Source organism: Pseudomonas sp. BR20, from assembly GCF_050780135.1.
In the GTDB taxonomy this organism is placed as follows: Bacteria; Pseudomonadota; Gammaproteobacteria; order Pseudomonadales; family Pseudomonadaceae; genus Aquipseudomonas.
This window is the reverse complement of record NZ_CP172012.1, coordinates 3,679,514-3,735,962: the sequence shown is the minus strand read 5'-3', so window position 1 is coordinate 3,735,962 and position 56,449 is coordinate 3,679,514. Positions and strand designations below refer to the sequence as shown.

The 56,449-nt window shown below is 62.5% G+C and carries 47 protein-coding genes and 3 pseudogenes (2 of these 50 cut by a window edge); 18 read left to right on the top strand and 32 right to left on the bottom strand.

All coding sequences use genetic code 11. From position 1 onward, the window contains the following. The 3 genes from ACHPFG_RS17310 to ACHPFG_RS17300 form a co-directional block, all read right to left on the bottom strand. Window positions 1-1,525: the 5' portion of a GAF domain-containing protein gene (locus tag ACHPFG_RS17310; RefSeq protein ID WP_431699940.1), read on the bottom strand. It extends 662 nt beyond the left edge of the window; the window shows 1,525 of its 2,187 coding nt (coding positions 1-1,525); it begins with the start codon at window positions 1,523-1,525; its stop codon lies off the left edge, out of view. Between the two features lie 171 nt (window positions 1,526-1,696). After that, window positions 1,697-2,548, bottom strand: coding sequence for a CAP domain-containing protein (locus tag ACHPFG_RS17305; protein WP_431699939.1), 852 nt, complete (start codon window positions 2,546-2,548; stop codon window positions 1,697-1,699). A gap of 81 nt (window positions 2,549-2,629) precedes the next feature. Beyond that, a complete protein-coding gene (locus ACHPFG_RS17300) occupies window positions 2,630-3,838 on the bottom strand; it encodes an MFS transporter (RefSeq protein WP_431699938.1) in 1,209 nt (402 codons plus the stop codon). A 113-nt stretch (window positions 3,839-3,951) separates the two neighbouring features. Between ACHPFG_RS17300 and ACHPFG_RS17295 the strand changes: the two genes are divergently transcribed. Both ACHPFG_RS17295 and ACHPFG_RS17290 read left to right on the top strand, forming a co-directional pair. Continuing rightward, window positions 3,952-4,836 (top strand): LysR family transcriptional regulator, encoded by an 885-nt coding sequence (locus ACHPFG_RS17295; protein WP_431699937.1) that lies wholly within the window; start codon window positions 3,952-3,954, stop codon window positions 4,834-4,836. Between the two features lie 56 nt (window positions 4,837-4,892). Beyond that, window positions 4,893-5,558 carry a GNAT family N-acetyltransferase gene (locus ACHPFG_RS17290; RefSeq protein ID WP_431699936.1) on the top strand — a complete coding sequence of 222 codons (666 nt, stop codon included), beginning with the start codon at window positions 4,893-4,895 and terminating at the stop codon, window positions 5,556-5,558. Between the two features lie 144 nt (window positions 5,559-5,702). Here the strand turns inward: ACHPFG_RS17290 and ACHPFG_RS17285 are convergent, their stop codons facing one another. Beyond that, window positions 5,703-6,296, bottom strand: coding sequence for a TetR/AcrR family transcriptional regulator (locus ACHPFG_RS17285; protein WP_431699935.1), 594 nt, complete (start codon window positions 6,294-6,296; stop codon window positions 5,703-5,705). Between the two features lie 72 nt (window positions 6,297-6,368). Between ACHPFG_RS17285 and ACHPFG_RS17280 the strand changes: the two genes are divergently transcribed. Next, window positions 6,369-6,968 carry an NAD(P)H-dependent oxidoreductase gene (locus ACHPFG_RS17280; protein WP_431699934.1) on the top strand — a complete coding sequence of 200 codons (600 nt, stop codon included), beginning with the start codon at window positions 6,369-6,371 and terminating at the stop codon, window positions 6,966-6,968. Between the two features lies 1 nt (window position 6,969). Here the strand turns inward: ACHPFG_RS17280 and ACHPFG_RS17275 are convergent, their stop codons facing one another. The 3 genes from ACHPFG_RS17275 to ACHPFG_RS17265 form a co-directional block, all read right to left on the bottom strand. Continuing rightward, window positions 6,970-7,359, bottom strand: a complete 390-nt coding sequence (locus tag ACHPFG_RS17275; protein ID WP_431699933.1) for a hypothetical protein — start codon at window positions 7,357-7,359, stop codon at window positions 6,970-6,972. 32 nt (window positions 7,360-7,391) lie between these two features. Further along, complete coding sequence (gene aroA / locus ACHPFG_RS17270) at window positions 7,392-8,648, bottom strand: 3-phosphoshikimate 1-carboxyvinyltransferase (RefSeq protein WP_431699932.1); 1,257 nt, start codon at window positions 8,646-8,648, stop codon at window positions 7,392-7,394. A 90-nt stretch (window positions 8,649-8,738) separates the two neighbouring features. After that, complete coding sequence (locus tag ACHPFG_RS17265) at window positions 8,739-9,293, bottom strand: UPF0149 family protein (protein ID WP_431699931.1); 555 nt, start codon at window positions 9,291-9,293, stop codon at window positions 8,739-8,741. Between the two features lie 185 nt (window positions 9,294-9,478). Between ACHPFG_RS17265 and ACHPFG_RS17260 the strand changes: the two genes are divergently transcribed. Together ACHPFG_RS17260 and nudC are read left to right on the top strand one after the other, a co-directional pair. Further along, window positions 9,479-10,291, top strand: coding sequence for a crotonase/enoyl-CoA hydratase family protein (locus ACHPFG_RS17260; RefSeq protein ID WP_431699930.1), 813 nt, complete (start codon window positions 9,479-9,481; stop codon window positions 10,289-10,291). A gap of 5 nt (window positions 10,292-10,296) precedes the next feature. Continuing rightward, complete coding sequence (nudC, locus tag ACHPFG_RS17255; protein ID WP_131696535.1) at window positions 10,297-11,130, top strand: NAD(+) diphosphatase; 834 nt, start codon at window positions 10,297-10,299, stop codon at window positions 11,128-11,130. Here the strand turns inward: nudC and ACHPFG_RS17250 are convergent. The 3 genes from ACHPFG_RS17250 to ACHPFG_RS17240 form a co-directional block, all read right to left on the bottom strand. Then, window positions 11,098-11,877, bottom strand: a complete 780-nt coding sequence (locus ACHPFG_RS17250) for a TSUP family transporter (RefSeq protein WP_431699929.1) — start codon at window positions 11,875-11,877, stop codon at window positions 11,098-11,100. The two genes, nudC and ACHPFG_RS17250, sit on opposite strands and share 33 nt — an antisense overlap. Window positions 11,878-12,071: 194 nt before the next feature. Next, window positions 12,072-12,788: a phosphatidylcholine synthase gene (gene pcsA, locus ACHPFG_RS17245; RefSeq protein WP_090404995.1), complete on the bottom strand. Its 717-nt coding sequence runs from the start codon at window positions 12,786-12,788 to the stop codon at window positions 12,072-12,074. A 148-nt stretch (window positions 12,789-12,936) separates the two neighbouring features. Then, window positions 12,937-13,863, bottom strand: a complete 927-nt coding sequence (locus ACHPFG_RS17240; RefSeq protein WP_167655516.1) for a class I SAM-dependent methyltransferase — start codon at window positions 13,861-13,863, stop codon at window positions 12,937-12,939. A 190-nt stretch (window positions 13,864-14,053) separates the two neighbouring features. Between ACHPFG_RS17240 and mdeB the strand changes: the two genes are divergently transcribed. Next, entirely contained in the window at window positions 14,054-16,729 is a 2,676-nt protein-coding gene (mdeB, locus tag ACHPFG_RS17235) for an alpha-ketoglutarate dehydrogenase (protein ID WP_431699928.1), read from the top strand. A gap of 199 nt (window positions 16,730-16,928) precedes the next feature. Here the strand turns inward: mdeB and ACHPFG_RS17230 are convergent, their stop codons facing one another. From ACHPFG_RS17230 to ACHPFG_RS17220, 3 genes are all read right to left on the bottom strand, one after another. After that, the gene (locus tag ACHPFG_RS17230; protein WP_431699927.1) at window positions 16,929-17,417 is read right to left on the bottom strand and encodes a DUF1289 domain-containing protein; all 489 of its coding nucleotides are present in this window, start codon (window positions 17,415-17,417) and stop codon (window positions 16,929-16,931) included. A 52-nt stretch (window positions 17,418-17,469) separates the two neighbouring features. Further along, window positions 17,470-18,720, bottom strand: coding sequence for a ribonucleotide-diphosphate reductase subunit beta (locus tag ACHPFG_RS17225; RefSeq protein WP_003173711.1), 1,251 nt, complete (start codon window positions 18,718-18,720; stop codon window positions 17,470-17,472). Window positions 18,721-18,953: 233 nt separating this feature from the next. Then, window positions 18,954-20,366 (bottom strand): PLP-dependent aminotransferase family protein, encoded by a 1,413-nt coding sequence (locus tag ACHPFG_RS17220; RefSeq protein ID WP_431699926.1) that lies wholly within the window; start codon window positions 20,364-20,366, stop codon window positions 18,954-18,956. A gap of 124 nt (window positions 20,367-20,490) precedes the next feature. On the opposite strand from ACHPFG_RS17220, the gene ACHPFG_RS17215 reads away from it, so the two are divergent. The 3 genes and pseudogenes from ACHPFG_RS17215 (at window position 20,491) to ACHPFG_RS17205 (ending at window position 22,542) form a co-directional block, all read left to right on the top strand. Beyond that, window positions 20,491-21,123 (top strand): LysE family translocator, encoded by a 633-nt coding sequence (locus ACHPFG_RS17215; protein ID WP_431699925.1) that lies wholly within the window; start codon window positions 20,491-20,493, stop codon window positions 21,121-21,123. Next, window positions 21,114-21,263 (top strand): annotated as a pseudogene (locus ACHPFG_RS17210) (diguanylate cyclase domain-containing protein); the annotation flags it as partial. The gene ACHPFG_RS17215 and the pseudogene ACHPFG_RS17210, both read left to right, overlap by 10 nt. Window positions 21,264-21,312: 49 nt before the next feature. After that, a complete protein-coding gene (locus tag ACHPFG_RS17205; protein ID WP_431699924.1) occupies window positions 21,313-22,542 on the top strand; it encodes a M20/M25/M40 family metallo-hydrolase in 1,230 nt (409 codons plus the stop codon). 126 nt (window positions 22,543-22,668) lie between these two features. Here ACHPFG_RS17205 and ACHPFG_RS17200 read toward each other — a convergent pair whose 3' ends face one another. The 4 genes from ACHPFG_RS17200 to ACHPFG_RS17185 form a co-directional block, all read right to left on the bottom strand. Beyond that, window positions 22,669-22,989 carry a contact-dependent growth inhibition system immunity protein gene (locus tag ACHPFG_RS17200; protein WP_131696527.1) on the bottom strand — a complete coding sequence of 107 codons (321 nt, stop codon included), beginning with the start codon at window positions 22,987-22,989 and terminating at the stop codon, window positions 22,669-22,671. Continuing rightward, window positions 22,986-27,707 carry an RHS repeat-associated core domain-containing protein gene (locus tag ACHPFG_RS17195; RefSeq protein WP_431699923.1) on the bottom strand — a complete coding sequence of 1,574 codons (4,722 nt, stop codon included), beginning with the start codon at window positions 27,705-27,707 and terminating at the stop codon, window positions 22,986-22,988. The genes ACHPFG_RS17200 and ACHPFG_RS17195 overlap by 4 nt, the downstream gene beginning before the upstream one ends. Before the next feature lie 110 nt (window positions 27,708-27,817). After that, window positions 27,818-30,901 (bottom strand): efflux RND transporter permease subunit, encoded by a 3,084-nt coding sequence (locus tag ACHPFG_RS17190; protein ID WP_431699922.1) that lies wholly within the window; start codon window positions 30,899-30,901, stop codon window positions 27,818-27,820. Between the two features lie 2 nt (window positions 30,902-30,903). After that, window positions 30,904-32,010, bottom strand: a complete 1,107-nt coding sequence (locus tag ACHPFG_RS17185; protein WP_431699921.1) for an efflux RND transporter periplasmic adaptor subunit — start codon at window positions 32,008-32,010, stop codon at window positions 30,904-30,906. Between the two features lie 100 nt (window positions 32,011-32,110). Between ACHPFG_RS17185 and ACHPFG_RS17180 the strand changes: the two genes are divergently transcribed. After that, entirely contained in the window at window positions 32,111-33,316 is a 1,206-nt protein-coding gene (locus tag ACHPFG_RS17180) for a multidrug effflux MFS transporter (RefSeq protein ID WP_431699920.1), read from the top strand. Between the two features lie 78 nt (window positions 33,317-33,394). Further along, entirely contained in the window at window positions 33,395-35,335 is a 1,941-nt protein-coding gene (locus ACHPFG_RS17175; RefSeq protein ID WP_259242458.1) for a TonB-dependent receptor domain-containing protein, read from the top strand. Here ACHPFG_RS17175 and ACHPFG_RS17170 read toward each other — a convergent pair. Both ACHPFG_RS17170 and ACHPFG_RS17165 read right to left on the bottom strand, forming a co-directional pair. Beyond that, window positions 35,332-36,651 carry an ATP-binding protein gene (locus ACHPFG_RS17170; protein ID WP_184744046.1) on the bottom strand — a complete coding sequence of 440 codons (1,320 nt, stop codon included), beginning with the start codon at window positions 36,649-36,651 and terminating at the stop codon, window positions 35,332-35,334. The two genes, ACHPFG_RS17175 and ACHPFG_RS17170, sit on opposite strands and share 4 nt — an antisense overlap. Before the next feature lie 20 nt (window positions 36,652-36,671). Beyond that, on the bottom strand, window positions 36,672-37,415 hold the full coding sequence (locus ACHPFG_RS17165) for a response regulator (RefSeq protein WP_431699919.1): 744 nt from the start codon (window positions 37,413-37,415) through the stop codon (window positions 36,672-36,674). Between the two features lie 178 nt (window positions 37,416-37,593). Between ACHPFG_RS17165 and ACHPFG_RS17160 the strand changes: the two genes are divergently transcribed. From ACHPFG_RS17160 to ACHPFG_RS17150, 3 genes are all read left to right on the top strand, one after another. Further along, window positions 37,594-38,460 (top strand): pirin family protein, encoded by an 867-nt coding sequence (locus tag ACHPFG_RS17160; protein WP_145338813.1) that lies wholly within the window; start codon window positions 37,594-37,596, stop codon window positions 38,458-38,460. A 282-nt stretch (window positions 38,461-38,742) separates the two neighbouring features. Further along, window positions 38,743-40,188 (top strand): mechanosensitive ion channel domain-containing protein, encoded by a 1,446-nt coding sequence (locus ACHPFG_RS17155; protein WP_131696518.1) that lies wholly within the window; start codon window positions 38,743-38,745, stop codon window positions 40,186-40,188. A 90-nt stretch (window positions 40,189-40,278) separates the two neighbouring features. Beyond that, window positions 40,279-40,893 carry an LpxA family transferase gene (locus ACHPFG_RS17150; protein WP_431699918.1) on the top strand — a complete coding sequence of 205 codons (615 nt, stop codon included), beginning with the start codon at window positions 40,279-40,281 and terminating at the stop codon, window positions 40,891-40,893. Here the strand turns inward: ACHPFG_RS17150 and ACHPFG_RS17145 are convergent. From ACHPFG_RS17145 to ACHPFG_RS17105, 9 genes are all read right to left on the bottom strand, one after another. Continuing rightward, window positions 40,890-42,212 (bottom strand): carbohydrate porin, encoded by a 1,323-nt coding sequence (locus tag ACHPFG_RS17145; protein ID WP_092489224.1) that lies wholly within the window; start codon window positions 42,210-42,212, stop codon window positions 40,890-40,892. The genes ACHPFG_RS17150 and ACHPFG_RS17145 overlap by 4 nt on opposite strands. A 185-nt stretch (window positions 42,213-42,397) precedes the next feature. Next, entirely contained in the window at window positions 42,398-43,168 is a 771-nt protein-coding gene (locus tag ACHPFG_RS17140; protein WP_431699917.1) for an SDR family NAD(P)-dependent oxidoreductase, read from the bottom strand. Between the two features lie 28 nt (window positions 43,169-43,196). After that, on the bottom strand, window positions 43,197-44,255 hold the full coding sequence (gene rhaT, locus ACHPFG_RS17135) for an L-rhamnose/proton symporter RhaT (protein ID WP_090404933.1): 1,059 nt from the start codon (window positions 44,253-44,255) through the stop codon (window positions 43,197-43,199). Between the two features lie 40 nt (window positions 44,256-44,295). Beyond that, window positions 44,296-44,616 carry an L-rhamnose mutarotase gene (gene rhaM / locus ACHPFG_RS17130; protein WP_431699916.1) on the bottom strand — a complete coding sequence of 107 codons (321 nt, stop codon included), beginning with the start codon at window positions 44,614-44,616 and terminating at the stop codon, window positions 44,296-44,298. Continuing rightward, the gene (locus ACHPFG_RS17125; protein WP_431699915.1) at window positions 44,616-45,497 is read right to left on the bottom strand and encodes an amidohydrolase family protein; all 882 of its coding nucleotides are present in this window, start codon (window positions 45,495-45,497) and stop codon (window positions 44,616-44,618) included. The genes rhaM and ACHPFG_RS17125 overlap by 1 nt, the downstream gene beginning before the upstream one ends. Window positions 45,498-45,566: 69 nt before the next feature. Further along, window positions 45,567-47,000 (bottom strand): aldehyde dehydrogenase, encoded by a 1,434-nt coding sequence (aldA, locus tag ACHPFG_RS17120; RefSeq protein WP_431699914.1) that lies wholly within the window; start codon window positions 46,998-47,000, stop codon window positions 45,567-45,569. 10 nt (window positions 47,001-47,010) lie between these two features. Next, window positions 47,011-47,811: an aldolase/citrate lyase family protein gene (locus ACHPFG_RS17115; RefSeq protein WP_131696512.1), complete on the bottom strand. Its 801-nt coding sequence runs from the start codon at window positions 47,809-47,811 to the stop codon at window positions 47,011-47,013. A gap of 10 nt (window positions 47,812-47,821) precedes the next feature. After that, on the bottom strand, window positions 47,822-49,006 hold the full coding sequence (rhmD, locus tag ACHPFG_RS17110; protein ID WP_092489219.1) for an L-rhamnonate dehydratase: 1,185 nt from the start codon (window positions 49,004-49,006) through the stop codon (window positions 47,822-47,824). Window positions 49,007-49,022: 16 nt separating this feature from the next. Next, the gene (locus ACHPFG_RS17105; RefSeq protein WP_431699913.1) at window positions 49,023-50,318 is read right to left on the bottom strand and encodes an MFS transporter; all 1,296 of its coding nucleotides are present in this window, start codon (window positions 50,316-50,318) and stop codon (window positions 49,023-49,025) included. A gap of 116 nt (window positions 50,319-50,434) precedes the next feature. On the opposite strand from ACHPFG_RS17105, the gene ACHPFG_RS17100 reads away from it, so the two are divergent. The 3 genes from ACHPFG_RS17100 to ACHPFG_RS17090 all read left to right on the top strand — a co-directional run bounded on the left by ACHPFG_RS17100 (window position 50,435) and on the right by ACHPFG_RS17090 (window position 52,900). Continuing rightward, window positions 50,435-51,376: a LysR family transcriptional regulator gene (locus ACHPFG_RS17100; RefSeq protein WP_092489217.1), complete on the top strand. Its 942-nt coding sequence runs from the start codon at window positions 50,435-50,437 to the stop codon at window positions 51,374-51,376. 91 nt (window positions 51,377-51,467) lie between these two features. Then, window positions 51,468-51,986 (top strand): sigma-70 family RNA polymerase sigma factor, encoded by a 519-nt coding sequence (locus ACHPFG_RS17095; RefSeq protein WP_027607930.1) that lies wholly within the window; start codon window positions 51,468-51,470, stop codon window positions 51,984-51,986. Beyond that, window positions 51,983-52,900, top strand: coding sequence for a FecR domain-containing protein (locus tag ACHPFG_RS17090; RefSeq protein ID WP_167655203.1), 918 nt, complete (start codon window positions 51,983-51,985; stop codon window positions 52,898-52,900). The genes ACHPFG_RS17095 and ACHPFG_RS17090 overlap by 4 nt, the downstream gene beginning before the upstream one ends. A 175-nt stretch (window positions 52,901-53,075) precedes the next feature. Here the strand turns inward: ACHPFG_RS17090 and ACHPFG_RS17085 are convergent. After that, window positions 53,076-53,225 (bottom strand): annotated as a pseudogene (locus ACHPFG_RS17085) (ABC transporter ATP-binding protein); the annotation flags it as partial. A 339-nt stretch (window positions 53,226-53,564) separates the two neighbouring features. Here ACHPFG_RS17085 and ACHPFG_RS17080 point away from each other — a divergent pair. Continuing rightward, the gene (locus tag ACHPFG_RS17080) at window positions 53,565-53,780 is read left to right on the top strand and encodes a TOBE domain-containing protein (RefSeq protein ID WP_003173733.1); all 216 of its coding nucleotides are present in this window, start codon (window positions 53,565-53,567) and stop codon (window positions 53,778-53,780) included. Between the two features lie 55 nt (window positions 53,781-53,835). Here the strand turns inward: ACHPFG_RS17080 and ACHPFG_RS17075 are convergent, their stop codons facing one another. The 3 genes and pseudogenes from ACHPFG_RS17075 to ACHPFG_RS17065 form a co-directional block, all read right to left on the bottom strand. Continuing rightward, a complete protein-coding gene (locus ACHPFG_RS17075) occupies window positions 53,836-54,981 on the bottom strand; it encodes a MalY/PatB family protein (RefSeq protein ID WP_431699912.1) in 1,146 nt (381 codons plus the stop codon). A 78-nt stretch (window positions 54,982-55,059) separates the two neighbouring features. Next, window positions 55,060-55,260: pseudogene (locus ACHPFG_RS17070) on the bottom strand (LysR substrate-binding domain-containing protein); the annotation flags it as partial. Between the two features lie 80 nt (window positions 55,261-55,340). After that, on the bottom strand, window positions 55,341-56,449 hold the 3' portion of the coding sequence (locus ACHPFG_RS17065) for an MFS transporter (RefSeq protein ID WP_431699911.1). The gene runs 202 nt beyond the window's last position; the window shows 1,109 of its 1,311 coding nt (coding positions 203-1,311); its start codon lies off the right edge, out of view; it ends in the stop codon at window positions 55,341-55,343.

Below are 56,449 nucleotides of genomic sequence, written 5' to 3'. Positions count from 1 at the left end.
CGCGAATGCGGGGCAACGGCTGTTCCCCGATGACCCTCAGGATCAGAGTGCCCTGGCCATCCATTGCGTCCCGTGCATTGAGGGCGATGTTGATCAGCGCGGTTTCAAACTGGCTGGCATCGATGCGCGCAAAACACGGCTGCGAAGGCATCTCGACGCGCACATGAATGCGCGCGCCTGTCACGCTCTCCAGCATCTCGCCGATGTTCTGTACCCGCTGGCCAACGTCGAAGACTTCCGGGTTCAGCGGTTGGCGACGGGCAAAGGCGAGCAATTGGCTGGTCAACTTGCTGGCACGCTCTACGGTATCCGCTACCGCGCCCATATAGCGCTGGCGACGCTGTTCCGACAGGTCTGGCTGACGCAAGAAGTCCACCGATGAGCGAATGATCGTCAGCAGGTTGTTGAAGTCATGGGCCACGCCGCCGGTCAGTTGGCCGATGGCTTCGAGTTTCTGCGACTGGCGCAGCGCGGTTTCGGCCTTGGCCAGCGCCAGGGTGCGTTCTTCAACGCGCTGTTCCAGGGTGGTGTTCAGTTCGGCATAGGCCGCCAGCCCCTTGCGCACATCGGCGTCGGCACGCACACGTTCGATATGCGCCCAGGAGCGCTCGGTGACTTCCCGCAACAGGGCCAGGTCGTAGGGTGACCAGGTGCGTGGATTTTTGTCATGTACGGCCATCAGGGCGGTCAGGCGACCGTTCTTGATCAGTGGCATGCAGATCGTCGCCGTTACCCCCAGGGCCTGGAAGGTGGCGGATTCTTCTGGCGGCAGCTCACGCACATTGTCATGAATTACCAGGGGCTCGCCGGCCCGCAGGCATTTGACGGCCATTGCTCCGAACGCCGCCAGGCTGTAGCGGCCGATGATGCTGGGAGAACCGGGTGCGGTCCAATTGTCGCGGATGGTAAAGCCGTCTTCATCGGCGTCCATGTCGGCGTAGGCGCAATTGCTCACCTGCAGGTGCTCGGCCAGCAACCGGGTGGTGCTGGTCATGACGGCTTCGGCATCGGCGGCGTTGACCACCGCGTTGCCGATGGTGTCCAGCACCGCCAGGCGGCGTGCCAGGAACACCGTCGCGGTGGTCTCGGTGACGGTGTCGAGCATACCGACCACCTTGCCTTGGGGGTCGCGAATCGGGCTGTAGCAGAAGGTGAAGTAGGCCTGTTCCCGTGCCTGGCCGCGTTCAATCACCAGGGGGAAGTTTTCGATATAGGTGGCGTGCCCTTGGAAAGCCGCGTCGGCGATGGGGCTGACCTGGGGCCACACCTCGCTCCATATGTCGCTGAAGGGGCGCCCGAGGGCATAGGGCTTATTGCCCAGGATCGGAATGAACGCGTCATTGTAGATCGTGATCAACTGCGGCCCCCAGACAATGGCTTGGGGAAAGCTTGAGGCGAAACACAGCGCGACCGTGGTCTTCAAAACGTCCGGCCACTGCTCCAACGGACCGAGAGGTGTATCGGCCCAGTGATGCTGGCGCACCCGTTCAGCCATGTCGCTGCTGCTTTGCAGCCAATTCATCATTGAGGGAACACCTTGTTTTCCAGAGTCTCAGCGCGTATTCCAGTGTGTGGCGCAGAGCTACAGACCCGGTTGAACGCTGCCAGTTCAGCGTAATTATCGGTTAGATGGCAATTTGATGCTTCGTTAGTTTGAACCGGTCGAGTTCAGCGTAATCGGGCGGCGGCCCGATCCCTATTGCGTGCCGAATAAACCGGTCCAGTAAATGCCCGCATCACTCTTCGGGTCCATGGCATAAGCCGCGCCCAATTCGCGAAACTGCGGGTTCATCAGGTTCGCACAATGGCCTGGGCTCGCGAGCCAGCCGTCGACCACCTTGCGCGGGGTGTCCAGGCCGGCGGCGATATTTTCGCCGATGTTCTTCGCGATATACCCGGCCAATTCGGCGCGGTCGCCAGGCGTGCGGCCGTCGTGGTCCAGATGGTCGAAGAAATTGCCGTTGGCCATGTTGCGCGTGTGGCTGTTGGCGGCTCCGGCCAGCTCCTCGTTCCACGACAATGGCGTGGTTGCGGTAAACGCCTGGGTACCGCACTGGCGCGGTTGTGTACGGGCGGCATTGATCAGGTCGAGCAGTTTGCGGCCCTCGGTTTGCCAATCGCCCAGGCCGCTGGACAGCAACGGGCGAGCAAGCACGATGCGCCAGTCCTGGCCGTTGTTGCTTACACCGATGTCGACGAACTGCGGGTCCAGCACCACGCGGCAGAAACTCTCGCGCACGGCTTTCATGGCCGCCTGGGCGTCCTTGGGGCCGGACAGGCTGATGGCCTGCACGTTGACCATCGGGTAGGCCGCGCGGGCCAGCGCCTGCTGCAGGTCGCCGACGTTATTGGCCGGCAGCACCAGCCGTGTATCGTTGGCCAACGGTGGCAGTTCCTGGGAACCCTGGTCGCCGCAGCGCTGCACCTGGCTGCGGTACTCGTTGATCTGTTGCACCAACTGACTTTCTTCATTCGCCATCGCGCTGGCGCAGAACACCGTACTGGCGGCCAGCGTCGTGAGGCCCATCATCAATGACAGAACGCGCATGGACGTTACCCTTGAGCTTGAAAGTGCCCATGATGCGCGATGTAACCCCGTCTGGCGCAACGCCTTTTTTGTTTTTTTGCCTCAACGGGTATTCTGCGGGGCATTCCCGGCGCGGATGCGGCCCGTTGCCATCGCGATAGCCAGCAGGATCAGGCCCACGGCGACGGCGAACGTTGCATGCAGGCCGCCCGCCACGGATTGCGCGGTGGCGTGGGTGACATCCGGGGTTGCCCAGGCGAACACCGCCCCCAGGGCGGAGGTGCCGAAGATCAGCCCGATATTGCGTGACAGGTTGAGCAAGCCTGCGACCGTGCCTCGGCGCGCACTGTCTACATCGCACATCACCGCCGTGTTATTGGCGGCCTGGAACAGGCTATAGCCCGTCGTCAGAATCACCAGCCCCGCCAGGTAGGCGATCAATCCCGAGGCCACCGACAACAGCAAGGCACCGCAAAACAGGATGCCCAACCCGGCGAACGTCATGGGACGCCAGCCCTGGCGGTCGGTGAGGCGACCCGCCGGTACACCGCTGAGCGCCGCCACACAAGGCCCGACGGCCATGGCCAGGCCCATCCGTTGCGGATCAAGCCCCAGCCCCTGGGACAGGTAGAACGGGCCGACCACAAAGGTCGCCATGATCACCGCCGCCACCAAGGCACTCATCGCCAGCCCCGTGCGCAATGGTGCTTCCTTCAAGGGCAACCAGAAGCTGGAAGGTAATCCCTCTGGGCGACGATCAACCGGCAAATAGCGCCACGCCAGGCAGGCCGTGAGTACCCCCAAGGGCATGCCCACCAGAAACAGCGCGCGCCAGCCCCACACACTGAGCAATAACCCGCCAGCGGCGGGGCCCATGGCGGTACCGACGGCTGACATCGTGCCCAGCAGGCCCATCACCCGGCCGGTGCGCTCCTTGGGCACCGTATCGCCGACCATCCCCAGCGCCATCGCCATCATGCTCGCTGCACCCAAGCCCTGCAGGAGGCGTGCAGCAATCAGCCAGCCCAGCGAGGGCGCGCCCGCACACAGCCCACTGCCCAGCGCAAACAACAGCAGCCCGCCGAGCAGCAGCCGGCGACGGCCCAGGCGATCCCCCAGTCGGCCCGCCATGACAATCACCGCCGTGATCGCCATCAGGTAAGCGAGCACCACCCACTGCACTGCGTGAAACGACGCATCGAACGCCTGGACCAGGCTGGGCAGGCCGACATTGGCAATGCTGGTGCCGAGGGAGGCGAGCAGCATGGACAGCGACAGGCTGGCAAGGCCGCCGCGTGAAGAGGTGTGCATGGGAAATTCCTTGAGTGGACGCAACTGTCACAAATCTACGACGTCGCCTAAGATGGCGGAAGACGCATGGTTTGCAGTTAATACGTGCGTCAAACGCCTGATGAGGAGCGCCGATGCCCGATCTCAATTTGCTGATCACCCTGGATGTCTTGCTGGCCGAAGGCAGTGTCGCCCGAGCGGCCAAACGCTTGCAGTTGAGCCCCTCGGCCATGAGCCGTGCGCTGGCGCGCCTGCGCGAAACCACCGGCGACCCGCTGTTGGTGCGCGCGGGGCGCGGGCTGGTGCCGACGCCGCGGGCGCTGGCGTTGCGTGAGCAGGTCAGCCGCCTGGTGCAGGACGCCCACGCGGTGCTGCGCCCGGCATGCTCCCTGGACCTGGCCCAGGTGGAGCGCACCTTCACCTTGCGCACCAGCGAAGAGTTCGTCGAAAACTTCGGTCCCGCGTTGCTGGCGCGCATCGCACGGGAGGCGCCCGGTGTACGCCTGCGTTTCGTCAGCAAGACCGACAAGGACAGCACGTTGCTGCGCGAAGGCAGCGTCGACCTGGAAACCGGCGTGGTTGATCCCACCGCCAGCCCCGAAGTGCTGACCCAGGCGCTGTTCCGTGACCGCCTGGTGGGTGTGGTGCGCAGCGGCCATCCGCTCAGCCAGGGCGAGGTCAGTGCCCAGCGATTCGCCGAAGGTCGGCACGTCTACGTGTCCCGCCGTGGACAGGCGCGCGGCCAGGTCGACGATGCCTTGCAAGCGTTGGGCCTCACCCGGCAGATCAGCACTATCGTCGCCGGGTTCGCCACGGCCATCGCCCTGGCCCGCGACACCGACCTGATTGCCAGCGTGCCCGAACGCTACACCGCCCATCAGCGCGAAGGCCTGCACAGCTTTGCGTTGCCGTTGACGCTGGCACCGTTCACCGTGGCGATGCTCTGGCATCCGCGGCTGGATGCCGACCTGGCCCACCGCTGGTTGCGCGGATGTGTGCGTGAGGTGTGCGGGCAATGAACGGCCTGCAGCAGGTACAATCGCCGCTGCCTTGACGCGAAACCCCAGGAATCTGCATGTTCAGCCTTACCCGCTACACCACTCCGTGCCCCGAGCCCATCAATGCGCAAATCCTGCAGATGGTGGTGGATAACCTCACCGACATCAGCAGCGTCGCGCTGCCGCCGAGCAACTTGCTCTACAACATCTACCAATACGCCATCGGTTTTGAGGTGCACCTGTACCTGGAGGCAGTGGGCGGGTCGAAGGGGATTGCCGTTGAGCTGATCGTGGCGATGGTTGAGGAGCAGGTGATTGGCTTTTGCCTGTATCTGCCGGTGAAAGATGATCCCGAAGCCTGTGGCATCGCCTTTATGGCGGTGCAGGCCGGCTTCAGGCGCCAGGGCGTGGCGCGCGGGATGATGGCGGACGTGCTGGCGCGCTATCCCCATGCCGAGTTGGCGTGTGCCGTGGAGAAGGTATCGGCCTTCGAGGCCATGGGCTTTCAAGTGCGGGGGGCGCGGGGCACCCAAGTGCTGATGAATACGCGGGACTACGGTACCGACGGCTTGATGGGGGTGTTGGACGTGGCGGCGATCTACAGCTCGCTGGAGGTACGCCAGATCCACACCTACCTGCTGCAAAAGCACGGCAAGCGGGCGATGGTGGATGCCGAGAAACAGCGGGACAGGCACCTCGATCAACTGGCGCGCAAGGTGCAGCTGTTCGTGGCAGGGCGTTAGCCTGGGCCTGGTAGGTGGGTTTTTTGTGGTGAGCGGGCTTGCCCCGCGTTGGGCTGCGTAGCGGCCCCAAAAAAAACGGGAGCGCTGCGCACTCCAACGCGGGGCAAGCCCGCTCGCCACAGAAGCTTCTTCAGTCTTCAGTCTTCAGCGCCGTGCGCGGTTGACCATCGCCAGGATGGTTGCCAGCAACTCCTCCTGCGCCTCTTCACGGCTGATCTCGCCACTGGCCGCAGCGTAGGACAACGCTTCCGCAGCACCCAGCATCGCCCTTAATCCTGCCTGTGATACCTGGCCAAAGGGCGCCAATGCGTCGCGGCATTTGTCGAGGAAGATCGCCTCGTACTTGCGCTTGAGCGTTTCCAGTTCCGGCGAGCTGCTCAGTGCCGCTATCACGCCCGGAATTTCCCGGCCCTGCAATAACACGCAATCGACATAGCACGAGGCGATCACGCCTGCGCGCTCTTCCAGCGTCGCGCCGCTGGCGTCGAGGGCCTCGGCAAACACCTGGTTCTGACGTCCGTCGAAGTCTTCATACAGCGCGGCGAGCAACCCGGCACGGGTGACGAAATGGTCATAGACCACCGGCTTGGTGACACCGGCCAGTTCCGCCAGGCGGCCGAGGGTCAGGGCTTCGGTGCCCTCATCACGTACCAGTTGCCAGGCCGCATCGAGTAATTGACGCAGTCGGTCTTCACGGGACAAGCGCCGACGCGGGGCAGGGGACTCACTGCTTGACATGCTTATATACCAAAAGTAACTTAATGGGTGTAACTTACTAAACGTAGCTTAAGCCCAAAGGGAGTCAAAGTCATGCACGCACTCATCGTCGTTGCCCATCACGACCCACAATCCCTCACCCACGCCGTGGCCGCGCAGGTGGCTGCCGGCCTTACGGCTGCGGGCCACACCTTCGAAATCGCCGACCTTGCGGCCGAAGGCTTCGACCCGCGCTACACCGCCGCCGACCATCGGGTACACCGCGCCCACGCCACGCCCCCGGCCGACGTGCTGGCCGAACAGGCGCGGCTGGATCGCGCCGATGCCCTGGTGCTGGCGTTCCCGATCTACTGGTGGTCGCTGCCGGGCCTGCTCAAGGGCTGGGTCGACCGCGTGTTCGTCAACGGCTGGGCGATCGATTATGGCCCGGACACGCCCGTGGTGAAAAAACTGCGGCACTTGCAGGTGCACGTGCTGGCCCTCGGCGGGGCGGATGACAGTGCATTTGACCGTCATGGCTATGCCAAGGCGATGCGCACGCAGATCGACTACGGCATCTTCGATTACTGCGGGGCGAAGGTGCTCACGTCCGAGTTGTTGCTGGACTCTGAAGGCGGCGCAGCCCCGGCGCATCTGAAGACGGCGAAGGCGGTAGGCCAGAGACTGTTCGAGGCCGAGACGGTCGCCGGTTGATTCAACCGTCGCGAAACAGGTCGTGGGCGTCCAGCAGGCGATAGGCAATTTCCGGGTTTTTCTCCAGGCCCCGACGAATCGCCGCCGGGATCGCTTGCCGGGTCTTGCGGCACATGCCTGGCAGTTCGTCGATGACGATCTGGATGCCGCGCATGCTCTTGACCTCGGTGTGCCCCGGTGCGACATGCACGCGAATGCCCAATAGCTCATGCATCCGCTGTTGCATGCGCTCCAGGTCTTGCAGGCTTTGCAGGTTTTCCAGGCGCTCGATCAGGCGTTTCTCTTCCTGACGCGTCAGGCTGAGGATACGCAGGTCGGCGCCGGGGGCATCCAGCAGTTGTTCACGCTCGCAGACGCAGGCGCCGGGTGGGCAGGGTTGGCGAATTATCATGATCCTTACCTCCCCATTCCGACGCCGGTGAGTCAGTAGCTCAACGCGACCCCAAGGCTGCCCAGGGCCTTCCAGTACCCAGGATAGGTCTTGGCCACGCAGTCGGGGTCCTGAATGCGGATCCCCGCGACTTTCAAGCCCGCCAGCGCAAAGCACATGGCGATGCGGTGGTCGGCGTGGGTGTCGATCAGGGCGTTGCACGACGTGCCGGCCAGCGCAGGGTCGGCCGCGACCAGCAGATCATCGCCTTCAATGGTAGCGAGGCCCGGACGGATCTCATTGAGGCCGTCATGCAGTGCCTGTACGCGATCACATTCCTTGACCCGCAGGTTGGCCAGTTCGGTAAAACGCACCGGGGTGTTGTTGAACGCGGCCAGCACGGCGAGGGTTGGGATCGCGTCCTGCATCTGCGAACCCACCACGGTGGCCTGCATATTCGGGAACTGGGCGATTACGGCCTGCGCCTTGGCGTCCGGTTGGGTGAAGGCCTGCGCGGCGACGCCGATGTCGATGCGGCCACCGGTCAACACTTCGGCAGCCCACAAGTAGGTGGCGGCGGAAGCGTCGGGTTCGATCAGGTAATCATGGGCGGTGTAGCCGGTGGGAGCCACGCGCCAGGTGGTGTCGTCGACCACATCGACCTGGGCGCCGAAGGCACGCATGCAATCCAGGGTCAGGTCCACGTAGCCACGGGCGCCGATGTCCTTGCCGGTCAGGGCCACTTCAATCGGCGCTTCGCCGCACGCGGCCAGCATCAACAGGGCCGAGACATACTGGCTGGACAAGCCGCCGTCGATCTCAAAGCGCTTGGCCTGGACCTTGCCTACGCCGTGCACCGTCACCGGTGGGCAACCGGTCGGGCTGTCGACCTGGATGCCGTTCTGGCCGAGGGTGGCCAGCAGCGGGCCGATCGGGCGTTTTTGCATATAGTCGTCGCCGTCCAATACCACGGTACCTTCCACGGTAGCCACGGCGGCTGTCAGGAAGCGCATCGCGGTGCCGGCATTGCCGAGGAACAAAGGCTGCGCCGGCAATTGCAGCTTGCCGGTGCCCGTGACCACGAAGGTGGTGTCGTCCGGCTCGTCAATGGTCACGCCCATCTGGCGCAGGGCCACCGACATATGCCGGGTGTCATCGCTCTTCAGGGCGCCGCTCAGGCGGCTGGTGCCCTTGGCCAGGGCGGCCAGCAGCAGGGCGCGGTTGGTAATGGATTTGGAGCCGGGGGGCGCGACCTTGCCATTCAGGGGGAAGTTGGGCGGTGTAACGGTCACGGTTTTCTGCGAACTCAAGGTACAAGGCTCCTGATCAAGGCAAGGTGGTACGGAGTGGCCGACGGGCGGACCCGAATAATCGGCCAAAGGTGCGGTGCTTGTCGAGGTCTAGCGCTTGCTCAACCAGTAATCGTGCAGTGCCCGTGCCGCCGGTTCGATAGCGCTGACCCGTTGCTGATGCAGCTTCACATCCAGGTCGGCGGGCAACTCGAAGTTGTCCTGCTCGGCGCACCAGGAGATTTTCTCCAGCTGTGCGGCTTGCTCGGCCGGCAGTTCCGGCCAGTTGCCGATCGCCGCGCCACGGATATAGCCAAAGCACCATTCTTCGGCGAGGGTCACGTCCTGGCCCTGGTGTTCGGTTTCATCGAAGCGCGCCTTGAAGCCCTCGGCGTCAGTCGCCAGTTGCTCGGCGAGCAGGTTGATATGACGCACGCACAGGTCCAGGAACTGCTTGGCCTCTTCGGCGCTTTCCCATTCCGGGTTCTGCCCACCCCAGATCGCCGGGAACCACTCTGCAATATCCACCTGCGCGGGGCTGGACACCAATGCGGTGAAGTAGCCGTCGAGCTCGGCCAGGTTCAGCACCGAATGGTCGTCGCCGTACTTCAACAGGGTTTCTTCGATGAATTCGAAATCGGCGGGGGCGAGGGGTTGGGCGTGCATGGGCATATCCTTTAAACGTCGAACGCCGCTGATGGGGCGGCTCAAAGCGCGAAGGATGGCGTGTGCCGGGGCTTTTATCCAGCGTCTTTTCCATCGCCGTTGCCAGTCCCGCTTTTGGCCGATGCGCCGTCACGTAGCCTTGTTATAGTTCGGGCCTCATCACTCGCCAGCCAGGGATCACTGCCATGTCCGAATACCAAGCTTTCGTCGTCGAACTCACCGGCAACGTTGCCCATGTGCAGATCAACCGCCCGGAAAAGATCAACGCGATGAACGCCGCGTTCTGGACCGAGATCATCGACATCTTCCAATGGGTCGAAGACACCGATGCCGTACGCGCCGTGGTGCTCAGCGGTGCCGGCAAGCATTTTTCCTCCGGCATCGACCTGATGATGCTGGCCTCGGTGGCCAATGACTTCGGCAAGGACGTGGGCCGCAATGCACGCTTGCTGCGCCGCAAGATCCTCGAGCTGCAAGCCTCGTTCAGCGCCGTCGACAACTGCCGCAAGCCGGTACTGGCGGCGATCCAGGGGTACTGCATCGGTGGCGCCATCGACCTGATCAGCGCCTGCGACATGCGCTACGCCGCTGAAGACGCGCAATTCTCGATCAAGGAAATCGACATCGGCATGGCCGCCGACGTCGGCACCCTGCAACGCCTGCCACGCATCATCGGCGACGGCATGCTGCGTGAGCTGGCCTACACCGGCCGCCAGTTCGGTGCCGAGGAAGCGCGCAGCATCGGTCTGGTCAATCGCGTGTATGCCGACCAGGAAAGCCTGTTGGCCGGCGTGTTCGAGATCGCCCATGAAATCGCCGCCAAGTCGCCGATTGCCGTCACCGGCACCAAAGCCATGATCAGCTACATGCGTGACCATACGGTCAATGACGGTCTGGAATACGTTGCCACCTGGAACTCGGCTATGTTGCAATCCAACGACCTGCGCGTGGCCATCGCGGCCCATATGAGTAAGCAGAAACCCGAATTCGTGGATTGACTGACATGACCCCAGGCTGGATTACCACAACGCTGCTGGACAACGACGCCCCCGGCGGCTGGGCCGTCGCCCGCAGCCGCGACGGCTTTTTGCATGACGCCAATGGCCCGCTGTTCCCTCGGGAATGGCTCAAGCGCCAGGACCTTTCGGTGTTTGCCGAGCACGGCATCGGCCACCTCGACGGTGAGCCGGTGTACCTGCTGGAACTCGACTCGGCGGGCGAGGTGCAAGGTTGCAGTTGGCAGGGCCTGCGCGGCTTCATGCTGCAAGGTGATCACACCCTGTACAAAGTGCTGGGCTACGCCGCGCAGATCGGCACCTGGGCGCGCGAGCATCGGTTCTGCGGCAGTTGCGGCCAGGCGATGGTCCAGGTGCCGCGGGAGCGGGCGATGTACTGCCAGGCCTGCGACCTGCGCAGCTACCCACGGATTTCGCCGAGCATGATCGTGCTGGTGACCCGTGGTGACGAGATCCTGCTGGCGCGCTCGCCGCGTTTTGTCACCGGGGTCTACAGCACCTTGGCCGGCTTTGCCGAGCCGGGTGAGTCGGCCGAAGACTGCCTGATCCGCGAGGTGCGCGAAGAAGTGCAGGTGGAGGTCAAGAACATCCAGTACATGGGCAGCCAGTGCTGGCCGTTCCCCCATTCGATGATGCTGGGCTTCCATGCCGAGTACGCCGGTGGCGACATCGTGCCTCAGGCTGACGAGATCGAGGACGCGCAGTGGTTCAGCATCCACGACCTGCCGCCGTTGCCGGCATCACGTTCGATTGCGCGTTACCTGATCGACCTCTACCTGGCCCGTCGCCTAGGCCACGCTGAACCAGTGCTGCCAGGCTAGGCGCACGGTCAGGCCGAGGACCACGGTGATGAACACCGGGCGAATGAACTTGGCGCCGCCGCTGATCGCGCTGCGGGCGCCAAAGAATGCGCCACCCATCACCGAAATCCCCATTGCCAAGCCGACAATCCAATCCACCGAGCCGTTGATGATAAACACCGACAGCGCCGCCGCGTTGCTGACGAAGTTCATGCTGCGCGCCACGCCGCTGGCCTTCACCAGGTCGATGGGGTGCAGCAGCATGGTGCTCACGGTCCAGAACGCACCAGTACCGGGGCCGGCCACGCCGTCGTAGAAGCCCAGGCCAAAACCCTGGGCGCCTTGCCATTTCTTCTTGATCGGCGCGTCGGCGTCCAACGGCGCCTTGGGCGTGCCACCAAACAGCAAATACACACCGCAACCGAATACGATCACCGGCAGCATCTTGTTCAGGGTTTCGGCGGGCAGGTAGTGGGCAACCACCGCACCGGCCAACGCACCGATCAACGTGCCGACGATGGCATGCACCCACTGGCGCGGGTGGAACAGCTTGCGGCGATAGAAAGTGAAGCTGGCCGTGGCCGAGCCGAAGGTGGAACTGAGCTTGTTGGTGCCCAGTACCAGGTGGGGCGGCATCCCGGCGGTGAGCAGCGCCGGGGTGGTAAGCAGGCCGCCGCCGCCGGCGATGGCATCGATAAAGCCGGCAATAAAGGCCACGACGGCGAGAATGGCGAGGGTGGTGAGGTCTACGCTGAGTTCGAAAGGCATTGGGCAGGGCTTATGGTTGGCAGTGCGCAGCAAAGCGCTGTGCGAAGGGCCGCCATCTTACCTGCCGAAGGTACGCAGAACCAAATGTGGGAGGGGGCTTGCTCCCGATTGCGGTGTATCAGTGACAGATAAGCTGACTGACACACCGCAATCGGGAGCAAGCCCCCTCCCACAGTTGAACTGTGTTCACCTGGCTATTTGTGGGTTCCCATCCACTCCAGCGCCGTGCGCCACACGCAAATCCCGAGGAAATACGCCGACATCACTGACCACAACCCAAACGTCCACGGGTTGGTGTTGGGATAATCCACCACCATCAAAAAGCTGCACAGCAACCAGATGGTGGTCACTGCGATATTGATCGGCATGAAGCGCTTGACCCGAAATGGGTGCAAGAACTTCATCGGCGTCACGGTCAGCAGGGCCAGGCCGATCACCGTCAGCAAGGTGACCCAGGCGGCCGGCTGGATGATGTACACGCACAAGGCCACTACGTTCCAGGCGGCGGGGAAACCGACGAAGTAGTTGTCCTTGCTCTTCATGTTCACGTTGCAGAAGCAGAACAGCGATGACACCAGGATCACCGACACCGTGAACAGGTGGGTAAAGTCCGGCAGGTCGATATAGCGGTAGATAAACAGTGCCGGGATAAACACATAGGTGAGGTAATCGATCACCAGGTCCAGTACCGAGCCGTCAAAGCTAGGCAATACCGTGCTGACATTCACCCGCCGCGCCAGGGAACCATCGACGCCGTCTACTACCAAGGCCAGGCCCAGCCAGAGCAGGCAGGCCTTGGGTGAGTTTTCCAGCAGCGCCAGGGTGGCCAGGAAGGCCAATACCACACCGGTGGCGGTGAAGCCGTGGGCGCCCCAGGCTTTGATTCTGGCTACATGCAGGGTCGATATCACGGGCGGTTCTCCAAAAGGTGAAACGGGGCAGCCGACAACGTGACGCTGTCGAGTCTGGCCGGGGAATGCAGGTATCGACCGGGAAGGGGGGCATAAGGTTCACCACCCGGCGCATCACATAGCGTAGCAAGCGTAGGAAGTTTCAGCATCAGCCTTGGCGAAACACCAGTGCCTTGAGGCCGCTTTGGGCGTCGATATCCGGAAATTCCGGCGGGTTTTGCAGCCGTTCAATAAAGCGCAGGCCCGGTGCTTCGCGGGTGACGCCGTCGATCAGGAAGTCTTCGCCAAAGGCCGGGTCGTTCATGCACGCCAGGACAGTGCCCTGGGCCGTGAGCAAATCCGGCAGGCGGCGCAACACGCGCTGGTAGTCCTTGGTCAGCAGGAAGCTGCCTTTCTGGAAGGACGGCGGGTCGATGATCACCAGGTCGTAGGGGCCGCTGTGGGTGACCTTGGCCCAGGATTTGAATAGGTCGTGGCCCAGGAAGGTGACCTTGCTCAGGTCATGACCGTTCAGGCGGTGGTTATCGCGGCCCCGGCTCAGGGCGCCACGGGCCATGTCCAGGTTCACCACGTGGCTGGCGCCCCCCTCGATGGCCGCGACCGAGAACCCGCAGGTGTAGGCAAACAGGTTGAGCACGCGCTGGCCCTTGGCCTGTTCGCGCACCCAGTTGCGCCCGTAACGCATATCGAGGAACAGCCCGCTGTTCTGCTTTTTGCCCAGGTCGATCAGGTAACGCAGGCCGCCTTCGGTGATGGTCAACTCGTCGATGGCTGCGCCCACCAGCCATTCAGTGGTGCTTTGCGGCAGGTAGCGGTGTTGCAGGGCGACGGTGTGGGCGCCGAATGGGGCCCAGTCGAAGTCGATCAACAGTTGTTTCAACGCATCCAGGTGTGTCGCGTCGGGCGCCTTGAACAGCGCGACCAGCACCACGCCTTGCAGCCAGTCTACGGTCAACTGTTCAAGGCCCGGCCAGCAGCGACCACGGCCGTGGAACAGGCGCCGGGTTTCGGCCGGGGCGCTGGCCAGGGCGGTGAGCAGGTGAGCGTGCAGGGTGGCGAGTGCGTCTGGGTTCATCGTTGAGCGTCGTTCGTTGAGCGGGCGGCATTTTAAACACAATGGTGAGGTTTCGGGTTGATTGAGCACAATGTGCTGGAAAAACGCCTGTGGGCAGTGATTCATGCTCAAAATGCTGCAAGCTGCGCCTGATAACAGGCAAAAAATCCTCAGGCACCGACATAAACTGGAAAAAAGCCCGGAGGTGCCCATGAACGGTTTCGCGACTGCAGTGAATCACACAGCCCTGGATCAACAAGAGCTCGACGAATGGCGTGACGCGTTGGCTTCGCTGGTAGCCAATGCGGGCCCTGAGCGCGCACGCCAGATCCTCGACCTGCTGGCCCGCGACGCCAGCGCCGCGCACATCGATTGGAAGCCCCACCACGGCACGCCCTACATCAATAGCATCAGCGTCGAGCAGCAGCCGGCGTTTCCCGGCGACCTCGCCACCGAAGAGCGCCTGGCCTCGCTGGTGCGCTGGAACGCCCTGGCCATGGTGGTGCGGGCCAACCAGGCCTATGGCGAACTCGGTGGCCACATTGCCAGCTACGCCAGTGCTGCGGATTTGTTCGAGGTGGGCTTCAACCACTTTTTCCGCGCTCGCAACCACGACTTTGGCGGCGACCTGGTGTTCTACCAGCCGCATTCGGCCCCCGGCATTTATGCGCGCGCCTTCCTTGAGGGGCGCTTGAGCGCGGACGACCTGGCCCACTATCGCCAGGAACTCGGCGGCGCCAAGGCCGGCGTGCGCGGGCTGTCCAGCTACCCGCACCCGTGGTTGATGCCGGACTTCTGGCAGTTTCCCACCGGTTCCATGGGCATTGGCCCCATCAGTTCGATTTTCCAGGCGCGCTTCATGCGCTATCTGCAGCATCGTGGCCTGCAGGACACTGCCGAGCGTCACGTGTGGGGTGTCTTCGGCGACGGCGAGATGGACGAGCCGGAAAGCATGTCGGCCCTGACCCTGGCCGCCCGTGAAGGCCTCGACAACCTGACCTGGGTGGTCAACTGCAACCTGCAACGCCTCGACGGCCCGGTGCGTGGCAATGGGCGGATCATCGACGAACTGGAGGCGTTGTTCGCAGGCGCTGGCTGGAACGTGATCAAGCTGGTCTGGGGTTCGGACTGGGACGCCTTGCTCGCCAAGGACGCCGACGGTTCACTGGTCAACACGTTGTCGAACACCGTGGACGGCCAATTCCAGACCTTCGCCGCCAAGGACGGGGCCTACAACCGCGAACACTTCTTCGGCCAGAGCGCGGCGCTGGCCAAGCTGGTCGAGGGTATGAGCGATGAGCAAATCGACCGCCTCAAGCGTGGCGGCCACGACATGGTCAAGATCCACGCCGCCTATCATGCGGCGCGCCGGGTCAAGGGCAAGCCTACGGTGATCCTGGCCCAGACCAAAAAAGGCTTCGGCATGGGCGAGGCCGGGCAGGGCAAGATGACCACTCATCAGCAGAAGAAGCTTGATCGCGAGGCGTTGCTCGCGTTCCGCAACCGCTTCCAGTTGCCGCTGAGCGATGAACAGGCCGAATCGCTGAGCTTCTTCAAACCCACGGATGACAGCCTCGAGTTGCGCTACCTGCATCAGCGGCGCACGGCCCTGGGCGGTTATGTGCCCAGCCGTAGCCAGGCCGCAGCACCGGTAAACGTACCGCCCGTGAGCGGTTACGCCGGCTTCGCCACGGCGGCCGACGGCAAGGAAATGTCCACCACCATGGCCTTCGTGCGCATGCTGACCAACCTGCTCAAGGACAAGGCGCTCGGGCCACGCATCGTGCCCATCGTGGCGGATGAGGCGCGTACTTTCGGCATGGCCAACCTGTTCAAGCAGATCGGCATCTATTCCAGCGTCGGCCAGCGCTATGAGCCGGAAGACATTGGCTCGATCCTCAGCTACCGCGAGGCCACCGACGGGCAGATTCTTGAAGAGGGCATCAGTGAAGCCAGTGCCATCAGTTCCTGGGTGGCGGCGGCCACCAGCTACTCGGTGCATGCCCTGCGTATGTTGCCGTTCTACATCTACTACTCGATGTTCGGCTTCCAGCGCGTCGGCGACCTGATCTGGGCCGCCGCCGACCAGCGCGCCCGTGGTTTCCTGCTCGGCGCCACTGCCGGGCGCACCACCCTCGGCGGCGAGGGCTTGCAGCACCAGGACGGCAGCAGCCATCTCACCGCCGCCACCGTGCCCAATTGCCGCGCCTACGATCCGGCGTTTGCCGGGGAGTTTGCGGTGATCCTCGACCACGGCATGCGCCAGATGCTGGAGCATGACGTGGACGAGTTCTACTACGTGACCCTGATGAACGAAAACTACCCGCAGCCGAGCCTGCCCGAAGGCGTGGAGGCGGCGATTATCAAGGGTATGTATCGCCTGGAGCGCGCCGCCGAGGCTAAGGTGCGCCTGCTCGGTTCGGGGACCTTGCTGCGTGAAGCCCAGGCCGCCGCGCGGTTACTGGCTGAGGATTGGCACGTGGCGAGCGAGGTGTACAGCGTCACCAGTTTCAGCGAACTGGCACGGGAGGCGCGGGAAGTGGAGCGCTGGAACCGCTTGCATCCACAGGCCGGCAAGCGCGTCAGTCATCTGCATGATTGCTTGCCGAAGGGTGCGCCGGTGGTTGCCGTGTCCGACTACGTACGCGCGGTCCCGCAGATGATTGCGTCCTATCTGGACTCAAGCTACACCGTGCTCGGCACCGACGGGTTTGGTCGCAGTGATACACGGGCGGCGCTGCGGGATTTCTTTGAGGTGGATCGGCATCACATCGTGTTGGCGGCGCTTACCGCGTTGGTGGAGCAGGGCAGTCTTGAACGGCAGGTATGCCAGCAGGCAATTGAACGGTATGGCTTGCAGGTGGATCGCGCAGCTTCCTGGGCCTGAATGTGGGAGGGGCAAGCTCCCTCTTACCAACCTTAAAATAACTGGCTGATTTTAAGAGGTTAAAATTTCACCCTGAAGTTTTGAGTCTTGCCTGAACAATGTCGGGCGACCGCTCACCACAGAAGTTCCAGTTTGCTGCACGACAGCGCTACGTCGAAGAGGCAGTGGGACCTCCCACACTTTAGTGTTGCGCTGAGTTTTAAAGCGTGGCGATCAGGGCAGGTCCGAAGGCGTCCCTGATAAACCCCGGCGCGATATACCGTTCGTAGTGCGCCTCGGACAGCAGGAAAAACTCCCGGTCAATTGCATCGCGCAAATCCGCCAGGCTGCGCTCGCGAAACTCCGGCAACAACGCCAACCCATACGCATCCAGCCTGGAAATCACCCGCGCGCCCCGGGCAATCAGCTGATACGCCCAGCAATACGGCGACTGGTGCGGCATAAAGCGAATCTTGCGGTCTTCCAATTGCTGGCGCAGGCGCTGTGGGTCGAACACTTCCAGCTTGCTGGCCATCACCTGCGCCAGCAACTGCTCAAGACGCAGCCATACCGCCTGCTTTTCCTCGGCGTTGTAGCCATTCCACTGGATCACTTCATGGTGATAACGCTTGCAACCTCGACACACCAGGTCCCCGTAAACGGTGGAACACAGGCCTATGCAGGGCGTCTTGATGGTTTGATTGGGCATAAAAAACATCGACAAGTGAAACAACACGGCCCCAGAAAGGGGCCGTTTTTAATCAATCCCAGCTCAGGGCGCCGCCAGTCTGGTATTCGATGACTCGGGTTTCGAAGAAGTTCTTCTCTTTCTTCAAGTCCATAATCTCGCTCATCCAAGGGAACGGGTTAGTCGTCCCCGGATACTCTTCCTTCAAACCAATCTGCGACAGACGACGGTTAGCGATGAACTTGAGGTAATCCTCCATCATCGCCGCGTTCATGCCCAACACCCCACGCGGCATGGTATCCCGCGCATATTCGATCTCCAGCTGCGTCCCTTGCAGGATCATCTGGGTCGCTTCTTCCTTCATCTCGGCATCCCACAAATGCGGGTTTTCGATTTTGATCTGGTTGATCACATCGATACCGAAGTTCAGGTGCATCGACTCATCGCGCAGGATGTACTGGAACTGTTCGGCGACGCCGGTCATTTTGTTGCGGCGGCCCATGGACAAAATCTGGGTGAAGCCGCAGTAGAAGAAGATGCCTTCCAGCACGCAGTAGTAAGCGACCAGGTTGCGCAGCAGTTCCTTGTCGGTGTCGACGGTGCCGGTTTCGAACTTCGGATCGGAGATCGAGCGGGTGTATTTCAGGCCCCAGGCTGCCTTTTTGGCGACCGATGGGATCTCGTGGTACATGTTGAAGATCTCGCCTTCATCCATGGCCAACGATTCGATGCAGTACTGGTAGGCGTGGGTGTGGATCGCTTCTTCGAAGGCCTGGCGCAGGATGTACTGGCGGCACTCCGGGTTGGTGATCAGGCGGTACACGGCCAGCACCAGGTTGTTCGCGACCAACGAATCCGCGGTGGAGAAGAAGCCGAGGTTGCGCATGACGATGCGGCGTTCGTCGTCGGTCAGGCCTTCGGGGTTTTTCCACAGGGCGATGTCGGCGGTCATGTTGACCTCTTGCGGCATCCAGTGGTTGGCGCAGCCGTCGAGGTATTTCTGCCAGGCCCAGTCGTACTTGAAGGGCACGAGCTGGTTGAGGTCGGCGCGGCAGTTGATCATGCGCTTTTCGTCAACGGCGACGCGGGCGGAGGCGCCTTCGAGTTCGGCGAGGCCTTCGGCGACGTCGAGTTTGTCCAGGGCAGCCTTGGCACGGATGATCGCGGCGGAGTCGTTGGCGGTCACGTTGCGTGCTTCCAGGGCGGCGGCGGCGCCGGCACCGTCGAGACGGTCCATGTTGGCTTCGCTGGCGTGGCCGGCGTTGGCGCCCTTGATTACAGCTGCACCGGTGTCCTCGTTGTCGACTTCATCCCAACTCAGCATTGAAATACTCCCTTCTGTTCTGTTCTGACGGCGTGTGAACCCGTCCAAAAAAATCTGATTTGCAGGCTGCCAGGCATTGAAATACTGCGCAGAGTGTGGTCGGTCAATACCGATACTGCACACTATGTAGTGGTCTGTTCTGTTTGTGGGCACACTATATGGTGTGTAACAAAGCTGGTCAACGCAGAAGAAGGGATCGAACGTCGCAGGGACGGCAGAGCCGCCGCTGCGGTTCAGGACCCGCGCACGGCCTTCAGTAGCAGCGCTTCAAACACCTGCTGCACCCGTGGCTCATCACTGTGGGCCACGTTGAAACGCATCGAATCGCGATGGGCCGGGTCGTAGCCGAAGAGCGTGCCCGGCGCCAATACCATGCTGTGTTTCAACGCTTCCTGGGCCAACCACTCGCCGTTCACACCCGGGGGCAGGCGTGCCCAGATGAACATCCCGCCTTCATAGGCCATCGGCAACTCGCACCCGCAGCGTCGGAGCCATTGCTCCGCCCGCCCGCCGGCCTCCATCAGGCGTTGGACCATGCGCTTGCGGTGCTTGGTATAGCTGCCTTCGCTGAGCATGCGATAGACGATCTGCTCGAACAGCTCCGAGGTCACGCCACCGCTCATCAACTTCATATTGGTCAGGTTGGCGGCCAGTTGCGGCGCGGCCACCACGAAGCTGACCCGGGTGTTGGCGCTGAGGATCTTCGAGAAGCCCGACAGGTAGGTGACCTGCTCCAGGCCGGCGACAGCGGCCAGGCGCGGCGGCGGGTTGGGGTGCAGGTCGCCGTAAAGATCGTCCTCGACGATATGGCAGTGGTACTGCTGGGTCAGTTGCAACAGGCGAAACGCTTGGCTGGGGCTGAAGGAATGGCCGGTGGGGTTATGCAGCACGCTGGTGGTCAGGTACAGGCTGGGGCGGTGTTCGGCCAGCAGCTGTTCGAGGGCGGCGAAATCGAAACCGTCGGGGCGGCGTTGGATGGTCACCACCTTGACGCCGTGCAGCGCCAGGTTGGCGTGGAAGTTGAAATAGCACGGTGCGTCGAGCAGCACGGTGTCGCCGGGGCGTGCGAGCAGGCGCATCAGCATGTCCAGGCCTTGCACGGTGTTGGGCGTGGTGATGATCTGTTCCACCGGCACCGACAGGCCTTCGCCGTGCAGCTTTTGTTGCAAGGCCTGGCGCAGCGGCAATAAGCCAGCCGGCGTGCCGAGCCCGGCGATGCGTAACGACGGCGCGCGCACCACGCTGCGCATGGCTTGGCGGATGGCCTCGGTGCTCAGCCATGCTTCCGGCAGGTGGCCGCCGCCGGGGCGCAACTCGCCGCCGACGGTGACCAGCGGGCGACGCAAGACGCTGAGCAGGTCCTGGGGCAGCAGGTCGACCCACGCCACCGAGGCCGGGCGCGCGCTGTCCATCGCCACGAAGTAGCCACGCCCCTGGCTGGAGGTGAGCAGGTTGCGCCCGCGCAGGCGGTCGAGGGCTTCGTTGAGGGTGAACTTGCTGACGCCCAGTGTCTGGGTCAACTCCCGCACCGACGGCAACTTGCAGCCGGGCGCCCATTCGCCGCTCTCGATGAGCTGGCTGAACGCCTCGACGATCTGCTGCACCTTGGGCGTGCCGTCTACAAAGGCGATGGCGGATACAAGCATGAACCTTCCTTGTGTTTGCCGGTGATTTTACCGGTGAAGTTCGGCCGGATTAGGCATTACTTTACCTGCCTTGTGCAACGTCGCTTGCCTACACTGCAGGCCTTCTCACCCTGGGTCCAAGGCCATGACCAGCGCACTGACGCTCTCTTCGTTTCTCTACTTCCTGCTGTTTTGCGCCACCATGACCTTCAGCCCTGGCCCCATGACCCTGCTGTTGTTGAGCCTGGGCTTGAAGAGCGGCTTGCGCAGTTCGATTCCGGCGCAACTCGGTGCCAGTGTGTCGTACCTGATTTCGATCCTGATCTTTGCCGTGGGTTTTTCGGAACTGATCAAGGGCAATCTCGCCATTACCCAGGCCATTCAGTTGGTCGGCGTGGCCTACATTCTCTATCTGGCCTACAAGCAGTGGACCAGCAGCGGCGCGTCGATCGGCAAGGCGGCTGCCGTGGAGGGCACACGGAGCCTGTTCGGCAAAGGGCTGCTCACCGGGTTTTCCAATCCCAAGACCCTCATCATGTTCAGCGCCGTTTTCCCACAGTTCACCGGGGCAGGGGAGCACAGTTCGGCGGCGGATATCACCATCCTCGGCGCGACCTTCCTGGTGCTGCAATTTGCCAGCGGTTGCCTGTATTGCTACTTCGGCCAGCGCATCAAGCACGTGTTGGAAAACCCCAGGCGCCGCGTGTTGTTGCAGCGGGTCACGGCGGTGCTGTTGCTGGGGGTGGCGTGGATGCTGGCCCGGGGCTTTCCAGCGTGAGCATCGGCCTGGCGCCGTATCAACCGGGACACGCCGATTCCACCCGTTGGCTCAACGATGCAGACCTGGCGCTGTATGAAGCCAAGAGCAGCGGGCGCAACCGGGTCAGTTCGGTGCAAGGCACTTGGTTGCGATCGGTTCAGTGGGGTAGGGTGAGGCCGCACCCCAACAAACAACAAGGATCGGTTCATGCTCTTCACATTCCCGCGTTCCCTCCTGGCCGCCACGCTGGCCTTGTCCTTCGCACTTCCGGCCTACAGCGCCGAACCCCACAAACAGATCCAGGCGGACGCCGAGCAGTACAAGGCCCCGGCCCTGAAACTGCTGGAGCGCCTGGTGAATATCGACTCGGGTTCGGGCTATGGGCCAGGCCTGACCCAGGTGAGTGACATCGCCGTCGATGAACTCAAACAGTTGGGCTTCACCATTGAACGGGTGCCGGATGCCGCCGCCAACAGCAGCCATGTGATCGCCACCCTCAAGGGCAGCGGCAAGGCCAAGATATTGCTGATGGCCCACATGGACACGGTCTTCAAGGAAGGCTCGGCTGCCGAACGTCCGTTTCACATCAAGGATGGCCGCGCCTATGGCCCCGGCGTGATGGATGACAAAGGTGGTATCGTCGCCGGGATCTACGCGCTCAAAGTCCTGAAGAACCAAGGGTTCAAGGACTACGCACAGATTACTTTCCTGCTCGATGCCAGCGAAGAAACCGGCACCGACATCGCCTCTGACTTGATCCGCAACACCGCCAAGGCCCACGACGTCACCCTGAACCTCGAACCCGGCCGCCCCGCCGACGGCCTGGTGGTGTGGCGCAAAGGCAGTGCCACCGCCGTGGTCGAAGTCAAAGGCAAAGCCGCCCACGCCGGCGTCGCCCCGGAACTGGGGCGCAACGCCGCCATGGAAGCCGCACACCAGATTCTGCAGTTGGGCAAACTCGGCGATGAACAAAAGAAAACCACGATTAACTTCACCGTGATCAACGCGGGCGACCGCACCAACGTCATCCCCGACCAAGCCACCGCCAAAGCCGACGTGCGTGCAGCGTTGCCGGAAGAGTTCGATCGGATCGAGAAGGACTTGGTGCGGGTCTCCGCCAACAAATTGATCCCGGAAACCGAAGTGACCACCACCCTCAAACGCGGCCTGCCACCCATGCCGCAGACGCCGGAGTCGGACAAGCTGGTGGCGATTGCCCAGGGCATTTATGGGGAGCTGGGTAAAAAGTTGACCATTGAAGGCAGCGGCGGCGCGGCGGATGCCAGTTTGTCGGCCGGGGTGGGCACGCCGACGTTGGATGGGTTTGGGATTGTGGGGGGTAATATTCATACGCCGCAGGAGTATGCGGAGGTGGAGAGCGTGGCCCCGCGGATCTACTTGCTGAGTCGGATGATTATGGAGCTGAGTAAACGCTGATCAGCCTGGGAGGCTCACCCATTCAACTTGGCTGAGCCTTCATTCCTTGTGGTGAGCAGGCTTGCCCTGCGTGGACTGCGCAGCAGGCCAAAATATTAATAGCAAAGATCGTTATACGGCTGATTTTTAAGTTGAATATTGGTTTTTTTGTAGGTGTTCATCAAACTTTCGAACTATGTGATTTAGCCATAACGGGCCTGAGGCCCATTGGTATGGATAGTAGTAATAGCAATGCTGTATATGCAGTAAATTTTCTTGAAGGTCTGGCTCGTTGGTATACGAACTTATCAGCTCTAAAATTTCCTGTTTTACTGTCATGATTATTTCTCTAGGCGAGTCTAGTAGAAATGTATCGATGACATCATCGGCCGATGAATGATCTTCCGCCCAATCCTGATTAAAGTAAGCACCAAAAAATTGTTGTAGCTCTGTTAATGGTTCATTCATTTTTCTGGGTATCCTGTTAGCAATAGATAGCCATCTGGCATTTTAGGATCTCGTTTTATGACTAATAGGAACTTATAAACAGGTACGGATTTTGTTGCTCCATTTAGAATGCTTACCCCTACGGGTTGACTTGAGCTGTCTTTAATTAGGAGTTTTTCCTTGTTTCCACTTAAAAATGTAGTTATTTCTTGCTGGTGTGCAGTCAAGCTTTTGGACACTATAGCCTCAGCCTCTTCTAGAGTTTTGAAGGTGGATGAGGCTGGGATGTGCGGTTCAGATTCAAATCTTGCCGCTAACTGTTCGTCTGTTCGACCGACATGTTTTTCAATCAGGTGTCCTCCAGCCTTCTCGTGAGTAGTTAATACTCCAGGAGGTGCTTTTTTTGTTAAATCGTTTTTTGAATCCGGGCAATTTCCAATCTTACAGCTTAACCCTAACGGATCCACCCACCCCGTCGGATTGGGCACGTACTGGTACGTGTTGATCCCACCTGCCAACTTCACCGGATCAGGCGTCAGGTAGCGACCGACATCCGGATTGTAGTAGCGATGACGGTTGTAGTGCAGTCCGCTTTCCTGATCAAAGTACTGGCCCTGAAAACGCAGCGGGTTGTCGATTTTGCCTTTGTCGAGACGGCTGATCTGGCCGTAGGCGCGGTAGTGCGCGGACCAGACGATTTCGCCGTCGGGGTCGGTCAGTTCCTGCGGCGTGCCGAGGTGGTCGAGTTGGTAGTGGTAGGGCTTGGTGTCTTTTGGGCCGAAGCCTTCCAACAGGACCAGCGGCCTGAAACTGTTCGGTTCGTAGAGATAGCTGCGATGGCGATCCGCATGGTGCTCAGCAATCAGCTTGTCGCCTTGCCAGAAAAACTCCGTCGTTAGGCCGTCAACGGTTTTGCTGATGCGCCGCCCAAAGGGATCGTAGCGATAGCTCGCGGTTTGGCCATTGGGTTGGGTGATTCCAATCAGCCGGTGCTGGCGGTCGTAGCGGTACTCGGTGACGAGTTGATGGCCTTTGCCATGGCGTTCACGGATGAGGTTGCCGAAGGCGTCATAGTCGTAGTGGCGGTTGCCTTGGATCATCAGGCGGTTGCCGGCGACGATGTCGGGGCCGGGGCGGTCTTGCATGAGCAGGTTGCCGGCCGGGGTGTGGCCGAAGCGTTCCTGCAGGTCTTGGGAGTGGTCGGCGCGGGTGAGGCGGCCTACGGGGTCATAGTGGTAGTGGTGTTCGCCTTTGCGGGTGTCGAGCAGGCGGGTGAGGTTGCCGGTTTTGTCGTAGTCGTATTGACGTTGGTAGAGATGGTCTTGTTGCTGGGTGATTGCGTGGGCATGCAGGCGGTGCTGGTCGTCGTAGTGGTAGTGGCTGAGGAGTTGGCCTTGTTGGCGTTGGTGTTCCTGGCCGGCCTTGAACAGGTGCGAGGTCAGCAGCGCGCCGTTTAATTCGACGGTGGCGAGGTGGCCGCCTTTCGCATGACTAAAAACCAGCCGGTTATTATCGGGCAGGCGCAGGTGTTGAAGCTGGCCGCAGGTGTCGTAGCCATAGCGCAAGGTGCCCCAGCCTTGGTGTTCGGCGGTGAGGCGGTTTTGGCTGTCGTATTCGTAGGCCAGCGCCCAGTGGCCGTCGTCGACGCTGAGGAGGTTGCCTTGGCGGTCGTAGGCATATTCAACAAGGCTGCCATCGGGCAGGGTTTTTCGTACGAGGCGGCCGGCGTGATCGCGCTCGTAGCGAGTAATGAGCTGACTGCCGTCGTCACCGTGTTCGGTTTTTTCCAGCAGGTTGCCGTTGAGGTCGTAGGCATAAGCCGTACGCTGCCCGTCAAACCCGACTTCCTGTTGGATCAGCCCGTTGGGGTGGTAAGCCAGTCGGTAGGACTCACCGACCTCGTTTTCGATCTCGGTCAGTAGTAACCGCACGTTGTCATAGCGGTAGTTGACCTGAGTGCCATCAGCGTTGATGCGCCGACTGATCAGGTGCAACCCATCGGCGTATTCGTAGCGGGTGACGTGGCCCAGTTCGTCGCGTTCGGCGGTGATTTTTCCGTAGGGGTTGTAGCTGTATTCCCTGCACGCACCGCCTGGTAAAACGACACGAATTAACCGACCGATGCCGTCCCACTGATACTGGGTCAGCGCGCCATGCTCGTCCTCGCGGGCAACCTGCCGGCCAAGATCGTCATAGCGATAACGCTTGATCCCGCCATTGGGCAACTGCTCTTCAACCAGTTGCCCCCGCTCATTCCACACCAGCCGCTGACAACTGTGATCCGGATACCAAACCCCAACCAGTTGCCCATATTTGTCGTAGCTGTAATCCGTAACATGACCATCGGGATCGGTCTTGCGGATGACATCGCCCTGGTCGTTACGCTCGTACTTCCAGACCGCCAGACCCCGTCTTACAACCCGTACGAACCAGTTGTCATGCTCGTAGGTTGTTGACTCATCATCCCCGGGAAACAACGCCACCAAGCGTCCGGCGTCGTCGTACTGATACGCTGTCACAGCGCCCAGAGGATTCTGCTCAACCGTCAGCCGGCCCTTGTCATCGTAGGATTTGAAGTGCTGGGCACCATCCGGATCAATCCGCTGCACCAGCCGTGCCCGGTCGTCATGGACATACACTTCCTGACTGCCATCGGCGTTATGCACCGTGACACGGCCGTCGTCACCCCAGGCATAGCGCGTATCCATTTGGGAAAAACTGGCCCAATGCCGGACACATCGCGCGGCCTTGCCAGCCCGTTCCCATTCCCAGAAGAAACTCGCCCCACCGGCCAAGCTCCGCTCAAGAATCACGTGCTGATCGTCGTAGCGATAAACCTCGCTTTCGCCTACCGCATTGGTCGCCGAAACCAACCGGCCAGCGTCGTCATAGACGTAGGAAACGATGTTCTGTTCGGTCACCCACTCGAAGGGTTCATACCCCTTGGCGCGCTGAACCTGATAATCCACCGCCACGATGTGGCCGAACGCATAGCGCAGAAACAGCGCACGCCCCACACCGTTATCCAACCGCTCGATGCGCCCAAGAAAATCCCGAGTAATCCGGAGCCGGTTGTCATACGCATCACTGATCGAGACCAGCACACCGTCGCGAAAGTGATAAAACCGCGACGCCTGGGACAACACCAACTCATCCGGCGAAGCGCCCAAATAGATCGCCGCTTCGGCCAAGCTATTGGTGATGGCCGGTCGAGCAACGGTCGGCAATGGAAACGAAGTAATGCGATTTTCATGGTCCGTCCACACCACCGAATCGCCCGACACCACAAGCCGATGCGCCAGCGAATGACTCCAGCCAAACCCCAACCCGCAATCCACTTCCACCGCACTGGTGCGATATAACCGCGTCCACTCAAACGGCAAAACTCCATCCAACGTGCCATCGGTGAGAGTGAGCAATTCCTCCCCGGTAACCATCGACACGGGGCAGCCGTTGGTGACCGTCTTATCCGAAGCCGCCGCCGCATCGCCCTTCGGATTCGTCGATACAACAGGTACATCATCGACAGGCTCCTGCCTGACCAACACGGTCTTCTGTGTCTTGTTACGAACCGCCGGTACTGGGTTGGAAACCAACTGATCCCCAGCCTTCAACGGCGCAACCGGTACAGTCTTGATCGCTGTCGCCGGGCCACCGAGCAGCAAAGGCTTCACCGCCTCGGCATGCTCATCCATGGGAGATTTTCCGAACTGCCCCGCCATGCGCTCCAACCATCGGCGCGCACGTTGAGACTTGATGCCGCCCAGCACCTTGGTACTTATTCGTACCGCCATCCCCATCCCGGCAGTGGCGAGACACAGCAGCAAATTGATCAATACTTCGGCGCTGATTTCCCCGAGCAACTCGTTCATATAGGGCGGCGGCAACAGGCGCATCCAGCTGACCGCTGCCGAGAGATGGATGAACAGCAGCGGCTCGTCGCTGAGCACCAACAAGCCCTTGGCGAGGGTGTCGGCGCCGAGGCTCAGCAGCTTTTCAAGTTCGTCCGGGGACAGGTAGTGCAGCAGTTGTTCGGCATAAGCCAACGGGTCGCCAAGCCACTGAAACAGCTGCTTGACAGTGTCCCAGAGCGAGTAGAGCGCTTCGCCGAAGCCGCGCGCGTAGGCTTGATGCAGGGAGAGGTAGCGCTTGGGGAAGCTGGCTTCGGAGTAACCCTTCCATAACGGTTCGAAGGTGGTCTCCCATTCACTGCGCAACCAACCGTCCAGCGCGGCAATCACCGACTGATAAGAGGCATACAGCGCCTTGAAATGATCTTTGGAGACGTTGGGGTAGAAGCTGACCCGGTACTGCTGGTTGCGATCACATTCCTTGATTTCAAGAATGCCGCTGGGGCCGATGGTCTTGTGGATCGGCTCGCCCAGGGGCCCGCCCTCTGGATCGATGCGTTGCACCATCACGGGCGTATTGCCAATGGGCACGAACCGAGCGCTCTGGAACATATGCACCAGGGTCAACGTGCCGTTTGCCTGGCACGTTGCTGTGGTGCTGCTGGGAATGATGGCGCGGTTGATCGGCGCGACAAGCGCCACGTCATCCCCGACTTTGAAGACCTGTTCGACATCCAGGGCCGAAAAGCTAAAGAAGCTTTCCGCCCAGTTCTCGTAGGTATTGAGGCAGCGCCCGAAGTCGCTGAGAACGGATTCGACGTCTCGCGTCTTTGAATCCATGGCGGCCAGCACCAGGTAGCCAATGGCTTGGCGGGTCACCTCGATCATGAAACAGCCCCTTCAACCGGGGCTTTAACGAAAACAACCATCTGCAATCCCTCGCACTGTGTATTCAGGCGAGGGACTTTGCAGCGGTTTTCAGGGCAGGGGAGTAGCGCTTATCCGGCGCTTACGTGGGGCGTTTCGACAACTTTTGTCTTCTCCCGCCCCAGCACCAGGCTGCACAGCGCCGGTAAAAACAACAGCGTCAATACCGTGCCCACCAGCACTCCGCCAATCAGCACGAACGCCAGGGACGACCAGAACACCGACAGCGTCAGCGGAATAAACGCCAGCGCCGCCGCCAGCGCGGTCAGTATTACCGGCCTGGCCCGCCGCACTGTGGCCTCGACGATGGCCTCGCGAATTGCCATGCCGTGTTCCTGGTTCTGGCGAATCTGGTCGGTAAAGATCAACGTGTTGCGCATCAGGATCCCGCCGATCCCGATCAAGCCCAGGATCGCGTTGAACCCGAACGGCTGGTTGAACAGCAGCAAGGTCGGCACCGCGCCAATCAAGCCCAGCGGCGCGGTGGCGAATACCATGAACATCACGCCGAAGGAACGCACCTGGAACATGATCACCGTGAGGGTCAGCAGGATCATGATCGGGAACAGCGCCGCCAGCGCCACGTTGGCCTTGGCGCTTTCTTCCACCGGGCCGCCGATGTCGATCCGGTAACCGGCCGGCAGCCTCGCGATCAGCGGTTGCAGGTCTTTGTACACGGCCATTTCCACATCGGGCGGTTGCACGCCGTCGATGATGTCGGCACGCACTTCCACGGTGCTCGCGCGGTTGCGGCGCTTGAGGATCGGTTCTTCCATCACCGCCTGGAACTGCCCGACCTGGGCCAGGGGCACCGACGTGCCGGCGCTGTTGGTCAGGGTCATATTGTTGAGGTTGCCGAGGTTCTCTCGCTGGTTGCCTTGGGCGCGGGCGACCACGGACACGGTGCGGTTGCCCTCACGCACTTCGGTGATGGGGTTGCCGCTGAGCAAGGCGTTGAGCTGGGATTTGACCTCGTTGGGGGTAAAACCCAGCAGGCGCAGGCGGTCTTGATCCAGCACCAGGCGATAACCGCTGGTGCGTTCGCCCCAATCGAGAAAGGCGTCCTTGGTCAGCGTGTTGGCGGCGACGACCTTGCGCACGTCCTCGGACACGCCGCGCAGCACATCCACATTCGGGCCGGATACGCGGAACACCACCGGGAAGGGCACCGGTGGGCCGAACAGCAGTTGTGTCACCCGCACCCGCGCCGCTGGAAACTCACCGGCCGCAATTCGCTCACGCATACGCAGCTTCAAGGCGTCGCGGGCGTGAGAGTCCGGCGTCTGCACGATCAGTTTGGCAAACGCCGGGTCCGGCATTTCGGGGTTCAGCGACAGGAAGAAGCGTGGCGCGCCACCGCCCACATAGGTGTCGACCATGCTGGTCTGCGGCTCTTGCAGCAGCGCTTTTTCCAACTGCGCCGCCACCGCCTCGGTGCTCTTGAAGGCACTGCCGGGCGGCATATACACCTCAAGAATCAGCTCGGACCGGTCGGAGTTGGGGAAGAACTGTTTCTTCACCACGGCCATGCCCAGCACGCACAGTACAAAGGCGCCGATGACCAACCCGGTCACGAGCCAACGCCTGCGTACGCAGGCTTCGACTAAATCACGCAGCTTCTGGTAGTAGCGCCCGGCATAAATCGCGTCGTGGCCACCGGGCACCGGCTTGATCTGCGGCAGCAACTTCACGCCCAGGTACGGCGTGAACACCACCGCCACCAGCCAGGACGAGATCAGTGCAAAGCCGACGATCCAGAAGATATTGCCGGCGTATTCCCCCGCACCTGAACGTGCAAATCCCACCGGCAGAAAGCCGATGATCGTCACCAGCGTACCGGTGAGCATCGGGGCCGCCGTGGAGCTCCAGGCGAAGGTGGCCGCATGAATCCGGTCAAAACCTTCCTCCAGTTTCACCACCATCATTTCAATGGCGATGATTGCGTCATCCACCAGCAAACCCAGGGAAATAATCAGTGCGCCCAGGGTAATGCGGTCGAACTCACGCCCGGTGAGCAACATGATCACGAACACCACCGACAAGGTCAGCGGCACCGCAGCCGCCACCACCAGGCCGACGCGAAAGCCCAGGGCCAGCAGGCTGATGAGCATCACCACCGCGAGGGCGACGAAGAATTTGAGCATGAATTCATTCACCGCCAGGCTGATGTTTTTCGCCTGGTCGGAGACTTTGGCGAAGTTCACGCCCAACGGCAGGTCCGCCTGGATCCGGGCTTCCTGAGCCTTGAGGCTTTTGTCCAGCTCCAGACCGTTCCAGTGCTTTTCCATGATCACGCCGAGCATCAGCGCCGGGTCGCCCTGGTGGCGGATGCGGTAGCTGGGCGGGTCTTCATACCCGCGGCTGACGCTGGCGACATCGGCAATGCGCAGCACGCGGCCGTTGACTTCCAGGGGCACGTTTTCGATCAGCGCCAGACTGTCGAAGGCACCGTCGATACGGATATAGGCGCGGGCCCCGGCGGTTTCCACGAAGCCAGACGGCGCCACGGCGTTTTGTGCGGCGAGGGCGCTGAAGATCTGGTCCGGCTTGATGCCCAGGGTCGCCAGGCGCTCATAGGAAAACTCGACGAAGATTCGCTGCGCCTGCTCGCCGAGGATATTGACCTTCTTCACCCCCGGCAGGTTGAGCAGGCCCTGGCGCAACTCTTCGGCCATCTGCACCTGTTGCCGATGAGGCAAGTGCTCGGCCTCCAGGGCGTACAGGGCGAAGTACACATCGGAATATTCATCGTTGAAGAACGGCCCGATCACACCGTTGGGCAGCCTCGCGGCTTCATCGCTGAGTTTTTTGCGCGTCTGGTAGAACAGCTCCTGGATTTCGCTGGGGCGCGTGGACTCCTTGTAGGTCATGCGCATCGACACAAAACCCGGCTGGGCGATGGTCTCGACGCGGTCGTAGTAGTCCAGTTCCTGCAGGCGCTTCTCCAGGCGGTCGGCAACCTGCTCCTGCATCTCCTGGGCAGTGGCGCCGGGCCAGGCAGCGGTAATGGTCATGACCTTGACGGTAAACGACGGGTCTTCGGCGCGTCCCAGTTTGCCGAACGAGAAGATCCCGGCGGCGAGGATCGCAATGATCAAAAACAGCGTGACTGCGCGGTGCTTGACCGCCAGTTCCGAGAGGTTGATGCCGCGCATGCTCATTGGTCCTGTTTGCGGTTGAGGGCCAGCACCTGGGCGGGCAACAGGCGCACCGCATCGCCGCTGTGCAGCAGGTGCGCGCCGAGGGCGACGACGACCTGGCCGGGGTTCACGCCGCTGTCGAGCAGGGCGTCTTCCTGGCCGAGGCTGGCGACCTTGACGGCGGCGAAGCTGACCTTGTTATCCGCGCCGATCAACCACACACCGGTGCCTTGCCCTACATCGTGCAAGGCGCCAATCGGTACGCGGGTTTGTTGCGCCTGGCCGTCGCCTTGCAGGCGCACGGTGATGGTCGAGCCGAGGGCGAAGCGCTCGACGTTACCGTGCAGCACATAACGGGCGCGGTAGGTGCGGGTGATGGGGTCGGCGCTGGCGGACAGTTCGCGCAAGGTGGCCGTTACCGCCTGGTCCGGGGCGCCGAAGGGGAAGGCCAGGGCTTTTTGCGCGGCCTGGTCACGCTGGTTTTCCGGCAGATTGACGATGGCTTCGCGGGCGCCGTCATGGGCCAGGCGCGCGACGATTTGCCCTTCGGCGACCACTTGGCCGCGGTCCACCCGCACGTCGGTGATGGTGCCGTCGCCGTCGGCCTTGAGTACCGAGTAAGTGCGGCGGTTCTCGATCTGGCTGGCATCGGATTGCGCCGCAGCCAGCTCGGCCTCGGCGACGCGCAGGTTAGTCGCCGACTGGTCGAAGATCTGCCGCGACACCGCGCCGGTACTGGCCAGGCGCTGGTAGCGGTTTTCATCGTCGCGGCGTTGGCGCAGTTGCGCCTGGGCGGCGTTGACGCGGTTTTTCGCCGAGCGCAGGGCCAGCTCGAAGTCGCCGATGTCCAGCACCAGCAGGGTTTCGCCACGGGAGACGTGCTGGCCGGGGTCGACCTTGCGTTCGATGACCTTGCCGCTGACCCGGAAGCCCAGGTCGCTTTCCGTACGCGCCGCCACCACGCCGGTGTAGGCGCTTTGCTGAGTGCCGGCGGCTTCGACCTTGGCGGCGAGTACCGGACGCGGTTGCGGCACTTCAGCGGCGGTGTCGGCCTGGCTGTTGCAGCCACTGAGGAGGATCAACAGGGCCAGGGGCGTGAGAAGACGCGAGGGGAGAGGGATCATGTCGGGCTCCGGGGATTACCAGTGGGCAAAAAATTATGGACATAATTTTTTACGCATATTATGGTCGAAATATAAATAAATCCAGCCCCGGATAATCCCCATGTCGAACGCCCCGGCCCCATCGCGAAGCTTATTGTTTTTACTGGTGGCCCTGACGGCACTGGGTGAAGTCTCGACCCAATTGATCATCCCAGGCTTGGGTGTGATCGAGCAGGCACTGCTGGCGCCGTCGGGGTCGGCGCTGATGGCACTGTCGGCGTTTGTCGCCGCCTTTGGCCTGGGGCAACTGCTGTTCGGGCCGCTGTCGGACCGTATCGGCCGCCGCCCGGTGCTGATCGGCGGGCTGTTGCTGTATGTGCTGGCGACTTTGTCGATGCTGCTGGTCAATGACATCCAGCAATTTATTGCCGCTCGCGTCGTGCAAGGCCTCGGCGCCTGCGCGGCGTTGGTACTGGCGCGCACCGTGGTGCGTGACGTGTGGAAGGCCGAAGCGGGGCCGGCGCTGGCGCTGACCATGATCGGCATGCTTTACGCCATCGTCGTCGCACCGATGGTCGGCGGCCTGCTGATCAAGCTGCTGGGCTGGCGGGCGCCGATCCTGCTGGCCTTGGCGATTGGCAGTGTGGTGTTGCTGCTGGCGCTGCTGTTCTTCCGCGAGAGCAACCACTTTCTCGACCCCAAGGCCGGCCACTGGCGCACCCTCGGCGGGCAATACCTGGATCTGCTCAAGGGCCGCCAGTACCGCGCGTTCGCCGTGGCGCTGGCGTGCACCTATGGCGCCATGTTCGCAGTGATCGCCGGTTCCTCGGCGGTGTATATCAATCTGCTGGGCTTGAGCAGCCTGGAGTACGGCATCAATTTCGGCGTGATCGTGTCGATGCTGATCATCGGTTCCACCTACACCCGGCGCAACATCCAGCGCCTGGGGCCGCAACGGATTGTGGCGATGGGCGTGACGCTGGTGGCCATGGGCGGGATTGCCGCGCTGGTGATTTATGCGCTGTTTGGCCTGTCGGTGCTGGGCCTGGATATTCCCATTGCGCTGGCGACCCTCGGCGGCGGCCTGGTATTGCCCGGGTCTGTGACCGGCGGGGTCATGCCCAACGCTCACCGCGCCGGTTTGGCGGCGGGCTTGATGGGTTTTGCGCAGATGTTCGGCGCGACCTGCAGTGGCCTGTTGCTGAGCCATCTGCGCGACGGCAGTGCCACGCCGATGATCGTGATCCAGGCGTGTTTTGCCGTGACGGCTTTCGTGGCCTTCCATTTGTTACGTGAGCGCCGTAGCGCAGAGGTCGCAGCCGCCTGAGTTGTCACACTTTGTCCAAGTTTCTCGGGGCTGGATGATTACGATTCTCTTTTGAGTCTAATCCGAAGGTCTTCGCCCATGCTGCCTGCTTTTCGTTTCTCGCCCCTGGCCCTGCTGGTTGCCGCCAGTCTTCATGCCCACGCGGATGAGCCTGTTGCACTGGAACTCAATGATGTCGTGGTGACTGCATCCGGTTTTGCGCAAAGCGCGGAAGACGCGCCGGCCTCGGTCACCGTGATCGATGGCGAGGAACTGCGCCGCAAGTCCTACCGCGACCTCGGCGACGCAGTACGGGACGTAGAAGGTGTGACGGTCAACGGCGGTGCGAATGAAACCGACATCTCTATCCGTGGCATGCCGGCCGACTACACCCTGATCATGGTCGACGGCAAGCGCCAGAGTGCGCGGGAATCGCGGGTCAATGGCAACAGTGGCTACGAACAGAGCTTTGTACCACCCGCTGCGGCCATCGAGCGTATCGAAGTGGTGCGCGGGCCGATGTCCTCGCTGTACGGCTCGGATGCCATCGGCGGGGTGATCAACGTGATCACGCGCAAGGTCTCACCGACCTGGGGCGGCTCCATCGGGTACGACTACTCGGCGCGCCAGCACAGCGACCAGGGCAATGCACGCCAGACCCAGTTCTACCTCAGCGGCCCGCTCAAGGAAGATTTCCTCGGTTTGCAGGTGTGGGGCCGCTACCTGGATCGCCAGGCCGACGACGACATCGAGCAGACCAATGGCTTCAGCAAAGCCGACCACCGCGACCTCACTGCACGCCTGGCCTTCACCCCGACCCTCGACCACGACATCCTGTTGGAAGCCGGCGCCACGCGCTTGAAGAATGGCGACGGCATGAGCGCCAACTGGGCCACCCGCGAGCAGGAAAACAACCGCGATCACTGGTCGCTGTCGCACCAGGGCCGCTGGGGCTGGGCCACCTCGGACATCGCGCTGTCTCAGGAAACCTCCAGCCGCGAAGGCAAGGCGACACCAGCGCAGACTGACATCTACGGGCGCAAACCCGAGATCAAGAACACCGTGTTCGACGCCAAGCTGGTGGTGCCCACCGCCCACAACGTCAGCACCGTGGGCGTGCAATGGAATAAAAGCGAACTGACCGACTGGAACCAGGGCCTCGGTGACCGCGTCGACTATAAATTCTCGGTGGTGCAAAAAGCCCTGTTCGCGGAAAACGAGTGGTCGATGACCGACAGCTTCGCCCTGACCACCGGCCTGCGCCTGGATGAGCACGAAGAGTACGGCGCCCACCTCAGCCCGCGGGTCTACGGCGTGTGGCGCGCCACCGAGCAGTGGACGCTCAAGGGCGGTATCGCCCGAGGTTTCAAGGCGCCGGAGTTGCGTGCCGTGGTTGAGGACTATGCCTACCTGCGCCGCAACCGCTTCGTGATGTTCGGCAACCCGGACCTCAAGCCCGAGACCAGCACCAACTATGAAGTCTCAGCGCTGTGGAGCAACCGCGACAACCTGTCCGGCGGCGTGACGCTGTTCTACAACGACTTCCAGGACAAGCTCTCCACCGTCACCACCGACCGGCGCTGGAACGGCTACACCATCATGGACCGGGTCAACGTCGACAAGGCGATCATCCAGGGCGTTGAGCTCAACGGCCAATGGGACATCAACCCCAGCGTGCTGCTCAAGGCCAACTACACCTACACCGACTCCGAACAGAAAAGCGGCGCCAACAAAGGCGCGCCCCTGGCCCTCACACCTGAGCAAAAAGCCAATGTGCGCACCGAATGGACCATCAACGATCGCACCCAGGCCTGGGCCTCGCTGAGCTACTACGGCGAGGAAACCGGCAACACCCTTACCACCGACGAACCGGCGCCGGGCTACACCACCGCCGACCTGGGCGGCTCCTATGACGTGAGCGATTCGTTGACCCTCAACGCCTCCCTCAACAACCTCACCGACAAGCGCCTGGACGATGAAACCTACGGCACGGTGAACTACGGCCGCACCCTGTGGATGGGCGCCACGCTCAACTTCTAGAGCGCGGTGGGCAATCGCACCACCGCGCACAGGCCGGCCGGTGGGCGATTTTCCAAGACCAGTTCACCGCCATGGGCCTGGATGCACGACCGTGCGATCGCCAGGCCCAGCCCCACGCCGCCGTCACTGACACCCCGTTGTACGAAGGGCTCGAAGACTTTGCTCAACCAATCTTCGGGTAGACCTTGGCCGTGGTCGAGAATCTCGATGCGCAGCCAGCCGTTGTCCTCGCGAACCAGGCTCAGGTCGGCATCGCCGGCGTGGCGCAGGGCGTTGTCGATCAGGTTGGTCAGGGCGCGCTTGAGCGCCAGCGGGCGGCAGGTCAGCAGTAACGGTGGTGCGCCGGCCCAGGTGACGGGCTGTCGCAGGCGTTGGTAACGCTTGGCCAGGTCATCCAGCAGGTCGCTCGACGAAAGCGTGGCAGTCGCTTCCTGCACCGCGTCGTCGCGCACGAAATTCAGGGTTTCTCGCACCATCGCACTCAATTCCCCGAGGCTTTCGAGCATGTCATCGCGGGCTGCGCCGGGCTCCAGCAACTCCACTTGCAGGCGCAGTTCGGTGATCGGCGTATTCAAGTCATGGCTGACCGCTGCGAGCATCCGCGTGCGGCCTTCGACATGCCGGGCGAGGTTGACCTGCATGGTGTTGAAGGCGGCAGTGAGGTCGCGGGCTTCCTGTGGGCCGGTTTCCGGCAGCGGCGCGATCCATTCACCGCGGCTGACGCGCTCGGTGGCCTGGGCCAGGGTCTTGATCGGGCGCACCACGCGAGCAATGAAAAACATCACGATCAGCAGCACCGGCAGGGTCGTCACCGGCAGGCTGTAGGCCAGGACGCGGCCCCATTCATAGGCGCCGGCGGGGTATTGCACGGCATTCAGGTAGGTACCGTTGGGCAGCGGCACGCTGCTGCGCAGGCGCAACGGCGCCCAGCCGGCGGGGCTGAACACATGGGTGCGGGCGTCGGCGCCGCTGATGCGTTCTAACTGCATACCGATGGCGGCGGCGTTATCCAGCTGTAATTGGCGGCGCAGCTCGTTGGCCAGGCGCTGTTCTTCCGGGCGGTGTGCAAACGGCGCCACCTCCGGCGTGGGGGCGATCCAGAAGCGCGTGTCGTCGGTGCTCATGCCGGCCAGCAGGTGCTCGGTTTCATTCGGGCTCAGGTCGATTGCCGTGTGATGTGCGATCCCCAGGCGTTCCAGGCTGAAACTGCGCGACAGCGGGTGGATCAGGCTGCCGGTGCGTTGCAGAAACAACATCGCTATGGCGTTCGACGCCAGCAATGCCAGCAACAACAACAGGCTCAACTGACGTGCCAGGCTGTGCGGCCACAGCCGGCTCAAGGTGTGCATTCGCTGACCTCGGCCGCCAATAGATAGCCGCCGCCCCAGATGGTGCGCAACAGTTCCGGGGTGGCATCGCCCTGGGCCAGCTTGCGGCGCAGGCGGCTGACTTGCCGGTCGATGGCGCGGTCGCTGACATCGCTGTCGGCGGCGGCGGTGAGGTCGATCAGGCGTTCGCGGGGCAGTAGGGTATTGGGGTGGGCGAGGAACACCTGCAGCAACCGGCTTTCAGCGGTGCTGAGTTGGATGTCGGGGTGGGCACCGCGGCGTAAGGTGGCGCTGGTCACGCTGAAGTGCCAACCGGAGAACTGATAGGCCCGTGCGCCAGTGCTGGGCGCGGTGGGGCCGGTGGCGCGGCCCTGACGGCGGAGCACGCTGTTGATACGCGCCACCAGCTCCCGGGGTTCGAACGGCTTGGTGACGTAATCGTCGGCGCCCAGGTCCAGGCCGCGTATGCGGTCGGCGGCAGTGTCGCGGGCGGTCAACAGGATCACCGGGGTGTTGCTGCGCCGATGCAACTGGTTGCACAACTCAAAGCCATCGCCATCGGGCAGCAGCACGTCGAGCACCACCACATCGAACGCCTGGGTCTTGAGCAATTGCCACATGCCGGCCGCGTCTTCAGCGGTGCGCACCTCAAAGGTGTGACGTCGCAGGTACGTGGCCAGGGGTTCACGAATCTTGCGGTGGTCATCCACCACCAGTACGCGCGGTGCGGCAGGCGCAGGGGCAAACGGCATTGCAGCCCTCGAGGGTTGAGCGGGAGAGAGCGGATATTACTACGAGTCATTATCATTAACGCTGTTTTGTGAGGGTGCAGTCTTAAATCGTCCTGCCAGTAGGACGATTAAGGTTGTTTTTACCGGCTAGCGCCCAATTGCTGCGAGTTTTAAGGTGTATGCACTTTGGAGGACCACCATGAAAAAACTCATCGGCATCTACACCAGCCCACGCGCCCACTGGGTCGGCGACGGCTTCCCCGTGCGTACGCTGTTTTCCTACGACTCGATGGGCAAGCACATCAGCCCATTCCTGCTCCTGGACCACGCCGGCCCGGCCGATTTCACCCCGACAGACCAGCGTCGCGGGGTCGGCCAGCACCCCCATCGCGGCTTTGAAACCGTGACCATCGTCTACGACGGCGAAGTCGAACACCGCGATTCCACCGGTGCTGGCGGAACCATCGGCCCGGGTGACGTGCAATGGATGACCGCCGCCAAGGGCATCCTCCACGAGGAGTTCCACTCCGCAGCCTTCGCCCGCAGCGGCGGCGTAATGGAGATGGTGCAACTGTGGGTCAACCTGCCCGCCAAGGACAAAATGGCCGACGCGGGTTACCAGACCATCGTCGACGGCGATATTCCCGTGCTGCCCTTGGCCAACGACGCCGGCCACCTGCGCCTGATCGCCGGTGAATTCGCCGGCACCCAAGGACCGGCGCGCACCTTCACGCCGATCGACGTGTGGGACCTGCGCCTCAACGCCGGCAAGCCCGTCACCCTGGACCTGCACGTCGGGCGCAACACCGCCCTGGTGATCCTGCGCGGCACGGTGCTGGTCAACGGCGAAGAAGTCGCACGCCAAGGCCAACTGGCGTTATTCGAGCGCGACGGCCGCCAACTCAGCCTGGAGGCCAACGACGATGCCAAGGTCCTGCTGCTCAGCGGCGAACCGATTGACGAGCCTATCGTCGGGCATGGACCGTTTGTGATGAATACCGAGCAGGAGATTCATCAGGCGTTTGTGGATTTCCAATCGGGTAAGTTTGGGCGGATGGACGCCTGACGGTTCACCCTAAAAACCTGTGGGGGCAGGTTTTATGTGACGAACGGGCTTGTTGTGGCGAGCGGGCTTGCCCCGCGTTGGGCTGCGCAGCAGCCCCAATAAACGCGACGCGGTTTTCCAGACATTCCGAAGCGGATGGTTTCAGGGCCGCTTCGCGCCCCAACGCGGGGCAAGCCCGCTCGCCACAACAAGCCCGTTCACCACCATTGCGCAGCAAGACATTTTGTTTGCGCAATCTCTATTTCATGCGATCTTCCCGTCATTCGCCCTGGAGTCGCCTGGATGCCCTCATTTATCGCTGATCACCCGATGCTGTGCGCCGTGGCGCTGATCTTTATCGACATCGCCGTGTGGCGCCTGATCTCTGCCGACCTGGCCAATTGGAAGCTGGCTGCGCGGTTGGCGATTTTTGCCGTGTTCAGTGCCGTGCTGTTCAACGACGGCATGAACCCCATGCAACTTGCGCCCTATACCGACAACACCGCCTTGCACCTGGCCGCCACGGCCCTGCAGATCGGCTGGTGGCTGTTTGCGGCGCGCACGCTGACGGTGTTGCTGGGCGCGGTGATGATGCAGCGGGTGGGTCACACCGGGCGGTTGTTGCAGGACTTGATGGGCGCGGTGATTTTCCTCATCGCGATCATCGCCGCGATGGCCTATGTGCTCGACCTGCCGGTCAAGGGCGTGCTGGCCACCTCCGGTGCGGTGGCGATCATCGTCGGCCTGGCGTTGCAAAGTACCCTGAGCGATGTGTTTTCCGGGATCGTGCTCAACACCACCAAGCCTTATCAGATCGACGACTGGATCTCCATCGACGGCACCGAAGGGCGGGTCACCGACATCGACTGGCGCGCCACACGCCTGCAAACCTCCCAGGGCAGCCTGGCGGTGATCCCCAACTCCCTCGCGGCCAAGGCCAAGATCATCAACTTCTCGCGCCCGGCGGACATGTTCGGCCTGACGGTCAGCCTGCAGGTCAGCCCCCATGCGCGTCCGCAAACCGTGATCGAAGCACTGGAACGTGCGATGCAGGGCTGTCGGCCACTGTTGGCCAAACCCGCGCCGAGCGTGGCATTCAAGACTTCCGCCAGTGGCGGCGTGGAGTATGAAATCAGCGGGTTCGTGCCGGCCATGGCCCTCAAGCGCGAGGTGCGCAACCAACTCTATGACCTGGCGTTCCGGCACCTGCAAGCAGCGGGCGTGGGCGTGCTGTCCGCCACTGAAAGCAGCGCACCACCGGCCATGTCTGCCGCGCGGGCGTTGCTGGAGCGTTCGTCGATTTTCTCCACCTTGCGCCAGGAAGAGAAAGACACCTTCAGCCAGAACATGACCCTGCACACCTACCGCGCCGGCGAGATGATCCTGCCGGCGGGGGAGGTCAGCGATCATTTGTTTATCGTCGAGTCCGGCGTGGTCTCGGTGATGTTGACCAAGGGCGGCCATGTATTCGAAGCCGGGCGCATGGGGCCGGGAGAAGTGATTGGGGAGGCCGGGATCTTGTCCGATCAGGCCGTGCTGGCGGACTTTTCCGCCAAGACCTTCTGCACGTTGTACCGCATCGAGAACGAATACCTGAAACCGTGCCTGGATGCGCGCCACGACATTAGCGAGGCGATGAAGGCACTGTTGGAATTCCGCCTGCATGCCGCCCAGGTCCTGACCCAGGAGGCGCCGGTGGTGCCGGTGAAGAAGGGCTTTTTGCAGTGGCTGCGCAAGCGCGGCCTGTGAGAGGCGAGGGCCTGAAAGTGCTGTACTCGGTGTCGAATGATCGCCAATGCGGGTTTTCTTGACTGTCTCTGACCACGTGAGGGCTCGACCTTGATTCGACTCACCGACTACATCGCCAACCTTGCTCAATCCCCCCTGGCCCCGTGGGCCGGCTTGGCGCCCTGGGCCCTGGTCGCCCAGGCGCCGGCCGTTGTTCGCCAGATGCTCGCCGACCTGCCGGCCGACGACTACAGCGTGAACGACGAAGTCGCCATCCACCGTACCGCTATCGTCGAACCCGGTGCCTTGCTCAAGCCGCCCCTGATCATCGGCGCCCATTGCTTTATCGCCAGCGGCTCACTGCTGCGCGGTGGGTGCTGGGTGGATGAGCACTGCATCATCGGCCCCGGCGCCGAACTGAAAACCACCTTCATGTTCAGCGGCAGCAAGCTGGCCCACTTCAACTTTGTCGGTGATTCAGTGCTGGGCCATGGGGTCAACCTTGAGGCGGGCAGTATCGTCGCCAACTACCGCAACGAGCGGGACGACAAGGACGTGCTGGTGCGGGTTGACGGGGTATTGCAGCGCACCGGCTGCGACAAGTTCGGCGCGTTGCTGGGGGATCAATGCCGGGTTGGCGCCAATGCGGTATTGGCGCCGGGGGCGGTTCTGGCACCTGCCAGCGTCGTGGGACGCGGACAGGTGTTTGATGCAGAGAACGGCTAGAAGTCGGCGATAAATTGCACGCCGCCGACCACTGCGCCCGTGGTTTGCGTAAGCCCGCCGGGGTATTTCACGTATTGCAGGTTAGGCCGCACCATCAGCCATTTCGTCGCCTGCACGCCATAGTTGATCTCGTAGCTGTACTCGCGGCGCTGCTCGGGCACGTACAGCGGGTCATCGATGTCGGTCACGCCATTGGCGCCGTTGAGCATCTGCGTATTGCGGGTATAGCGGTCGCTGACCTGCAACTTCGATGCGCCGAGGCCGAAGGTGTCGTCCGGGCGTGAATCGAAGGGGCCACGGTAGATCAGGCCGACCTGGATCAGGTGCTTGATCACGCTTTTGTCCGGGTCATTCACCGTCAGGTTCGCGAACACGTTGAGCCCGCGCCTGGCGTTGCCGTCGACCGTGGTTAATTGCTGCTGGCCCGACAGCCACCAGCCGCTGTTGCTGGAATACATCCGGTAGGGCTTTCGTGAGCTGGCGGCGTAGTTGCCGTCGGCGTCCTTGAGCATGTCCTTGGTGTCGGCGTTGGCGTAGTAGTAACCGGCGTGGTACTCGGAATTCAGCCCGGCGAGCTGGCCTTTCCAGATGGCCTCGATGGGGAAGCTGGTGCCCTGGGAACCGCTGATAAACGGCTTGAAACCATTGCTGGCTTCGGCGTTGCCGGGGTTCTTGTCGTAGGCGCCGACCTGCATGGCGAACTCATCGGTGAACTGGTACTTGGCCCGCACCGCCCACTGGCTGATCGGAAAGCTGTTCCACACGCCGTTCCAGTTGCCCTCCTGGGAACCGCACAGGGTGACGTTCTGGAACTCGCAGGGGAACTGGTCGAAGTCTTCGCCATGGCCGAAGCGCCCCAGTTTCAGGGCGAACTTGCGCTCGAAGAACTTCTGCTCGTACCAGAACTGCGAGAGCCGCCAGGCATTGCCGCCGCCGAAGACTTCCATGGTGGAGGTCAGGCCGGTGGCGTTGGGCTGGTGCACGCGGTCGTTGGTGATGTCTTTGCCATGGCGCTCACCGATGCCGATGCGAAAGGTCGCATCCTGCCAACCGAGGAGTTTTTGCAGGTCCATGTTGACGCCCAGGATCAACTGGTCGCTCCAGCGCGCGGTGGTGTGCGAGTTGTAGCCGCCGCCGAGGTTGGCGCCGACTTCGCCGACATACTTGAGGGTAAAGTCGTAGCCTTGTTCGGCCAGTTGCGGGCGCAGGCCGTTCCAATCGCCGAGCATGGCCGGGGAGTTGGGGTCGAGCAGGCCCGCACTGAAGGCACAGGTGGACATGGCGCTGCAGAGCAGGGCCAGGGGGAGGGTGGTGCGCATGGAAGTACTCCTGGAATTGTTGTTTTTATTAGGTACAACACAAACTTCAGGCACACAGAGATCCCTTGTGGGAGAGGGCTTGCCCCCGATGGCGGTGTATCAGTCACTAATGTACCGACTGACACTGCGCTATCGGGGTAAGCCCCCTCCCACAGTGGAAGTGTGATGTTTGTTAGGGCGCGGGGTTACTGCAGGTTTACGTAGAGGCCGCCATCGACGAGCAACGACGCACCGGTCACATACCGCGCCATGTCCGAGGCGAGGAACACGATCGGCCCGGCCACATCGTCCGGCTCGCCCAGGCGACCCAGGGGCGTGCGCGAGGTCATGTAGGCGAGTTTTTCTTCGTCGGCCAGGTCGTCCTTGTTGATGTCGGTGGCGATGGTGCCCGGCAGCACCGAGTTGCAGCGGATCCCATACGGGCCCAAGGCAATCGCGCAGGATTGCATCAACGAATGCAGGCCGGCCTTGGTCGGCGTGTAGTGGGTTTGCATGCCGCCGCCCACCAGCGCACTGATGGAACTGACGGCGATGATCGCGCCGCCACGGCCCTGGTTTTTCATCTGGTTGGCCGCCGCCTGCACGGCGAAGTAGGCGCCGTTGAGGTTGGTGTTGACGGTTTTCAGGTAGACCTCGCGGGGCATGTCGAGGAACGAGTGGAAGGGGCAGATGCCGGCATTGTTGACGAACACGTCGACGCTGCCGAAGGCCTGCACTGCGCCGGACACCAGCGTGTCGCCGGTGTCCGGGTCGGCCGCATCGCCGCCCACTTCGATGGCGTGGCCGCCAAAGGCCTTGATCTCTTCGATCAATGAATGCGCAGCCTCGGTGCCTTGGCCGCTGCCGCTGTGGCCGATCACCACGCGGGCACCCTGGCGGGCACACTCACGGGCGGCGGCGCGGCCGATGCCACGGGAGGCGCCGGTGATGATCACGGTTTTGTCTGCAAGCAACATAAAAATACTCCTAGAAAATCAAGCGGCGTCAGCCGAGGTAATTGCCGTAGCCGACCATGGCGATAGCGCCGAGGATCACCGCGATGCCCGCCACCAGCACGCCCTTGTTGGCCGCGCTGGTGCCGTGCCATTCGCGGAAATACAGGCCCCAGCAGTTGGACACGATGATGATGAATGACATGTGCAGCACCCAGGAACTGGCGTCGTTCTGCAGGCGGCTTTCGCCCATGCCGTAGAAAAAGAACTGCAGGAACCACAGCGTGCCGGCAATGGCCACCAACAGGTAGTTGCCCAGCAGCGGGGTGCTGCGGTCGGTGTAGTTATGGAAGGTGCGGTTGCGCCAGTTCAGCCACAGGCACCAGATGCCGTTGGTGGTCAGGCCGCCCCACATGATCACCATGAAGGTCACGTTGTTCTGGAACAGGCTGTTGGCGCCATGTTCCACCGCTGCCGCCGCCAGTGGGCGACCGGCGGAAATGCCGTAGCTGAAACAGGCACTCAGCACGCCGGAAATCACCGCCACCAGCATGCCCTTGCCCAGGGCGAATTCGCTGACGCTGGCGAACTTCACCGCTGCGGACACTTCCCGTTCCTTGATCAGCCCGGCCTTGCCGCACACCGCGATGCCGATCAGCGATACCGCCACGCCCCAGAGCACCCAATGCCCGCCTTGTGAGGCCAGCATCGAGGTCAGGGTACCTTCGGTGTCCTGGGTGAACAGGTCGCGGTACAGCGCCGGCATCAAGGCGCCGAGGGCCGAGGTGAGGCCCATGATCAGCGACATACCCAGGGACAGGCCCAGGTAACGCATGGTCAGGCCGAAGGTCAGGCCGCCGATGCCCCACAGCACACCGAACAGGTAGGTCCAGAGCAGGGTGCCGGTGTCGGCATTGCGCAGGATTTCCACCCAGCCTGGCACCGTCAGTTGGGCGGCGATCAGCGGCACGATCAGCCAGGACACCAGGCCGCCGGTGATCCAGTAGCTTTCCCAGGCCCAGCCGCGCACCTTCTTGTAGGGGATGTAGAAACTGCCGGAAGCGAAGCCGCCGATAAAGTGCAGAATTACACCGAGGAGAATGATTTCCACGTGGTCGAATCCTTTTTATTGTTGTTGTGGGTCGGTTAATTCAAGGGCGGCTCAGCTGGAACATCGGCAGCAGGTCGACACTGACCGGCGAGCCGTCTCCATGGCTGGGCATGATGTCCTGCATATGGCGCCACCAGCGTTGCATCAGTGCGGTGCGGGGCAGTTCATCCAGGCCGTGGGCGTCTTCGTGGGTGAGCACGGCGAACAGCGCATTGACCGGCTCATCGAGGAAAATCCGGTAATCCACCACGCCCGCGTCGAGCAGGGCCTGGGCCAGTTCCGGCCAGATCTCGTCGTGACGCCGGCGATATTCATCGGCCTGGCCCGGATTGAGGTGCATGCGAAAAGCGCGGGTCTGCATCACAGCGCTCCATGGGGTGGCGTAGGCGAGTAGATACGCACGGCGTTATGCAGGAAAAACTTGGCCTGCACGGTTTCAGGTTTGTCGGCCATGCAGCGTTTGACGAGCCCCAGGGTGGTGGCGAAATCCGCCAGGTGATCGCTGTTGGGCCAGTCGCTGCCGAAGAAGCAGCGCTCTTCGCCAAAGGCCTCCCACAGCACGGCCAGGCGGTCGTGGTAGAACGCAGTGTCGGTGATCAAGCCCAGCGCCCCGACCTGGGGAATTTCCGCCAGCTTGGCGAACACATTCGGGCGCTCGGCGAGGCGCAGCAGGTCGGCGTGGTACGCCGCCTCCTCACCCAGGGGTACCTGGGCGTTGGGCAGGTGGTCGACGATGATGCGCAGCTGCGGCAATGCCTCGCTCAGCTGCAGCAGGCCCTTGAGCAGGCGCGGGTTCGGGTTGGCGCTGTCCAGGCTGCGGCCGGTGGCGGCGAGTTGGCGCAGGCCGTCGATAAACCCCGGGCGGGTCTGGTCGTGCAGCAGGTCGCGGTCCCACAGGTTGCCGTAGCGCAGGCCGAGGAACAGCGGCTCATCCGCCAGGGCCTCGAGGTCGCTGGCGAAGTCGGCGTGCAGCGGGTCCAGGTTGCCGACAAAACCGAGCATGCGCGGCTCGCGGCGCAGGGTGTGCAGCAGCCAGCGGTTGTCGTCGCGCCACGGGCTGGCTTCCACGGCAATTGCGCCGATCACATTGTGTGGGCCGGCCAGGGCCCAGTAGTCGGCAGGTAAATGGGCGTCGTACAGCCGATTGCCCGGCTCGGGCCACGGGATGCCCTGGGGGCGACGTGGGTCGAACAGGTGCAGGTGGCTGTCGATGATGGGGCCGCTATAAGGCGTCAGGGGCATCGCGCAATCCTTGTGGGATTTTGTCAGGAAAGGCCCGCACGCTAACGCGCGCCGACCCGTTTCACCACCTCAGCTCTGCAGGTACACCGCATGGGTATGGGTGTACTCGTAGAGGCCGTGCTTGCCGTCGGCGCCGCCGATCCCGGATTTGCGCACGCCGGCATGGAAGCCTTGCATGGCTTCGAAGTTTTCGCGGTTGACGTAGGTTTCGCCGAAGTCGATCTCGCGCACCGCGTGCATGGCCTTGCCGAGGTCGCGGGTGTAGATCGACGAGGTCAGGCCGTAGTCGCAGTCATTGGCCAGGGCGATGGCTTCGTCGAGGTCGTCAACAATCTGGATCGGCAGCACCGGGCCGAAGATCTCTTCGCGCATGATCTCCATATCGGCCCGGCACCCGGCCAATACCGTCGGCTGGAAGTGAAAGCCGGCACCCAGGTCGGCGATCTGCCCGCCGCTGACCAACGTGGCGCCCTGGCTCAGGGCGGTGCGCACTTTGCGGTTGACGCTGTCCAGGCCCTGGCGATTGATCAACGGACCCATTTCCGCATCGGCCATGGCCAGCGGATCGCCGTAGCGGGTCGCGGACATGGCCGCGCTGATACGCTCGATGAATGGGTCGGCAACCTTGCGCTCCACGTACACGCGCTCGGCGCAGTTGCACACCTGGCCGGTGTTGATGATGCGCGAATCGCGGATGGCTTTGACCGCCAGGTCCAGGTCGGCATCTGCCAGCACGATGGCCGGCGCCTTGCCGCCCAGCTCCAGGTTGAGCTTGGTGATGTTCGGCGCGGCGGCGGCCATGATGCGTGAACCGGTGGCGACGCTGCCGGTGAAGCTGATCATGTCCACGCCCTTGTGGGCAGTCAGAGCGCCGCCGACCTGGCCATCGCCGCACACCACATTGAACACGCCGGCGGGCAAGTCGGTCTGGGCCACCAGTTTGGCGAATTCAAAGCAGTTGTTCGGGGTTTCTTCGCTGGGCTTGATCACGATGGTGTTGCCGGTGAGCAGCGCCGGGGCCAGCTTGCGGGCGATCAGGAAGAACGGGAAGTTCCACGGCAGGATCCCGGCCACCACGCCCAACGGTTTGCGGAACAGGAAGATGTTTTCGTTGGGGCGGTCGCTGGTGATGATCTCGCCTTCGATGCGCCGCGCCCATTCGGCCATGTAGTCGAGGTAGTCGGCGGTGAAGTTCACTTCGACCTCGGCCAGGCCGCTGACCTTGCCTTGCTCCAGGGTAATGGTGCGGGCCAGGTGGGCGACGTTTTCCCGCAGCTTGGCGGCGATGCGGCGCAGATGCCCGGCGCGTTCGATCGCGGGTTTGCGCGCCCAGTCTTTTTGCGCACGGCGGGCCGCGGCGAGGGCCTGGTCGACGTCGTCGGCGGTGGACGCCGGGACCTTGGACAACAAGACCCCGGTCGCCGGGTTGAGCACATCGATGTGCGCCTGGCTTGGGGTAAAGCGGCCGTTGATAAAGTTCTGGTACACGGGAAAGGATGACATGGGCAGCTCCTCAGTAAGTGCGCGATGGCGCGTTCGTTTCAGCCGCAGGGCGGTAGCGGGCCAGGGTGGCCAGGGCGCTCTGGCGCAGCAGGCTGATGTCGATGGCTACCGCGATAAAGCGGCAACCCCAGGCCTGGTAGCGGCGTGCGTCGTCTTCGTTGGGCGCCAGGATGCCGCTGGCCTTGCCGGCGGCGAGGGTGGCCTCCACCGCGTGCTTGATGCGCTCCTGCACTTCAGGGTGGCCGGGGTTGCCGGCGTGGCCGAGGCCGATGGACAGGTCGGCGGGGCCGATAAACACTGCATCCACGCCTTCCACGGCAGCAATCGCCGCGACGTTTTCCACGCCCAGGCGCGACTCCACTTGCACGATCAGGCACAGCTCTTCATGGGCGGTATTGAGGTAGTCGGCCACGCCATCCCAACGGGTGGCGCGGGTCAGGCCGCCACCGACGCCGCGAATGCCATGGGGCGGATAGCGCATGGCACGCACCAGGGCCTGGGCCTGTTCGGCGGTTTCCACCATGGGGATCATCAGGGTCTGGGCGCCGACGTCGAGCAGTTGCTTGATCAGGCTGGCGTCACTGTTGACCGCACGCACCACCGGTGCGGTGGCGTACGGGGCCACGGTCTGCAATTGGTTGAGCACGCTGGGCACGGTATTGGGCGCGTGTTCGCCGTCGATCAGCATCCAGTCGTAGCCGAGGCCGGCGACGATCTCGGCGGCGTAGCCGGTGGCAAAACCGGCCCAGATGCCATATTGGGTGGCGTCCTTGGCCAGGGCGGCCTTGAAACCATTACGGGGCATATTCATGGCGTTTTCCTCAGCGATTGTACGGACGGTGCAACTGGCAATCCGGGTTCAGGTCTACGCCGAAACCGGGCTTGTCGAGCACCGACAAGCGCATGCGGCCATTCACCGGGACCGGCTCGCCGAGCAGTTGCGGGTGGAACATCGGCACCACTTCATCGGCCTTGGGCGCCATCATCAGAAATTCGGCGAACGGGCTGTTATGGCGGGTGGCAACAAAGTGGTAGCTGTACACCGACGAGCCGTGGGGCACGACCATTGCGTTGTGGGCATCGGCCAGGGCGGAGATTTTCACCAGCTCGGTGAGGCCGCCGCACCAACCGACATCCGGCTGGATAATGTCGCAGCAGCCCATTTCCAGGAGCATGCGGAAGCCCCAGCGCGTGGCTTCATGTTCGCCGGTGGTCACCAACATGCCTTTTGGCACGTTGTTGCGCAGGGCGGCGTAGCCCCAGTAGTCGTCGGGAGACAGCGCTTCCTCGATCCACTTGAGCCCGTGTTCATGGGCGCCTATCGCCAGTTTGGTGGCGTAGTTCACATCCAGGCTCATCCAGCAATCGAGCATCAACCAGAACTCCGGGCCGACCCGTTCGCGCATGGTCGCCAGGGCTTCGAGGTTTTTGCGCAGGCCTTCTTCGCCTTCGCTGGGCCCGTGGTGCAGGGGCATCTTGCCGCCGATAAAACCCATCTTCTGCGCCAGGTCCGGGCGCGCGCCGGTGGCGTAGAACTGCAACTCGTCACGCACCGCGCCGCCGAGCAACTGGTGCACCGGCTCCTGGCGGATCTTGCCGAGCAGGTCCCACAGCGCGAGGTCAACCCCGGAAATGGTATTGATCACCAAACCCTTGCGACCGTAGTAGAGGGTTGACTGGTACATCTGGTCCCAGATCTTCTCGAGGTCCGTGACACGTGCGCCTTCGATAAAGCGTGCCAGGTGTTTTTCGACGATATACGCCGCCGGTTCGCCGCCGGTGGTCACCGCGAAACCGACGGTGCCGTCGCTGGCTTCGATTTCCACCACCAGGGTGCCGAGCACGTTGATGCCGAAGCTGCGGCGGCTCTGGCGATACTCCGGGTATTTGCTCATGGGCGTGCAGATATGGTCGTCAATCCAATGGCCGTCGCCCTGGTCGTGGTAATCGGCGCCGCCGCCTCGCAGGACAAAGGCGCGCACGTGTTTGATGGTGAGATGACCCATGGTATGACTCCTGGAATTAAACAGTGGCCGGCGTGTTCGACGCGGTGCGGCCGGGTGAATGGATGCCCAGTACCAGCAATGCAGCGAGTACCGTGGTGGCGGACAGCAGGTACAAACCGGCCGCCGGGGAATCGAAGGCGCCTTCGGCCCACTGCTTGATCACAGGGGCGATAAAGCCGCCGAGGGCACCGAAGGAATTGATCAACGCAATGCCGGCTGCGGCGGCGCTGCCGGCCAGGTAGCTGGAGGGGAAGGTCCAGAACACCGGCTGCACCGCGATAAAACCCGAGGCGGCAAAGCACAGCGCGAGCATGCCCAGCAGTGGGTTGGCGAAGGTCACCGAGCAGGCGATGCCGGCGGCCGCCATCAATAACGTCAGGCAGGCGGTGCGGCGGCGTTCGCCGGTGCGGTCGGAATAACCGGGGATCCACCAGGCAGCGAACAGCGCGCAGACCCAGGGAATCGCCGAAACCAGCCCGACCATCAAGCCGACCTTGGTGCCGAGCAGGCCGCCCACCTGGGTGGGCAGGTAAAACACCACGCCATACACACTGGCCTGGATCAGCAGGTACACCAGGCACAGGTACAGCACCGAGGGTTGGCACAACACGGTCAGCAGGCTGCGGCCATGGGAGGTTTTGTGTTGGTCTTCCAGGTCGAGCAGGCTCTGGATTTGCTGGCGCTCGTCCACGCTCAGCCACTTGGCGTCGGCGGGGCGATTGTCCAGGTACCAGTAGGCCCAGATGCCTACCGCGCTGGCCATCAAGCCTTCCACGGCGAACAGCCACTGCCAGCCGTGAATCCCACCGAAGCCATCCATCTCCAAGAGCAAACCGGACAATGGGCTGCCGAAGATAAAGGCCAGGGGCGCGCCAAAGTAAAAGAAGCCCATGGCCTTGCCGCGCACGGCCTGGGGGAACCAGTAGGTGAGGTAGAGGATCACGCCGGGGAAGAACCCGGCTTCGGCCACGCCCAGCAGGAAGCGCAGTACGTAGAAGCTGGTTTCGTCATGGGCGAACACCATCGCCGCCGAAATCAGGCCCCAACTGACCATGATCCGGCACATCCACAGGCGGGCGCCGACACGGTGCAGGATCAGGTTGCTCGGCACTTCCAGCAGCGCGTAGCCGACGAAGAACACACCAGCGCCAAAGGCAAAGGCGGCATCGCTCAAACCTGTGTCGGCCTGGAAGGCTTGCTTGGCGAACCCGACGTTGGCGCGGTCGAGAAACGCCATGATGTACATCAACAGCAGGAAGGGCAGCAGCCGCCAGGAAATCTTGGCGAGCAGGTGCGCGGGCAGGGTTTTCATGAGGAGGTCCGTTGTTTTGTTCTTATGGACCGGACTGTACGGCGGCCGAGCAATGCGCTACAAATCGAATCTCGCTTACAACCGATAACCTCAGGGTATCGATAATAAGGAAAAAAATGCGTAGTTCCACGATCTCCCCCAGCCTGTTCAACCGCCTGCGCTACAAGCACTTGCATATGCTGGTGGCGCTGAGTTCCAGCCAGAACCTGCACCGCGCCTCCCAGGCCCTGAACATGTCGCAACCGGCGGCCACGCGCATGCTGCGCGAGATCGAGGACATGTTCGGCTGTGACCTGTTCGAGCGTCTGCCACGGGGGATGCGTCCTACGGCACTCGGCCAGCAACTGATCAATTTTGCCGAATCGGCACTGAGCGGCCTCGACCGTTGCGCCGAAGACCTGATGGCGCGCCAGCAGGGCGGGTATGGCTACTTGTCCATCGGCACCATCATGGGCGCCGCGCCGGACCTGGTGATGGACTGCATTGCGCAGATCAAGGCGCTCAACCCGCAACTGCGTATCCGCATCATGGGCGACACCAGCGACCAGGTGATCCAACTGCTGGAGCAGGGGCGCATCGACCTGGCCATCTCCCGGCGCAACGCCGCCACCGACAGCGAGCACTACAGCTTCGAACCCCTGGGCAACGAGCGTCTGCTGGTGGTGGTGCACGCCGGCCACCCATTGGTCCGACGCGGCCTGCTATCCCTGGCGGAGCTGGTGCGCGACTGGCCGTGGATCCTGCAACCGCAAACCAGCCCGGCGCGTATCGGTTTCGACCAGGCCCTGCAAGACCTGGCGCTGCCAAGCCCGGCGGACATCATCGAATGCAGCTCGGTGTACTCCATGCAGCAGTTGATCCAACTGACCGACGCGGTGATGGTGCTGTCGGAAAGTGCCTTGCGTGATTATCTGAAAATGGGCCTGGTGGTCGCGCTGCCGGTGGCCCTGGACGTGCGGCTGGCGCCGTTTGGCATCTTGTTGCGCAAGGGCGAGGGGGTGAGCCGCGAATTGGGCTTGTTTATTGACCTGCTGCGGCAGAAGGCGGCGATGCTGTAAACGCGAGGTTGAAAAGATCATGGTGTCCCGGCACGATATTAAATAGAATGAATCTCATTTGAGACTCAATCGCGCCGTGCAGGTTGTTGCCATGAATGATGCTGTTGTCCCCACGCACGCCCCCGAACTGACGCTATCGAGCTTGTACCGTGACCATCGCAGCTGGCTGGAAAGCTGGCTGCGGCGGCGACTGGGCAATGCCTGGGATGCGGCCGACCTGAGCCAGGACACGTTCCTGCGGGTGCTTGCCAGTGCGCAGCCGATTGCGCAGATGCAGGAACCCCGGGCGTACCTGGTGACGGTGGGCAAGCGCCTGCTGGTGAATTTTCATCAGCGCCGCAGCCTCGAACAGGCGTATCTCAATGCCCTGGCCACCTTGCCCGACACCTGTGTGCCGTCGCCCGAACAGCGCTGGCTGGTGCTGGAAACCCTGCAAGCCCTGGATGAATTGCTCGACGGCTTGCCCGTGCTGGTGCGCCGTGCGTTTCTATGGAGCCAGCTGGAGGGCCTGGGTTACCGCGAGATTGCCGAGCGTCTTGACGTGTCCGAACGTACGGTGAAGCGCTACATGGCCCAGGCCTATGAGCATTGCCTGCTGGTGGAGCTGTGAGCCGCGACGTCGCGCGCGCCGCCGCCCAGTGGCTGGCGCTGCTCGAATCCGGCGCGGCCACCGAGCGCGATCACGCCGCGTTGCAGCATTGGCGCGACAGCCATCCCCAGCATGAACAGACCTGGCAAAGAGCCCAGACCTTGCGCCAGCGTTTCAGCGACTTGCCCCAGGCGCTCGCGATGGCCAGCCTCGACCGCCCGCAACCGGGGCGACGTGCCGTGCTCAAGCGTGCCTTGGGCGTGGCGGCGCTGCTGCCGACGGCATGGTTGATCAGCCGCCAGTTGCCTATCGAAGCCTGGCGTGCCGACGTGCACACCGCCACCGGCGAACGCAAACGCATGCCGTTGGCCGAGGGTGGCAGCCTGCAACTGAATACCGCTACAGCCGTAGACGTGGACCTGGCACAACGGCGCATCACCCTGGTCGACGGTGAGCTGGCGCTGAACGTTCCGGGCGCGGCGGCGATGACGGTGCAAACCCGCTACGGCCAATTGCTCGTCAGCCAGGCCGAGGTGTGCGTGCGGCAACTGCCTTCCGGCTGCCTGGTGTCGGTGCTCAAGGGCGCGGTGCAGGTGCGTGATTTGAGCGCAAACCTGGCGACATTGCAGGGGGGGCAGCAAGCACCGCTGAAAGCCGGCGGACTTGGCGCCTGGGTGCCGTTCGATGTGCTGCAGCTGGGTTGGCGCGACGGCGTGTTGACCGCACAGAACCAGTTGCTGGGGGATTTTCTGCGCGAGCTGGAACGCTATCGTCCGGGCGTGTTGCGTTGGGATCCCAGCCTGGAAACGCTGCGAGTGACCGGCAGTTTTCGCCTGGATGACACCGACCGCATCCTCGGCCTGCTGGCCTCGACCCTGGGGCTGGAGGTGCAATCTCGAACCCGTTATTGGGTGAGCCTGCGCAAGGCGGCTTGATGCGCTTTGTGGCAAGCCTGCTTGTTGTGGTGAGCGGGCTTGCCCCGCGCTGGGCTGCGAAGCAGCCCCAATCAGGATTCCTGTGTTCTGTCAGGTAAACCGCAGCGCCTGGCTTTGGGTCTGCTTCGCAGCCCAGCGCGGGACAAGCCCGCTCGCCACAGGTTACGAGTAGTCCTCAGATCACGTGGGCACGCTGCAACTCGGTCAAGGCCAGCGCCTTGAGCCGGGCCAGCAACGGATCACGTCGGTCTCTCGGGTGCGGCAGGTCGACCGCCAGTGCCTGGCGAATGCTGCTCGGTTGGTTGTCCATCACCAGCACCCGGTCTCAGGGGTTGTCATCGCTGATACCGATGTTCTGCTCCACCGTGAGCCCAGGCATCAGGCGTGGTTCCCGAAACACAAACACCACTTCGCCGTCGAGGCTGCGTCAGGCGCACTGCCGACCCAGGATCGAGTCGCGGCCGACGCAGCCTTGCCGGGACTCGAAAGCTGCTACCGGGGGGGGAGCAAATTGTTGATCGGCTGTTGATGGGGCAACAGCTTGTATATTTCTATATGGAATAAATAAATAGTTATATATTCCTTTTAATGTTCTCTCGGATAACGCACTTTGAGGGCCTGCGCATTCGTGCGGATTGACCCAACAGCCAAAAGGAAAGCCGACATGACCATTAAAGCGATCAACGTGCGCAACCAGTTCAAGGGCGTGATCAAGGAAATTCTGCTGGGGGAGGTGGTGTCCGAAATTGACGTGCAAACCGCATCCGGCATCGTCACTTCGGTGATCACCACCCGCTCGGTGCGTGACCTGGAATTGAAGGTAGGCAGCGAAGTGATTGCCTTTGTGAAGTCCACCGAAGTGTCCATCGCCAAGCTGTGACGCCCACCTGATGTGGGAGCGCTGCTCCCACATTGATAAAACCCGCGACGGTGCCTTAGCGCTGCTGCAGCGCACGCTCCATACGTTGCAGACCCTCTTCCAGCAAGGCCCGTGGGCAGCCGAAGTTCAGGCGCACGAACTGTTGGCTGTCGTCACCGAATTCGATCCCCGCACTCAGCCCGACCTTGGCCTGCTCCAGGAAGAAGTGCTGTGGGTCATCCAGGCCCAGGGCGCTGCAGTCCAGCCAGGCGAGGAATGTGCCTTGCGGCGCATGCATCACTACGCCGGGCAAGCGGGTTTGCACGGCCTCGAACAGGTAATCGCGGTTGGCTTGCAGGTACTGCTTCAGCGCGTCGAGCCATTCACCACACTGGCTGTAGGCGGCGCGGGTGGCTTCCAGGCCCAGGGGGCTGACGCTGTCGACCATGCCGCAGCGGGCCTGGTTGAAGCGCTCGCGAATCTCGGCGTTCTGGATCACCGCAAAGCAGGTCTTCAAGCCGGCTACGTTGTAGGCCTTGCTCGCCGACATCAGCGTGATGGTGCGCTGGGCAATCTCGGGGCTGAGGCTGGCGGTGGGGATGTGGCGGCGGCCGTCGAAGCACAGCTCGGCGTGGATTTCGTCGCTGATGATCAGCGCGCCGTTTTCCAGGCAGGCATTGGCCAAGGCCAGCAGTTCTTCGCGGGGGAAGACCTTGCCGATCGGGTTGTGCGGGTTGCTCAGCAGCAGTGCGCCGGCGCCGGTCAGGGCCTTGCGCAGGGCGGGCATGGGGGTGATGTATTCAGCGTTGCTCAACTCGAACGGTACTTCGATGCGCGGCAGGTTCCAGTGTCCGGGCGCCAGGCGAATCGGGCGATAGTTGGGGGTTTGCAGCACCACCGGCTGGCCCGGTTGTACAAAGGCGTGCAGCGCCATATTGAAGCCAGGCTCAACGCCGGGCAGGAACAGCAGGTCGTCGGGCTGTACGCGCCAGGCGTACTTGGCCCACAGGTCGGCCACGATGGCCTCGCGTACATCCGGGCCGGCCACGCTGTAGCCGAGAATCTGCTGGTCGACGCGAGCGTGCAGGGCCTGGAGAACGGCGGGCGGCGCGGCGATGTCCATGTCGGCGATCCACATCGGCAACACATCGGCCGGGTAACGGTTCCATTTGGTGCTGCCAGTGCCGAGGCGGGGGTGGATCGTGTCGAAATCAACGCTCATGAAGGGGCTCGTGTCAGGGAGGGCAGACGGGAATGGCGATGATTCTAACGGGATAAAATCCAGATGCCAGCCCCGTCTTTACAGGCCCTGGTTGCCCCGAATCAAGTCATACGCCTTGCGCGCAATCGGGTTCGCCGTATTCGGCCGAATCCACAGGTAGTACGTGACCTCCGGCAACCTCGGCAACCCATCCGTTTCGCCCAGCACGCGCATATCCGGGCCGAGCATTTCCATGCTGCGCGGCGTCACTCCCAGGCCCGCGCGAGTGGCCGCTTTAATGCGAAGACCTGCAGCGCGGCTTCGCCCTGGCGGGCTGAGGATGACCGCTCCCGCGCAAGGCGGGTGCGGTACAGGGGGTGTCAGCGATTGACCAGTTTCGCCGGCAACGCGATGACCAGGAAGCTGCTGAGGATCAGGCAGCCGGCAAAGAACCACAACGCGCCGGCGCTGCTGCCGGTGACGTCGATCGCCACCCCCATCAACGAGTTGCTCACCAGGCCGGCGATATTCGCCAGCGAGCACGCCAGGGCAAAACCGGTGGCGGCGGCGGTGCCTTTGAGAAAGGTCGCCGGCAGGCTGAAGAACACCGGCACTGCGCCGATGATCGCCGCCGAGGCAATCGCGAACAGCGCCACGGTAGCCGCGACGTTATGGGTGAAGAAGGTGCTGGTGGCCATCGCCGCCGCGCCGATGAAAAACGGCACGATGATGTGCCAGCGGCGTTCGCGGTGTTTGTCGGAGCTGGCGCCGATCAACAGCATGCCCAGCAGGGCGGCGACGCTCGGCAGGGCGGTGAGGATGCCGATATGGAAGGTGTCGGTGACCCCGGCGTTGCGGATGAACGTCGGCATCCAGAAGCCCATGGCGTAGGCGCTGAGCAGGATCGAAAAGTCGATGCCGCCGAGCATCCACACCTTGAGGTTGAAGAATCCGTCACGGAAGCTGTGCTTGCTGTCGGCGCCATCGGTGTCGTCCTTGCGCAGTTCGGTTTCGAGCAAGGCCTTTTCTTCGTCCGACAACCATTTGGCTTGCTGGTAAGTGTTGGGCAGCGCCCAGAACGTCAGCGCGCCGAGCGCTACGCTGGGTACCGCCTCGATCAGGAACAGCCATTGCCAGCCGCGCAGGCCGCCGATGTGGTCGAAGTGGCCCATGATCCAGCCGGACAACGGGCCGCCGATCACGCTGGACAGCGGCAGGCCGATCATGAACAGCGCAATGATGCGCCCGCGCCGATGGGTGGGAAACCAGGTGGTCAGGTAGTACAGCACGCCAGGCAGGAACCCGGCTTCGGCGGCGCCGAGCAGGAAGCGCAGGATGTAGAACTGGGTCGTGGAGGTGACCAGCATGGTGCAGGCCGACAACAGGCCCCAGGTGATCATGATGCGCGCGATCCAGATCTTTGCGCCGACCCGCTCCAGTACCAGGTTGCTGGGGACTTCAAAGAGGATATAGCCGACGAAGAACAGCC

Excerpts from the sequence above, each read along its gene's own strand:
- ACHPFG_RS17305 (WP_431699939.1), bottom strand. The coding sequence starts at position 2,548 with ATGCGCGTTCTGTCATTGATGATGGGCCTCACGACGCTGGCCGCCAGT.
- ACHPFG_RS17300 (WP_431699938.1), bottom strand. The coding sequence starts at position 3,838 with ATGCACACCTCTTCACGCGGCGGCCTTGCCAGCCTGTCGCTGTCCATG.
- ACHPFG_RS17295 (WP_431699937.1), top strand. The coding sequence starts at position 3,952 with ATGCCCGATCTCAATTTGCTGATCACCCTGGATGTCTTGCTGGCCGAA.
- ACHPFG_RS17290 (WP_431699936.1), top strand. The coding sequence starts at position 4,893 with ATGTTCAGCCTTACCCGCTACACCACTCCGTGCCCCGAGCCCATCAAT.
- ACHPFG_RS17285 (WP_431699935.1), bottom strand. The coding sequence starts at position 6,296 with ATGTCAAGCAGTGAGTCCCCTGCCCCGCGTCGGCGCTTGTCCCGTGAA.
- ACHPFG_RS17280 (WP_431699934.1), top strand. The coding sequence starts at position 6,369 with ATGCACGCACTCATCGTCGTTGCCCATCACGACCCACAATCCCTCACC.
- ACHPFG_RS17275 (WP_431699933.1), bottom strand. The coding sequence starts at position 7,359 with ATGATAATTCGCCAACCCTGCCCACCCGGCGCCTGCGTCTGCGAGCGT.
- ACHPFG_RS17265 (WP_431699931.1), bottom strand. The coding sequence starts at position 9,293 with ATGCACGCCCAACCCCTCGCCCCCGCCGATTTCGAATTCATCGAAGAA.
- ACHPFG_RS17260 (WP_431699930.1), top strand. The coding sequence starts at position 9,479 with ATGTCCGAATACCAAGCTTTCGTCGTCGAACTCACCGGCAACGTTGCC.
- nudC (WP_131696535.1), top strand. The coding sequence starts at position 10,297 with ATGACCCCAGGCTGGATTACCACAACGCTGCTGGACAACGACGCCCCC.
- ACHPFG_RS17250 (WP_431699929.1), bottom strand. The coding sequence starts at position 11,877 with ATGCCTTTCGAACTCAGCGTAGACCTCACCACCCTCGCCATTCTCGCC.
- ACHPFG_RS17240 (WP_167655516.1), bottom strand. The coding sequence starts at position 13,863 with ATGAACCCAGACGCACTCGCCACCCTGCACGCTCACCTGCTCACCGCC.
- mdeB (WP_431699928.1), top strand. The coding sequence starts at position 14,054 with ATGAACGGTTTCGCGACTGCAGTGAATCACACAGCCCTGGATCAACAA.
- ACHPFG_RS17230 (WP_431699927.1), bottom strand. The coding sequence starts at position 17,417 with ATGCCCAATCAAACCATCAAGACGCCCTGCATAGGCCTGTGTTCCACC.
- ACHPFG_RS17225 (WP_003173711.1), bottom strand. The coding sequence starts at position 18,720 with ATGCTGAGTTGGGATGAAGTCGACAACGAGGACACCGGTGCAGCTGTA.
- ACHPFG_RS17220 (WP_431699926.1), bottom strand. The coding sequence starts at position 20,366 with ATGCTTGTATCCGCCATCGCCTTTGTAGACGGCACGCCCAAGGTGCAG.
- ACHPFG_RS17215 (WP_431699925.1), top strand. The coding sequence starts at position 20,491 with ATGACCAGCGCACTGACGCTCTCTTCGTTTCTCTACTTCCTGCTGTTT.
- ACHPFG_RS17205 (WP_431699924.1), top strand. The coding sequence starts at position 21,313 with ATGCTCTTCACATTCCCGCGTTCCCTCCTGGCCGCCACGCTGGCCTTG.
- ACHPFG_RS17200 (WP_131696527.1), bottom strand. The coding sequence starts at position 22,989 with ATGAATGAACCATTAACAGAGCTACAACAATTTTTTGGTGCTTACTTT.
- ACHPFG_RS17195 (WP_431699923.1), bottom strand. The coding sequence starts at position 27,707 with ATGATCGAGGTGACCCGCCAAGCCATTGGCTACCTGGTGCTGGCCGCC.
- ACHPFG_RS17190 (WP_431699922.1), bottom strand. The coding sequence starts at position 30,901 with ATGCGCGGCATCAACCTCTCGGAACTGGCGGTCAAGCACCGCGCAGTC.
- ACHPFG_RS17185 (WP_431699921.1), bottom strand. The coding sequence starts at position 32,010 with ATGATCCCTCTCCCCTCGCGTCTTCTCACGCCCCTGGCCCTGTTGATC.
- ACHPFG_RS17180 (WP_431699920.1), top strand. The coding sequence starts at position 32,111 with ATGTCGAACGCCCCGGCCCCATCGCGAAGCTTATTGTTTTTACTGGTG.
- ACHPFG_RS17175 (WP_259242458.1), top strand. The coding sequence starts at position 33,395 with ATGCTGCCTGCTTTTCGTTTCTCGCCCCTGGCCCTGCTGGTTGCCGCC.
- ACHPFG_RS17165 (WP_431699919.1), bottom strand. The coding sequence starts at position 37,415 with ATGCCGTTTGCCCCTGCGCCTGCCGCACCGCGCGTACTGGTGGTGGAT.
- ACHPFG_RS17160 (WP_145338813.1), top strand. The coding sequence starts at position 37,594 with ATGAAAAAACTCATCGGCATCTACACCAGCCCACGCGCCCACTGGGTC.
- ACHPFG_RS17155 (WP_131696518.1), top strand. The coding sequence starts at position 38,743 with ATGCCCTCATTTATCGCTGATCACCCGATGCTGTGCGCCGTGGCGCTG.
- ACHPFG_RS17145 (WP_092489224.1), bottom strand. The coding sequence starts at position 42,212 with ATGCGCACCACCCTCCCCCTGGCCCTGCTCTGCAGCGCCATGTCCACC.
- ACHPFG_RS17140 (WP_431699917.1), bottom strand. The coding sequence starts at position 43,168 with ATGTTGCTTGCAGACAAAACCGTGATCATCACCGGCGCCTCCCGTGGC.
- rhaM (WP_431699916.1), bottom strand. The coding sequence starts at position 44,616 with ATGCAGACCCGCGCTTTTCGCATGCACCTCAATCCGGGCCAGGCCGAT.
- ACHPFG_RS17125 (WP_431699915.1), bottom strand. The coding sequence starts at position 45,497 with ATGCCCCTGACGCCTTATAGCGGCCCCATCATCGACAGCCACCTGCAC.
- aldA (WP_431699914.1), bottom strand. The coding sequence starts at position 47,000 with ATGTCATCCTTTCCCGTGTACCAGAACTTTATCAACGGCCGCTTTACC.
- ACHPFG_RS17115 (WP_131696512.1), bottom strand. The coding sequence starts at position 47,811 with ATGAATATGCCCCGTAATGGTTTCAAGGCCGCCCTGGCCAAGGACGCC.
- rhmD (WP_092489219.1), bottom strand. The coding sequence starts at position 49,006 with ATGGGTCATCTCACCATCAAACACGTGCGCGCCTTTGTCCTGCGAGGC.
- ACHPFG_RS17105 (WP_431699913.1), bottom strand. The coding sequence starts at position 50,318 with ATGAAAACCCTGCCCGCGCACCTGCTCGCCAAGATTTCCTGGCGGCTG.
- ACHPFG_RS17100 (WP_092489217.1), top strand. The coding sequence starts at position 50,435 with ATGCGTAGTTCCACGATCTCCCCCAGCCTGTTCAACCGCCTGCGCTAC.
- ACHPFG_RS17095 (WP_027607930.1), top strand. The coding sequence starts at position 51,468 with ATGAATGATGCTGTTGTCCCCACGCACGCCCCCGAACTGACGCTATCG.
- ACHPFG_RS17080 (WP_003173733.1), top strand. The coding sequence starts at position 53,565 with ATGACCATTAAAGCGATCAACGTGCGCAACCAGTTCAAGGGCGTGATC.
- ACHPFG_RS17075 (WP_431699912.1), bottom strand. The coding sequence starts at position 54,981 with ATGAGCGTTGATTTCGACACGATCCACCCCCGCCTCGGCACTGGCAGC.